The organism is Hahella ganghwensis DSM 17046 (assembly GCF_000376785.1).
In the GTDB taxonomy this organism is placed as follows: Bacteria; Pseudomonadota; Gammaproteobacteria; order Pseudomonadales; family Oleiphilaceae; genus Hahella; species Hahella ganghwensis.
In genome coordinates this window covers 1-43,284 of the sequence record NZ_AQXX01000084.1, presented here as the reverse complement: position 1 = coordinate 43,284, position 43,284 = coordinate 1, and the positions used below count along the sequence as shown (strand labels likewise).

Annotated in this window: 38 protein-coding genes and 1 pseudogene; 18 read left to right on the top strand and 21 right to left on the bottom strand. The window is 49.8% G+C overall.

Annotated elements, in window-relative coordinates; all coding sequences use genetic code 11:
* Positions 1–371 precede the first annotated feature (371 nt).
* Positions 372–1,121 (top strand): substrate-binding periplasmic protein, encoded by a 750-nt coding sequence (locus tag F566_RS0105995; RefSeq protein ID WP_020406079.1) that lies wholly within the window; start codon positions 372–374, stop codon positions 1,119–1,121.
* A 69-nt stretch (positions 1,122–1,190) separates the two neighbouring features.
* Here F566_RS0105995 and F566_RS0105990 read toward each other — a convergent pair whose 3' ends face one another.
* Both F566_RS0105990 and F566_RS0105980 read right to left on the bottom strand, forming a co-directional pair.
* Positions 1,191–1,952, bottom strand: coding sequence for an SDR family NAD(P)-dependent oxidoreductase (locus F566_RS0105990; protein ID WP_020406078.1), 762 nt, complete (start codon positions 1,950–1,952; stop codon positions 1,191–1,193).
* 323 nt (positions 1,953–2,275) lie between these two features.
* On the bottom strand, positions 2,276–3,163 hold the full coding sequence (locus F566_RS0105980; protein WP_020406076.1) for a metal-dependent hydrolase: 888 nt from the start codon (positions 3,161–3,163) through the stop codon (positions 2,276–2,278).
* A gap of 297 nt (positions 3,164–3,460) precedes the next feature.
* On the opposite strand from F566_RS0105980, the gene F566_RS0105975 reads away from it, so the two are divergent.
* Both F566_RS0105975 and ggt read left to right on the top strand, forming a co-directional pair.
* On the top strand, positions 3,461–4,465 hold the full coding sequence (locus F566_RS0105975; RefSeq protein WP_020406075.1) for an AraC family transcriptional regulator: 1,005 nt from the start codon (positions 3,461–3,463) through the stop codon (positions 4,463–4,465).
* 189 nt (positions 4,466–4,654) lie between these two features.
* The gene (gene ggt / locus F566_RS0105965) at positions 4,655–6,421 is read left to right on the top strand and encodes a gamma-glutamyltransferase (RefSeq protein ID WP_020406073.1); all 1,767 of its coding nucleotides are present in this window, start codon (positions 4,655–4,657) and stop codon (positions 6,419–6,421) included.
* Positions 6,422–6,502: 81 nt separating this feature from the next.
* Here the strand turns inward: ggt and F566_RS0105960 are convergent, their stop codons facing one another.
* The 6 genes from F566_RS0105960 to F566_RS0105935 all read right to left on the bottom strand — a co-directional run bounded on the left by F566_RS0105960 (position 6,503) and on the right by F566_RS0105935 (position 11,684).
* Positions 6,503–7,252 carry an SDR family oxidoreductase gene (locus tag F566_RS0105960; protein WP_020406072.1) on the bottom strand — a complete coding sequence of 250 codons (750 nt, stop codon included), beginning with the start codon at positions 7,250–7,252 and terminating at the stop codon, positions 6,503–6,505.
* 88 nt (positions 7,253–7,340) lie between these two features.
* Entirely contained in the window at positions 7,341–7,787 is a 447-nt protein-coding gene (locus F566_RS0105955; protein WP_020406071.1) for a tellurite resistance TerB family protein, read from the bottom strand.
* Between the two features lie 210 nt (positions 7,788–7,997).
* Positions 7,998–8,468, bottom strand: coding sequence for a DUF411 domain-containing protein (locus F566_RS0105950; RefSeq protein WP_020406070.1), 471 nt, complete (start codon positions 8,466–8,468; stop codon positions 7,998–8,000).
* A 162-nt stretch (positions 8,469–8,630) separates the two neighbouring features.
* Positions 8,631–8,990: a cupredoxin domain-containing protein gene (locus F566_RS0105945; RefSeq protein WP_020406069.1), complete on the bottom strand. Its 360-nt coding sequence runs from the start codon at positions 8,988–8,990 to the stop codon at positions 8,631–8,633.
* The gene (locus tag F566_RS32080; RefSeq protein WP_020406068.1) at positions 8,987–11,269 is read right to left on the bottom strand and encodes a heavy metal translocating P-type ATPase; all 2,283 of its coding nucleotides are present in this window, start codon (positions 11,267–11,269) and stop codon (positions 8,987–8,989) included. Before F566_RS32080 ends, F566_RS0105945 begins: the two co-directional genes overlap by 4 nt.
* Positions 11,259–11,684 carry a MerR family transcriptional regulator gene (locus F566_RS0105935; protein WP_020406067.1) on the bottom strand — a complete coding sequence of 142 codons (426 nt, stop codon included), beginning with the start codon at positions 11,682–11,684 and terminating at the stop codon, positions 11,259–11,261. Before F566_RS0105935 ends, F566_RS32080 begins: the two co-directional genes overlap by 11 nt.
* Before the next feature lie 357 nt (positions 11,685–12,041).
* On the opposite strand from F566_RS0105935, the gene F566_RS0105925 reads away from it, so the two are divergent.
* The 3 genes from F566_RS0105925 (at position 12,042) to F566_RS0105915 (ending at position 15,515) form a co-directional block, all read left to right on the top strand.
* Positions 12,042–13,406, top strand: a complete 1,365-nt coding sequence (locus F566_RS0105925) for a CmpA/NrtA family ABC transporter substrate-binding protein (RefSeq protein ID WP_020406065.1) — start codon at positions 12,042–12,044, stop codon at positions 13,404–13,406.
* A gap of 63 nt (positions 13,407–13,469) precedes the next feature.
* Positions 13,470–14,486 (top strand): ABC transporter permease, encoded by a 1,017-nt coding sequence (locus tag F566_RS0105920; RefSeq protein WP_020406064.1) that lies wholly within the window; start codon positions 13,470–13,472, stop codon positions 14,484–14,486.
* A gap of 159 nt (positions 14,487–14,645) precedes the next feature.
* The gene (locus F566_RS0105915; RefSeq protein WP_020406063.1) at positions 14,646–15,515 is read left to right on the top strand and encodes an ABC transporter ATP-binding protein; all 870 of its coding nucleotides are present in this window, start codon (positions 14,646–14,648) and stop codon (positions 15,513–15,515) included.
* Positions 15,516–15,593: 78 nt separating this feature from the next.
* On the opposite strand, the gene F566_RS0105910 is transcribed toward F566_RS0105915, so the two are convergent.
* From F566_RS0105910 to F566_RS0105895, 4 genes are all read right to left on the bottom strand, one after another.
* Positions 15,594–16,499: a haloalkane dehalogenase gene (locus F566_RS0105910; RefSeq protein WP_020406062.1), complete on the bottom strand. Its 906-nt coding sequence runs from the start codon at positions 16,497–16,499 to the stop codon at positions 15,594–15,596.
* Positions 16,500–16,610: 111 nt separating this feature from the next.
* Positions 16,611–17,672 (bottom strand): patatin-like phospholipase family protein, encoded by a 1,062-nt coding sequence (locus F566_RS0105905; RefSeq protein ID WP_020406061.1) that lies wholly within the window; start codon positions 17,670–17,672, stop codon positions 16,611–16,613.
* Positions 17,673–17,749: 77 nt separating this feature from the next.
* Complete coding sequence (locus F566_RS32075) at positions 17,750–19,546, bottom strand: ATP-binding response regulator (protein WP_425402007.1); 1,797 nt, start codon at positions 19,544–19,546, stop codon at positions 17,750–17,752.
* 12 nt (positions 19,547–19,558) lie between these two features.
* The gene (locus tag F566_RS0105895) at positions 19,559–20,068 is read right to left on the bottom strand and encodes a putative pterin-binding protein (RefSeq protein ID WP_020406059.1); all 510 of its coding nucleotides are present in this window, start codon (positions 20,066–20,068) and stop codon (positions 19,559–19,561) included.
* 303 nt (positions 20,069–20,371) lie between these two features.
* On the opposite strand from F566_RS0105895, the gene F566_RS0105890 reads away from it, so the two are divergent.
* From F566_RS0105890 to F566_RS0105880, 3 genes are all read left to right on the top strand, one after another.
* Positions 20,372–21,022: a glutathione S-transferase family protein gene (locus F566_RS0105890; RefSeq protein ID WP_020406058.1), complete on the top strand. Its 651-nt coding sequence runs from the start codon at positions 20,372–20,374 to the stop codon at positions 21,020–21,022.
* A 74-nt stretch (positions 21,023–21,096) separates the two neighbouring features.
* Positions 21,097–23,850 carry an AAA family ATPase gene (locus F566_RS0105885; protein WP_157496679.1) on the top strand — a complete coding sequence of 918 codons (2,754 nt, stop codon included), beginning with the start codon at positions 21,097–21,099 and terminating at the stop codon, positions 23,848–23,850.
* A gap of 13 nt (positions 23,851–23,863) precedes the next feature.
* Positions 23,864–24,724 (top strand): mechanosensitive ion channel family protein, encoded by an 861-nt coding sequence (locus tag F566_RS0105880; RefSeq protein WP_020406056.1) that lies wholly within the window; start codon positions 23,864–23,866, stop codon positions 24,722–24,724.
* Here F566_RS0105880 and F566_RS0105875 read toward each other — a convergent pair.
* The 6 genes from F566_RS0105875 to F566_RS0105850 all read right to left on the bottom strand — a co-directional run bounded on the left by F566_RS0105875 (position 24,699) and on the right by F566_RS0105850 (position 31,717).
* On the bottom strand, positions 24,699–25,295 hold the full coding sequence (locus tag F566_RS0105875; RefSeq protein ID WP_033415867.1) for a hypothetical protein: 597 nt from the start codon (positions 25,293–25,295) through the stop codon (positions 24,699–24,701). The two genes, F566_RS0105880 and F566_RS0105875, sit on opposite strands and share 26 nt — an antisense overlap.
* 413 nt (positions 25,296–25,708) lie before the next feature.
* The gene (locus F566_RS0105870; RefSeq protein WP_020406054.1) at positions 25,709–26,698 is read right to left on the bottom strand and encodes a calcium/sodium antiporter; all 990 of its coding nucleotides are present in this window, start codon (positions 26,696–26,698) and stop codon (positions 25,709–25,711) included.
* 139 nt (positions 26,699–26,837) lie between these two features.
* Positions 26,838–29,333 carry a putative bifunctional diguanylate cyclase/phosphodiesterase gene (locus F566_RS35260; protein WP_020406053.1) on the bottom strand — a complete coding sequence of 832 codons (2,496 nt, stop codon included), beginning with the start codon at positions 29,331–29,333 and terminating at the stop codon, positions 26,838–26,840.
* 3 nt (positions 29,334–29,336) lie between these two features.
* Entirely contained in the window at positions 29,337–30,383 is a 1,047-nt protein-coding gene (locus F566_RS0105860; RefSeq protein WP_157496678.1) for a polyamine ABC transporter substrate-binding protein, read from the bottom strand.
* Between the two features lie 132 nt (positions 30,384–30,515).
* Entirely contained in the window at positions 30,516–31,079 is a 564-nt protein-coding gene (locus tag F566_RS0105855; RefSeq protein ID WP_020406051.1) for a chalcone isomerase family protein, read from the bottom strand.
* Between the two features lie 11 nt (positions 31,080–31,090).
* A complete protein-coding gene (locus F566_RS0105850) occupies positions 31,091–31,717 on the bottom strand; it encodes a hypothetical protein (protein WP_020406050.1) in 627 nt (208 codons plus the stop codon).
* A gap of 145 nt (positions 31,718–31,862) precedes the next feature.
* Here F566_RS0105850 and F566_RS0105845 point away from each other — a divergent pair, with 145 nt between their 5' ends.
* The 7 genes from F566_RS0105845 (at position 31,863) to F566_RS0105815 (ending at position 39,504) form a co-directional block, all read left to right on the top strand.
* A complete protein-coding gene (locus F566_RS0105845) occupies positions 31,863–32,804 on the top strand; it encodes an acyl-CoA desaturase (protein WP_020406049.1) in 942 nt (313 codons plus the stop codon).
* The gene (locus tag F566_RS0105840; RefSeq protein WP_020406048.1) at positions 32,801–34,138 is read left to right on the top strand and encodes an NAD(P)/FAD-dependent oxidoreductase; all 1,338 of its coding nucleotides are present in this window, start codon (positions 32,801–32,803) and stop codon (positions 34,136–34,138) included. The genes F566_RS0105845 and F566_RS0105840 overlap by 4 nt, the downstream gene beginning before the upstream one ends.
* Entirely contained in the window at positions 34,125–35,015 is an 891-nt protein-coding gene (locus F566_RS0105835) for a DUF1365 domain-containing protein (RefSeq protein WP_020406047.1), read from the top strand. Before F566_RS0105840 ends, F566_RS0105835 begins: the two co-directional genes overlap by 14 nt.
* Positions 35,015–36,259 carry an SAM-dependent methyltransferase gene (locus F566_RS0105830; RefSeq protein WP_020406046.1) on the top strand — a complete coding sequence of 415 codons (1,245 nt, stop codon included), beginning with the start codon at positions 35,015–35,017 and terminating at the stop codon, positions 36,257–36,259. Before F566_RS0105835 ends, F566_RS0105830 begins: the two co-directional genes overlap by 1 nt.
* 9 nt (positions 36,260–36,268) lie before the next feature.
* A complete protein-coding gene (locus tag F566_RS0105825) occupies positions 36,269–37,048 on the top strand; it encodes a DUF1295 domain-containing protein (RefSeq protein ID WP_020406045.1) in 780 nt (259 codons plus the stop codon).
* Positions 37,049–37,133: 85 nt separating this feature from the next.
* The gene (locus tag F566_RS0105820; protein WP_020406044.1) at positions 37,134–38,180 is read left to right on the top strand and encodes an SAM-dependent methyltransferase; all 1,047 of its coding nucleotides are present in this window, start codon (positions 37,134–37,136) and stop codon (positions 38,178–38,180) included.
* Between the two features lies 1 nt (position 38,181).
* Entirely contained in the window at positions 38,182–39,504 is a 1,323-nt protein-coding gene (locus F566_RS0105815) for a sensor histidine kinase (protein WP_020406043.1), read from the top strand.
* A gap of 32 nt (positions 39,505–39,536) precedes the next feature.
* Here F566_RS0105815 and F566_RS0105810 read toward each other — a convergent pair whose 3' ends face one another.
* Entirely contained in the window at positions 39,537–40,229 is a 693-nt protein-coding gene (locus tag F566_RS0105810; RefSeq protein WP_020406042.1) for a response regulator transcription factor, read from the bottom strand.
* A 220-nt stretch (positions 40,230–40,449) separates the two neighbouring features.
* On the opposite strand from F566_RS0105810, the gene F566_RS0105805 reads away from it, so the two are divergent.
* Together F566_RS0105805 and F566_RS0105800 are read left to right on the top strand one after the other, a co-directional pair.
* A complete protein-coding gene (locus tag F566_RS0105805) occupies positions 40,450–41,439 on the top strand; it encodes a DUF4382 domain-containing protein (protein WP_026179790.1) in 990 nt (329 codons plus the stop codon).
* A gap of 157 nt (positions 41,440–41,596) precedes the next feature.
* Positions 41,597–42,016, top strand: a complete 420-nt coding sequence (locus tag F566_RS0105800; RefSeq protein ID WP_020406040.1) for an early set domain-containing protein — start codon at positions 41,597–41,599, stop codon at positions 42,014–42,016.
* Positions 42,017–42,076: 60 nt separating this feature from the next.
* On the opposite strand, the gene F566_RS0105795 is transcribed toward F566_RS0105800, so the two are convergent.
* On the bottom strand, positions 42,077–42,934 hold the full coding sequence (locus tag F566_RS0105795; protein WP_020406039.1) for a MalM family protein: 858 nt from the start codon (positions 42,932–42,934) through the stop codon (positions 42,077–42,079).
* 67 nt (positions 42,935–43,001) lie between these two features.
* Positions 43,002–43,284, bottom strand: a pseudogene (locus F566_RS36210) (IS4 family transposase); the annotation flags it as partial.

Sequence of the window (43,284 nt, the reverse complement as noted above, 5' to 3'; positions counted from 1 at the left end):
CTTACGCTTCTTATTCTGGTATTCAGCTTCGGAGAAAGTCATCTGATCCATGGATAGTATTCCTGATGAGTGAAGTTGGCCGTATTATGACTGATTTGGGGAGTTATTCAGAGCCTCCCTAACAGTCGGGCTTTAGATACGATGCACTGAAATATCGATTGATGTCACTGCTAATAAGTTGTTTATGACAATGTTCTATCATTCCATATTGCTTGAATATTGGAACTTTCATCCGCAGACGCTTAATTGCCACATATTGAATTTGTTTTGGTGCAGGGGAGCAAACCACTATCAGCAATCTTCTTAGATGGACAATAACAATAATACTGATTTCGTGGGGTTCATCTGTCCCTTCTCTTTCCCTGGCGGCAGTGGGGGATACGCTGGAACTGAAGCTTTATACCCAGGAATTTCCGCCATTGCAGTACCGTTCGGAAAAGGGCGAAGTAACAGGTTTCGTCGTTGAGACGGTTCGCGAAGCCGTTCGTGATATGAAGGAAAGAATGCCGGTTACTATATCCCGGCTGGATATACTGCCATGGAAACGTGCTCTGATGCTGGCAGAACTTGAGCCCAATGTATTGGTATTTTCCCTTTCCCGCACGCCGGAAAGAGAAGACAAGTATTACTGGATCGGAACCGTTGCCCCCTATAGCTTGTCTTTTTATAAACTCTCAGCACGGGATGACATTAAAGCGGAATCTCCGGAAGACCTGAAAGGTCAGGGACATCGTATTGGCAGCCAGATCGGCAGCAGTCTTGAAGAATATCTGGTGAATCAAGGGTTTGGAGAAAACGGCGACTCTTCATTGATCGACGGAATAACGGAGAATCAACGTAATATCGCTCGGCTGTATCGGGGCTTTGTGGACCTGATTATGTTTTCCGACTACTCACTGAAGCATCGGGCGTGTAATCAGGGGCTTGACCCGGATAAGTTGGAGAAAGTAGTGAGTGTACCAGAGCTATCCAGTGAATTATGGCTGATTGCCAGCAGGGCAACGGCACCAGAGGTTGTTCACCAGTTAAGGGAATCGTTACAGGAAGTAAAGCGTAGTGGTCGTCATAAAGAGTTAATGGACCGTTATTTTTCCCAGTGGGCTAAAACAGCCTGCCGGTAAAGCAGGCTGGCTTTCAAAAAGGGTGAGGGCCGTTCTGATCGGTGACAGAAATACCATCATATGGATTGACTAGACAGTCAAACCACCATCGAGTACCACCGAGTGCCCATTCATGAAGCTCGACTCGTCAGATGCCAACCAGGCCAGAGTCCGGGCAACTTCCAGAGGTTCACCCAATCTTTTCATCGGGCTGGCATGGCGAATGCTGTCAGCGGTCTTTTCATCCATCATTTTAAGAGAGCGCTGGACCATCGGTGTATTGATAAAGCTGGGGCAAACGGCATTCACCCGTATTCCCCGACGTGCATATTCCAGGGCTGCCGTGCGGGTTAGACCAATGACGCCGAACTTGCTGGCAGCATAGGGTGCCAGAGTCGGAGCCCCCTTGATTCCTGCCACGGAAGCGAGATTAATAATGTGTCCGTGGCCTTTTGCCTGCATGATTTTGAGTTGTTCCCGCATGCATAGAAATATGCCTTTCAGATTGATATCGATGACGTGGTCAAACAGCTCCTCGTCACAATCTGTCAGCCGCAGATTATCGTGCTCGATACCGGCACTGTTGATGGCACAATCCAATCCGCTGCATGTATCCACTATGTATTGATGTAAGGCCTCTACCTGGCTGGCGTTGGCGACATCTGCCGCTTTAAAGTATGCCCGTCCCCCTTGTTCCAGGATCAGTGCGGCGACCTCCTCTCCGGCACTGACGTTAATGTCTGATAAAACCAGTTCTGCACCATGCTGCCCCATTAACAGAGCGGTTTCCCTGCCGATACCGGAGCCAGCCCCGGTAATCAGAATGACTTTGTTCTGAAGTGAATAGGTCATCTTATTTCTTCACTCCCTGTACGGTTTTCTCCATTCTCGGAACTTTGTTGCTGAAAGGTTTTTCAGCGGATTGCGCCAGCCGGAACTGGTGAGTGGTCCGTTTGCTCATGATGAAAGTGTCCTGTCGTTGTTATAGTTAAAAGTTGTTTTAGGCGAAAAGAAGGTTGTAAGCAGGCTAGCAGGATGGTGACAGGGGGAAGGATAAATTTGAATTGGCTATATCGACATGTCATGTGCCAAATGAGACAGGTGCGGTGGTGCCAATATAGAAAGCTGTCCGCCCTGAAAATGGCGGACGTTTAGTATGGGAGTCAGAATCCGGTTCAGTTGCCGTAACCGGAGTTTTCCAGCTGCTGACTCCACCTTTGCAATGTCTGGCGTTCATCAAGCTGCCAGGGATGAAAGTCTCTGCGGAAATAAGTCAGTAGCTGAGGGAGACATTTGCGAATTACGCCAGGTTTTCCCCATAAGTAATTGAGCCCCTTCAGCCAAGTGCCCGGGCTCCAGAGTTTACCCTCTGTTTTCAACATACTGCAGGTATTGAGGAAGGTGAATTTGAAGAAATTATATGTGACGACGAAGAACACGATCAGACGTAGTTTATAAATCCCGATTTCGCTTTCGTAGACATCAAACGCCACTGATTTGTGCTCAATTTCCTCAATGGCATGCCAGCGCCATAGAGCCTGCATTCTGGGACTGGCCCCTTCGAGCCAGTCTGGGTTGTTTAACAGTCCGTGTGCCAGAACGGCAGTGTAATGCTCTGCCGCACAGGTGCCTGCCAGTCTGAGGTGCTTGCGTTTACTGTAAACATAATCCATGTGAGCACTGAAGCGTTTATCCATGCCTTCGATATCATAGCCTCGTTGGGAAAGGGCGTCGTTATAGGACTGGTGCTCCTTGCTGTGGAGTCCCTCCTGGCCGATAAATCCACGGATATTTTCCTGTAGCTTCGGGTCTGTCACTCTATCCCGGTATTGTCGGACAGAGTCAATAAACTGTCTTTCCCCGCGTGGGAACTGAAGGGAGAGTGCGTTGAAGAATGCGGTTTTGAAAACGTCTCCACCATGCCATAGGGTCGCCAGCTCATCTCTGACATCGAAATGAACATGGCGGGGTTTTATCGAGATAGAGTCAGGGGTCTTGTTTGCCGAAGCACCCTTTATCTGCGATATATTGCGGTCGTGTATCTTATCTGGCTGGGCTGACATAAGCGTGGACATCCTTCTTCCGTAACCGGTAAAGTTGACATAGTTCACTTTACCCAATGTAGTATGATCCAGGGGTGAACAACAGGTTGCAGATTATTAATCAGCAGGTCATTGTTTGTCATGTTTATCAGTGCGGCAACCTGACATGGCTCACATGTTCTGGATACCTTTAAACATAGCTCTGGTGTAACGTAACGACCAGTCGTTTTTGTCTGGTGAGGCCATTGACTGTGTGACAGTGCTTTCAGAGTTTCCCTAAAAACAATAACCAGTAAATAGATAATAGCGGTTGACGGGATGCGTGGACACTACATAAATGCGCTCATTGACGTGCTCGAAGAGCTTGGTGTTAATCGTCAGGATTTTCTCCGCCAGTGCGAACTCGATGAATCCGAATTGACCAGCGATACCCTGTTGAGTCTGGCCAAAATCAAGGTCATTACCCAGACGGCGGTTGAGCGTTGTCCGAACCATACCTTGGGACTGGACGTTGGCAGACGACTGAATATTAATACCCATGGCCCGCTGGGCTATGCTGCCATGGCGAGTGCGACATATGCCGATGCGTTGGCGCTGCTGTTCAAGTACTATAAAGTCCAGGCGCCCCGGGTAAGGTTTGACATCAGAGAGCGCGCCGGAGGGGTAGAAGTCAGGATTGATCCCAGTTATAGCATTGAAGCACAGCCGTGGCTGACAACCGAGTTTCTGGTCACCAGTATCTATTGTTCCACGGAGTTTCTTCTGAGTGGCCATCTGACCGGACTCGAAGTCTGGTTCAAGTATGCCCCGCCTCCCCATTCCTTACAGTATGCTGAGATATTTCGTGTACCGGTTCATTTTGAACAGGAGTTTTCCGGCCTGATCATTTCCTCGGCAGTGGCCAGATATCCGCTGCCTTCGGCAGACCCCGCAGCGGCTCAGCTTTTTGCCAAGCGTTGTGAAAGCATGCAGCAGATGTTGGTAAATGACAATCTGCCACAAAAGATCAAACAGATTCTCTATATGAGTTGCCCGGATGTTCCGACACTACCGGAATTGTCTGACCGGCTTCACGTCAGTGCCAGTACGCTGCATCGAAAACTGTCGGAGAGTGGCTGTCGCTACAAGGAGTTGGTTGCTGAGGTGAAGCAGGAATTGGCGATTCAGCATTTGGAAGCAGGTGAGCTGACGATAGATGAAATTGCCCATGTTCTCGGATTCAGCGATGCCTCGAACTTCCGTCGGGCTTTTGTCGGCTGGATCGGCCAGACCCCAAGTCAGTACCGGGAATCATTGACCAATACTTCGAAGAAACCTGAATGACATTCTCTGTCTGGCAGGATAGATGGTGCCGGTTTCCACAGAAGTTTCGGGTTTCTCCTGGGTTGGCTTCGGAAACTGCGGACATGCCGCTCAACTCTCAGGTTAGTATAGTGATGATGCGGAGGGTGGACACAGTCATCTCTTCGCCAGTTAATCTGGCCATTGTGGCTAAATACAGGAGGTAATCTTATGGAACTAATAACAAGCAGACCCAAACGAAACCCAACCGGTAGCAAGCCGAAATGGCTGTCATTGGCCCTCGCACTCTCTGTCTCAACAGCTGTTGTGTCAACCACAGTCGAAAGCGCCGCTATCCTTGAAGGCGATCGCAGTGTGCCTCTTGAGGCCAGACAGGGGATGGTCGTAACCAGTCATTTCCTGGCCACTGAGGAAGCATTGGAGGTCCTGAAGAACGGCGGTAATGCTGTTGATGCAGCAGTCACGGCAGCTTTTGCCCTGGCTGTTACCCAGCCGCGCTCGGGGAATATTGGCGGTGGCGGATTCATGCTGGTGTCGTCAGAAAAGAAAAATGAAACCATCGCGATTGATTACCGTGAAAAGGCACCGGCAGCGGCGACACGGGATATGTACCTGAATGCCGAAGGCGAGGCTGATCCTGAACTGAGCAGGTTCTCCCATCTGTCCGCGGGTGTTCCCGGGACGGTAGCTGGATTGGCTCTGGCGCTGGAGAAATACGGTTCCATTTCCCTCTCTGAGGCTCTGGCGCCAGCTATTCGTCTGGCTTCTGACGGGTTTATTGTCACCCCCCGATTCAGCAAAGGGATCAAAGATCGAGAGGAGCGCCTGAGAAAGTTTGATTCGACCCGAAAAATCTTTTTCAAAGAGGATGGCTCCTTTTATGAGCCAGGTGACACCTTTGTCCAGAAAGATCTGGCTGCGACCCTGACTCGCATCGCCAAAGATGGAGTCAAAGGATTCTATGAAGGTAAAACCGCTGAGCTTCTCGTCGCTGAAATGCAGCGAGGGGGCGGTCTTATTACTTTGGAGGATCTGAAGCAATATGAACCTGTTATCAGAAAGCCCATTCATGGCAACTATCGCGGTTACGACATCTATTCAATGAGCCCGCCCAGCTCCGGTGGCGCGCATATTGTTCAGATTCTGAATATCCTGGAAGGATATCCTATCGGCGAATATGGACATAACTCTGCCAAAACCATTCACTTGATGGCTGAAGCCATGAAGAGAGCTTATGCGGACCGCTCGAAGTACCTGGGTGATACAGACTTTGTAGACGTGCCTCTGGATGGACTGACCTCCAAATCCTATGCAGAGGAGTTACGGAAGCAGATCAAAGTTGATCATATGACTCCCAGCAGTACGATAAAACCCGGTAATCCGGTTCCTTATGAGAGCAACGAGACCACACACTTCTCTGTTGTGGATAAGTTTGGGAATGCGGTATCCAACACCTACACGATCAACTTCAGTTACGGGAGCCATATTGTCGTGGATGGTGCCGGGTTCCTGCTCAACAACGAAATGGATGATTTCAGTGCCAAACCCGGTGTGCCCAATGCTTATGGTCTGCTGGGTGGAGAAGCTAACAAGATTGAGCCGGGCAAGCGGATGCTGAGTTCAATGTCACCCACTATCGTGAAAAAGGACGGCAAGAACTTTCTGGTGACCGGTAGCCCCGGGGGATCACGTATTATCACGACGACACTTCAGGTCATCATGAATGTGATTGACCACAGCCTGAATGTGCAGGCTGCAGTCAATGCTCCTCGTATCCATCATCAATGGCTGCCGGATGAAATCCGTATTGAAGAAGGGATCAGCCCGGACACCATCGATCTGCTGGAAGGATTTGGCCACACAGTCTCCCGCAAATCAGCCATGGGGGCTATTCAGAGCATCATGATTGGAGAAGACGGCACGTTTTACGGTGGGGCTGATCCACGGCGGAGCACTTCTTCTGCCATGGGCTTCTGATTTGTCTGATTCAATGCGGCCTCTCCGGATTTAACATTGAACGCTTAGCTGCCGGTCGTAAAACACCGGCGGCATTTTGTCTCAATGGTTGCTTTTTCTGGCCAGCATAGACCTTGGCAGGTTTTTCAGCAGCCTGCCAATCAGACTCCAGGGATAGACCGGAACAGTGGATTCAGTGACTTCCTTTTCGATCATGTTGGCCATGATTCTGGCACCTGTTTTCACATCGATTAGAAAAGGGCGCTTTTTCAGTTTGTTGTTCAACGGCGTATCAATGTAACCTGGGTAGAGTGTCGTTACTTTAATCGGGGTATGGTAGAGCTCGGTGGTTAGGGCATCCAGATAAGTAGCCAGAGCTGCTTTTGATGCCGAATAAGCTGCTGCTCCAGGCACTCCCCTAAATCCCGCGACAGAAGATATTCCGACGACATGGCCGCTGTGCTGCTGTTTGAAAATTTCTACCGCCGCATCGATGGTCGCCATGGCTCCGATCAGGTTAGTCTGAATAATGCCGATATCCTGCTGTAGCTTCCCACTGCCAATACTTCCGTTGCCACCGATACCTGCATTGGCGATGACAATATCAAACTTGCCCAGGGCTTTGTGTATATCCTGAAGTACAGTCTTCACCTGCGCAACCTCGTTGACATTCAGGGAGCGGCACTCCACTTGAATACCCGGATGGTCAGCCTGAATCTGTGCTGCCAGAGACTCCAGCGCTTCCAGGCGTCTGGCGGTCAGACCCAGATGATAGCCGCGATTGGCAAATTCGACAGCGAGGGTTTTGCCGATACCAGAGCTTGCGCCGGTTAGCACTACCGTTTTAGCCATTGTCAGTTTCCAGTGAGTTCAACGGTTCCAATTGATCATATGAGGAATGCTGAAGCCGGCATTTTGTCGTAAAAAGGCTACCGTATGGTCAGCCACCGGTCACTTCCAGCTTGGCCCGGATAAACTCGGGGTGGGGCACATAAAGCAGTTCAGATGCCTTGCGTATGAAGTGCTCCTCATATTTGTCCAGTTCTCCGTCTGCGTATGCGACTCGCCAGAGGTTGACGATAATCTGGTATTTCTGGGAAGGGGTGCAGCTTTCATGGATTTGAGAAGTGAATTCGTAGAGCGATGTGGCACGTTCTGCCGTCCGGCTTGCCGCCTCTACCACCTCTGATACCTGCTCCTTAGTCAGATGGAAGGTGGAAGTAATATAGTCTTCAACAACACTCAATTCATTATCGTCGATGGATTGATCGACCCTGGCCAGCTGAATCAGGAGAGCCGCTGTCACCTGTTCCAGGGCGGGTTGCGATAATGGCATCTGATCCTGAGATGTCAGTTGATCTATCAGGTTTTTAAGGTTCTTCAACATGATCAGGACCTAATCTCAGAGTTAATGACTATTGGGCACCTGTTGTAGCAACAGAATATTCCACCCATACAAAATCCGCATAGCTTAACGGGAAGCGGAATTATTGTTGCATAAGAACCACCTGGAGCCAATGCTACAGGGGCTCATTTATTGCAACAGTTTGTATAACGTTCGTTGTAAACGGCGAATGCTGTTCGTGAATAGCAAACTCTACTCATGAACAGCAAAGACTGCCGGCTGTCCGAGTTCTTCAGAGTTGGGAATCAAATAGCTTGCGTAACTGGCCCTTCTGCCGGGAACCTCCATTCCGGGAACATTCTCTCCCGCTGGCATGCCTGGAACCGCCAGACCTTTGGCATCTGGTTTCTGTTTCAGGAATTGACGGATATCTGCCGCAGGGACATGGCCTTCAAAGACGTAATTCTCAACCATTGCCGTATGGCAGGACGCGAGTTCAGGGTGTAGGCCTGCCTGCTCCTTGATCGGATTGACGTTATCGACATTATGTACCTCAACGTCGAACCCGGCTTCCTCCATATGTTTAACCCATCCAGCGCAGCATCCGCAGCTTGGAGATTTATACACCGTCATGGTTTCTGCTGAGGAGTATCCGGCAGTCAGCAGCGTGGAAGCTCCGAACACTATCGGAAACATCAGTTTGGGAAAGAGTGAGCTTTTCATTGAATTCTCCTTTGCCAAGGGTCTGTTGGTGTCTAAGTTTTGACGCCAACAACCAAATTTCACTTCTCGCGCCGTAATTGACCTGTATTCAGGTTCGGCCTGTGCGTTATAGGAAACGTTAACCTATCGTAAAACTTAGCAGACCCTGGGTGTCATTGTTGATTAAATAAATTTCAGAGTGCCCTGATACATCTGCATCTGGCAGGTAAACCGGTACTCACCCGCGGGCTGCCCGGGGAGTTCTATGGTTTTGGTTTTCCCGACAGGAAGGTCTTCACTGATATCCAGGTCTGCGAAGACGACTTTCTGGGCGCAGGGGTTTGGATCCTCTCTCAAAAAGCGGAGTTGCAGGGGCTTTCCGGCAGGTGCCTCGATGACGGCCGGAGAATACACACCATTCGCCACCTTGATGGTAATCTTGCCTGATTCTGTTTTGGTCCCATGACTTGGCTTGGCCAGCCAGAACCAATAGATCACGAATGCCAGAAGCGCCAGTCCGGCCAGATTAACGAGGATATTCATGAATGTGACCCTCCTGTTTCAGGTTTCTGATTGCTGGTTTTAAACAAGCGAAGGCGGTTAGCATTGCTGACGACTGTGACGGACGACAGGGACATGGCTGCACCAGCCAGGACCGGACTCATCAACACGCCGAATATCGGATACAAAAGGCCTGCAGCGATGGGGATTCCCAGCGTGTTATATATAAAGGCTCCGAACAGATTCTGCTTAATGTTTCTTACCGTTGCCTGGGAAACCTCTATGGCATCAGCCAGTCCATGCAATGAACCTCGCATCAGGGTGATATCGGCAGACTCAATGGCAACATCTGTTCCAGTGCCAATAGCAAAGCCGACATCGGCAGAGGCCAGTGCAGGGGCATCATTGATACCATCGCCCGTCATTCCCACAACGTTGGCCTTAGTGCCATCCGCCGGTCTCGCCTTCAGATCCTTAATCACATTTGCTTTGTCTTCCGGCATGACTTCAGCGATAACCTCATCGACGCCAACCTGTCTTGCGATGGCTTGAGCGGTTTTTTCGATATCTCCTGTCAGCATAATGACTCGGATACCGCGTTGATGGAGACGCTCTATTGCTTCTTTGGAATCCTCTTTCACCTGGTCGGCAACTCCGATAACCCCGGCGGCTTTGCCATCTACAGCCAGATACAGAGGCGTTTCACCTTTTTCTGACAAGGCAGTGGCAGCATCAGTGACACTGGTGACATCGATCTGATTCTGTTGCATCCAGCGGTAATTACCAAGAAGGAGAGAGTGCCCTTCCACGTTTCCTTTTACGCCAAGACCGGAGGCGGTATCAAAGTCCTCCACGCTGACGATGTCCAGTTGTTGGGACTTGGCAGCTTCCACAACGGCCATAGCCAGAGGGTGCTCAGAAACATTTTCCAGACTTGCCGCCAGCTGCAGAACCCTTGACTGGTCAAAGTCGGAGGTTGCAGTGATGTCGGTCACTGATGGGCGTCCCTGGGTGATGGTTCCGGTTTTGTCCAGAACCATAGTGGTGATCTCACTGGAGACCTGCAGTGCCTGACCATTACGAATGAGCACCCCGGCTTCAGCTGCTTTACCAACACCTACCATGACCGACATGGGGGTTGCCAACCCCAGCGCACAGGGACAGGCAATAATCAGAACAGTCGTCGCCGCGACCAGCATGTGAGCAATTTTGGGTTCTGGACCGATATTAAACCAGATCAGAGCGGCAATAACGGCGATACAAAGAACGACCGGCACAAATACTGCGGAGATACTGTCTGCCAGACGACCAATCGGTGGCTTGGCATTCTGTGCCTTTTTCACCATGGCAATGATCTGGGCCAGGGCTGTATCTTTACCGACTTTTGTGGCTTTGTAGATAAGGGTACCGGTCTGATTGATGGTTCCCGCTGAAACCTGGTCTCCTGATTTCTTCTCAACAGGGATCGGTTCCCCCGTCAGCATGGATTCGTCCAGAAGGCTTTTTCCTTCTGTGACCTCGCCGTCAACGGCAATTTTCTCCCCGGGTTTAACCCGCAGCAGGTCATCTTGCAGCACTTTTTCCACAGGTAGCTGAATTTCTTCACCATCCCGCAACACAGTCGCGGTTTTGGCCTGCAGATCCAGTAAGCGTTTGATGGCTTGTGAGGTTTTTCCACGGGCACGGATTTCGAGGGCCAGGCCCAGGTTGATCAAGCCGATGATCATGGCAGAGGCTTCGAAATAAACATGCCGCGCCAACTCCGGAATCAAAGATGGGAAGGCGGCAACCGCAATAGAATAGACCCAGGCTGCACCGGTGCCGGAAGCAATCAGGGTGTCCATATTGGCGGAATGATTTTTAAAGGCTTTCCAGGCACCGGTAAAAAAGTGCCCACCTGCCAGAATCATCACCAGTAGCGTTACTGCCCCGATACCAAGCCAGGCAATCTGACTTATACCGGGCTTAACCATCATTTCGCCGCCCAGTAATCCCCAGGCCATGATTGGAATGCCAAGGCCGAGGGCAAGCCACATGTTTTTCAACAGTTTGAGGTAATACGCATGCTCGGCGGCTTCACGTTCTTCCTGCGCCTTGTTTTCATCTTCAATAACAGAGGCGCCATATCCAATTTCCTCAATGGCGCAGATGAGCTGATCCGAATCTGCATCTCCCTCTACCTCAGCAGTCCGGTCGGCAAAGTTCACAGAAGCTTTATTCACGCCTTTCACTGTTTCCAGTGCCTGCTCTATTTTGCGGACGCATCCGGCACACTTTGCGCCGGTAATATTAAGTTGAGTTGTTACAAGATTATTGGACATCGCGATCATCCTCCCAGTGTTCGATTAACTGACAAATGGTATGTCCATCAGGGGTGCCGTCCGGCATGGTATTCCAGACTGACATAGCTTCTTTCATGTGCATTCTGAGTGTTTGAAGCTCAGCTATTTGCTCCTCTACTTCTTGAAGTTTGCTCTCAAACAGGTCGCGAACCATTGGGCAGGGAGAGTGATGATGCTCGGATTGTTCCAGAATGCTCGTGATTTCCTTGACGGTGAATCCCAGTTGCCGGGCTTTTTTGGCGAACTGGAGTCGTTGCAGGTCTTCCCGGTTATATAGCTGGTAACCGTTGTGATCGTCTCTTTGCGGAGACAGAAGGCCCTGGCGGGTATAAAAGCGCACTGTATCAGCACTGACACCGGCGCGTTTGGCTAGTTCACTGACTTTAAGTTGCATGGTTTAGTCCTGACGTTAATGACTCTATTGAACCGCAGTTTAAAACCTGTGAGTAAGACATAGGTCAAGAAAAATGTTTTACGCTGATTATGCAGAAAAAGGTCAGTCTGACAGCTTGAGAAATCATCAGATTCAGAAGACAGCAGAATTCCAGACAAACTATTCCAAATTAGTGCGCGGCTAAATCTGGTGGTGCGTAAATGTGATTTTTTACGGTGCTTTTTGAAAAAATGCATCGCACCATAATGGTGATGTCGATATGGATGTGATGGTTAACCTGATGAAAATTATCATCTTTTAAATTCTCTGGCACAGAACTTGGTTTTAACCCGTCAAAACGAGAAGACGGAGTAGACCATGAAACTGACCACCTCTTTAAAGCAACTGGTGAAGGGAATTGCCCTGTCCTTATGCGTTGCTGGAAGTACTCAGGCTGTTGAACCGGAAAAGGAAGATCTGAAGTTTGGCTTTATCAAACTGACGGATATGGCCCCGCTGGCGATTGCCTATGAGAAGGGGTTTTTTGAAGATGAGGGGCTTTATGTGCAGCTGGAAGCCCAGGCCAACTGGAAGGTATTGCTGGACCGGGTCATCACGGGAGAGTTGGATGGAGCTCACATGCTGGCAGGGCAGCCTTTAGGGGCCACGATAGGCTTTGGCACACAGGCACACATTATCACAGCCTTCAGCATGGATCTTAACGGGAATGGCATCACTGTCTCCAATGATGTTTGGGAGGCAATGAAAGCACATATTCCGATGCAGGACGGTAAACCTGTTCATCCTATCAAGGCCGATTATTTAAGGCCTGTGGTTGAACAATACAAAGCCGAAGGCAAGCCCTTCAAAATGGGGATGGTGTTTCCGGTCTCTACTCACAACTACGAACTACGTTACTGGCTGGCCGCCGGAGGCATCCATCCAGGCTATTATGCTCCGCACAAGGGAGATATTTCCGGTCAGATCGATGCGGATGCTTTCCTGTCAGTCACACCACCACCACAAATGCCCGCCACTTTGGAGGCCGGTACGATTTATGGTTATTGCGTAGGGGAGCCCTGGAACCAACAGGCAGTTTTCAAAGGCATCGGTGTCCCGGTCATCACAGACTATGAAATCTGGAAAAACAATCCGGAAAAAGTATTTGGGGTTTCAAAAGAATGGGCCGACAAATATCCCCAGACCCACATCGCTGTTGTCAAAGCCATGATCCGGGCAGCTCAGTGGCTGGATGCCGATAACAATGCCAACCGCCCTGAGGCGGTCAAAATCCTGTCACAATCCAATTATGTCGGGGCTGACTATGAGGTCATCGCCAACTCCATGACCGGCACTTTCGAATATGAAAAGGGTGACAAGCGGGAAGTACCTGACTTCAATGTTTTCTTCCGCTACTTCGCCACTTATCCCTTTTACTCTGATGCGGTCTGGTATCTGACCCAGATGCGTCGTTGGGGCCAGATTGCCGAACCCAAAGATGACACCTGGTACATGGATGTCGCGAAGAAAGTCTATCGCCCTGATATCTACCGTCAGGCAGCGGAAGAGTTGATTGCCGAAGGCAAACTGAGCAAAAAGGACTTTCCTGAATTTGCGTCAGAAGACGGTTTCCGGGCTCCGCAGTCAGAATTTATTGATGGTGTCACCTTCGACGGTCGCAAGCCTAATGAGTACCTCAGCCAGTTCAGTATCGGTCTGAAGGGCGATGAGGTTGTGAAGTAACTATTGACGTTAGATTCTGCCCTGAATCCATCGGCATTCGGGGCAGACTCAGGAGGCAAGTACATGATGGCACGTGTCGCTCAGAGTTTGAAAAACATTGAATGGATTGCCCCATGGATGCGTCTGTTCAAAGGCGAAAATCCCAAAGAGCAGTTAAACGCAATCATCAGGGGCATCGGCGTGCCCGTTCTGGCGTTTGTTGTGTTTCTCTGGATCTGGGATGCATCGGCTTCCCGGGTGGAAACTTCATTGGGAACAGTTCCTGGCCCGTCTCAGGTATGGCATCAGGCGCAGGGGCTTTGGGATGAACATGTCGCGGAAAGAGAAAAGGCAGATGCATTTTATCTGCGTCAGGAAGAGCGTAATGCCAAAAAGCTGGCGAAGAATCCCGATGCAGAAACCAAGTGGCGTGATTACCATGGCCGACCCACTTATATCGACCAGATATTTACCAGCCTTTATACGGTATTTGCAGGCTTTGTACTGGCTGTGGCGATCGCAGTGCCTATCGGAATACTGTGTGGACTCAGCCCCACCATGTATACCGCGATCAATCCACTGATACAGATATTCAAGCCTGTGTCTCCCTTGGCCTGGCTTCCGATTGTGACCATGGTTGTCAGTGCGGTTTACGTGTCGGATGACCCCTTGTTTGAAAAGTCTTTCGTCAACTCGGCCATCACGGTCACCCTCTGTTGTATGTGGCCGACCCTGGTCAATACGATTGTCGGGGTATCCGGATTGGACAAAGATCTGATCAATGTCAGTCAGGTCTTGCGGCTTCCATGGTTTACCAAAGTCAGAAAAGTGGTGCTGCCCTTTGCTGTGCCGATGATATTTACCGGTATGAGGTTGTCTCTGGGAGTGGGATGGATGGTTTTGATTGCGGCAGAAATGCTTGCACAGAATCCGGGGCTGGGGAAATTCGTCTGGGATGAGTTTCAGAACGGCAGCTCAAACTCTCTGGGCCGTATTATGGTGGCAGTGCTGACTATAGGGTTTATCGGATTCATCCTGGACCGAATCATGCTGTCTGTTCAAAAGGCCGTGTCCTGGGATAAATCATCTGTTGTTCGTTAATGCATCCGTGATAAGGCTCTGGCAGATGTCATGCCGGCAGGAATGTTGCTGTCTTTTAACGGGCACCGTTGCTAGATCTAAGCATAACGAAGTCCAGGCAGAAGTGATGTTTTTGCCGGTAATCACGAATTCAACAAATTGAAGAAAGGAGGACAGTCGATGTCCGCTGAACATCTGATTATTGATCATATCAGCATTGAGTTTGATAGCCCAAAAGGTAAGTTCAAAGCCTTGGATAACGTCAACCTGAAGATCAGAAGGGGAGAGTTTGTGTCTCTAATTGGTCATTCCGGGTGCGGAAAGTCCACTGTGCTCAATATTGTGGCAGGGTTGCTTCAATCCACAGAGGGCGGCGTTGTGCTGGAAGGGAAAGAGGTGAATGAGCCGGGACCTGAGCGTGCCGTGGTGTTTCAGAATCATTCACTTTTACCCTGGCTGACGGCGTATGAAAATGTTGAGCTGGCTGTCAAACAGGTATTCAAGGGGCGCAAATCCAGGAAAGAGATGCGGGAGTGGATTGAGCACAATCTGCGTCTGGTGCATATGGAGCATGCCATGTATAAAAAGCCCAGTGAAATCTCCGGGGGCATGAAGCAAAGGGTGGGGATCGCCCGTGCGTTGGCAATGGAGCCGACGGTACTGCTGATGGACGAACCCTTCGGTGCCCTGGATGCGCTAACCCGGTCTCATCTGCAGGACTCACTGATGGAAATTCAGAGAGATCTGAAAAACACCGTCATTATGATTACCCATGATGTGGATGAGGCGGTCTTGCTGTCAGATAGAATCGTCATGATGACGAATGGGCCTGCCGCCACCATTGGTGAAGTGCTTGATGTTGATTTACCGCGCCCGCGATATCGACTCGAACTGGCTGATGATGTCCATTACAACCATCTGCGTGCGGAAGTGCTTCGCTTCCTGCACGAACGTCATAGCAAGACGGATGTGCAGAGCAACTCTGAAGTAAAACAAGCTGCGAAAACAGAAGAGAAAAAGGGAGCAGGGGCTGATCGCAAGGCTGCATGACTTTGTTCCATTGAATATCTAGCGGACCGTTCTTTTCAGGCTGGATCCAGTTTGAATAGAACGGTCCGCTAGTGTATATCAGGCTGAACTCTCACCCATTCTCTCCAATAAACGATTAACTTCCGCGGCAAATTGTGGCCCCGAATCTTCCTGAAGAAAATGCCCGCCCTTCAAGGTGACGTGAGGTTGTCCCTTTGCCCCCGGAATCCGTTCCTGGAAATATCGGTCACCACCGCGCATGATCGGATCACCGTTACTGAAAGTGGTTAGAAAAGGCTTTTTCCACTGTTGAAGTATTCGCCAGGCACGACGATTTTCTTCTGCTCCCAGTGCATCCGGTTCTGTCGGCACTAAGCGTGGGAATGCTCTTGTGCCGGCTTTGTAGTTGGAGCCGGGAAAGGGCGCGTCGTAGGCCCGGCGTTCCTCGTCGCTGAGATTTTTAAAACATCCTGCGTTGACAATTCTCGAGATTGGAAACCAGGGGCTGTAGACCGCAAATGCCCGCCATGCCTTGAACACAAATGGTACTTTCTGTTCTCCTGTCGGCAGAAATCCGTTGCCGACGACAATGGCATCAAAACGGTTCGGCATCAGGGTAGCCAGCCGTAGACCTAGAAGAGATCCCCAGTCCTGGCAAACCAGACAAATCCTCTGCAGATCCAGCCTGTCGACAAATTGTCTTAGCCACTCAACATGACCGGCATAGCTGTAGTCTTCCAAGCGGGTGGGTTTATCAGATTTTCCAAAACCGATCAGATCCGGTGCAACAACTCGATGCCCGGCGGCAGTACAGACAGGAATCATGTGACGGTATAAGTACGACCAGGAAGGTTCGCCATGCAGCATCAGAACGGTGTACTCGGAATCACGCGGACCCTCATCAACATAGTGCATACGCAGGTTTTCCAGATCCAGATAATTTGGACTGAATGGGTAGTCGGGGAGGTTTTCAAAGCGCTCTTCAGGGGTTCTTATTATATTCATGATGCAGCTCCTCTTTGAAATCAGAGTAATGTAATGCCCATTCCCATACAATCGGCTTTCGCGCCGGGCACCTGAGATTGATCTATCCATCAGGCAGGAATATTCTCTGGCCTACTCGGCTATCAGCCTGATATTTTCCAATCCCTTGCCGTGGTGGATCATGGCATCCAGGTCTTCTGCCATTCGCTGACTCTCATTGAGCACGGTCTGCCAGTATTTTTGTCGGGTAGTGGTATCCAGGTTTTTAAAATCGTTACGGTCGGATATTTTTTGATATGGCAGACGATCTATCAGCTCGGTGGAAGGTGTCAACAGTACAACGTTGTCATAATTTTCTGGAGCCACTCTCCGATAGCTTAGCTTCTTATCGAACCATCCCGGTGTGACTTCCTGTGAGAAATGCGGATAAAGCAGCAAGCCGTCGTAATCCCTGAAGGGGAGGTCAAAGTGATAGTCGATAATACCGCCGTCCCGGTAGGTTCCCGTCGGTGCTCCATTGATGTTCTGGACACCCTGGAGAACCAATGGAATCGATCCACTGGCCATGAGTGCATCTTCCACATTCTCTGGGGTTAGCCGGATATAGCGGGTATTAAAGTCATCGAATCGGTAGTGGCTACGGGCACCGGCATGGAAAATGGCTCTTTCGAAAAAGGTACCCAGCCATTTCCGGGATATCGCATTCGCCGTAGCTGCCAGACCAAGGCCAAGAGTCTGCAGCCAGGGCGCTTCTGAAGCCACCAGGCCACGGCATCGATTGGCCAGTAAATGTGTCTGGATGAGTGAATTTGAGGCAATTTCCTCTGCACCTTTGCTACCCAGCATGTGTTGTACCATGACGCGGGCCTGATCAGTAATTTCCTGGGTGGTTGGTTTATCTGAGTAGGTTTCGTGAGAGTAGTAGTCTGCCAGTCGGGTAATTGCGGCCACAGGATCCTGTTGCGCAAAACAGGACATTTGCCAGGCTCCGGCGGAGGATCCGACAGTATGCAGTGGCGTTAGTCGGTCACGAAAAAAGTCGCCGAACAGATAACGATCCAATCCAAATAGAATAAACCACTTGGGGCCTCCAGAGGCAGCGGCCAGTCCGTTGAAAAGCTCCTGTCTGAAACCGTTTTCCTTCAGGAGTGCGCAGGCTCTTCGTCCGGCGATGACTGTCAGGGATGAGCTCATGGCATTCTCTCGCAAAATATAAAACGCGGAATCTTGCCACTCCTGAAGGGTAGCAACAAGTCGATGTCCGAAATGACTTAGAGATAGGCAGGCCCGGCTGTGACCCCTCCCAGAGCGGACTCCAGGACATGCTCCAGTTCCTTCAGATCCAGAGGTTTCATCAGTATCTGGTCAAACTGAATACCCAGGGACTCAGCCTCGATCTGGGCGTTGATGTTGGCAGTGACGACGATAATGGGGGTATCCGCCAGATAGGGTTGGGATTTAAGTCGGCGGTACACCTCATAGCCGGTGATTCTGGGCATGTTGAGGTCGAGTAAAATAATGTCCGGCAGGGTCTGAGCTGCCACCTCCAGGCCTTTGTCAGCATCTGCAGCGGTTATCAGCCGCAGTCCGGGGAACGACGACATGTATTGTTCCAGCAGTTTCAGGTTGGTCTGGTTATCGTCGATATAGAGAAGCGTTTTGGCATCAGGGGCCGGCTCTATTGCAAGATTTTTACGGTCATTATTTTCCGGTGCCAGAACCTCCCTGACCTGGAAGTCCACCCAGAAACGACTGCCTTCGCCATCTGTGGATTTGAATCCAATTTCCCCACCCATCAACATGACCAATTGCTGACACAGGGCCAGTCCAATACCTGTTCCCTCAATAGTGACATCGTCTGCCAGTCTTTCAAATGGCTGGAAGACCTTGCTCTGATCATGTTTTCTGATGCCAATACCGTTATCGATGATTTCGATGCGCAGGCGATTGTCACGTTCTCTGCGCCGAAGCTCGACTTTTACCCAGCCGTCTTTGCGGTTGTACTTGATGGCATTGGTCAGGAGGTTGGTCAGTACTTGCTTGAGCCTGGTGTGGTCTGCTTCAAGTAGGTAGTCGAAGCGAGTGACCGGGGCATGCAGTGAGATATTTTTCTCATAGGCCAGGCGGTTAACCAGTTTGAAGCACTCATCAATAACGGTCATGACAGAGCAGGGTTCCATGCTGATACCCAACTGGCCGCTTTCAATTTTTGACAGATCCAGAATATCGTTGATCAATGACAGGAGGTGTTCACTGGCATTATAAATTTCCACCACATTGTCCAGGTGTTCGCGACTGAGGTTTTCACCCTCCATACGAATTAACTGGGTAAATCCCATAATGGCGTTCAATGGGGTTCGCAGCTCGTGGCTCATGTTGGAGAGAAAACGGCTTTTGGCTTCGCTGTTCGCTTCTGCCCGGCGACGGTGGAATTCGGCTTCTGCCCGGTTCTTTTCGGCGCGTTCAATCATCAGATAGAGAAATACGAATCCAAGTAGCGATAACAGAGCGAGAACGCTCAACAGAATTTCAGTGGACAGAAAGACTGACGACAGACGCTTTCGATTGACGACAATCTGTTCAATCTTGTCGTTATTGATTTGCAGTGTCAGTTGGTGGGCGTTTTCCAGCAAGCTTTCCAGTGAGGCTTCAAGTGTGTCCAAGCTTCCGCTATCGCCTTCAAGGGCACTCTTGATCACTGGTTCCAGTCCCTCTGCCTGGCGAATAATACCCTGAAGCAACTGGTGGGATTTTGGCAACTGGTACATGGCGTCAAGAAACTCGCCATGTTTGAATAGATCGGTTCGGCTAAGTAGGAGCGCGTAACGCAAATCCAGATCGGGTAAAATGGCCGGATTTTCCCGGATGCGAAGTACCGTGGCGAGAGTCTGGAAAGCTTCTACTTCAATCTGGTGAGCCGGCCAGGCAATATCATCTTTGGCAATTCTGACTTCCAGTGTGCTCTCGCGCAGGTCCATGATGGTAAAGGTGACGCTCAAGCCAAGGGATATCAACGTCAGAACAAATACTGCACCCAGGAATATCCTTAATCTGGACAAAATTGGCACTCCGTTGATCTATTAAAATACAAGACGATCTAATTGCCAGATGCATCGTTGATAATAAGTTTCGCTAACCAGTTCAGTATGGTCGTCAAACGGATAAATCACAAAAATTGGCCCCTTTTCTCGCACACTGATGGTCTTGCCGTCAATCCTGGTTGCCAGTACCACGTTAAACTTTTCAAAATCTTCCACTGGTATGGTAATGCTGTAATCGTTCAGGGCCATGGCCTTCATCTGCTCGCCGCTGGCGCCGAGCAATGTCATCAGGTCTCTCGCCAATGGGCCGGTGAACTTTCTTTGACCATCATACCAGGGTGTGGTCGTGGTTACCGAGAATTGGGGAAGACTATCCAGCATAGTCAGGTCCAGTTCAGCTGCATCACCACTATTGGTGTTGGTAATATTGCCGCTTACGGTCAATATGACACGGCCCGCCGGGGAGTCCAGGGGCGCAGATATAACGGGGACACTGGTTACCAAAAGCAGCAATAATAACCAGATGTGGCTGTAGATAGTTCTAGGCATCGGTACCCTTGATGTTATTCGAGTAAAGCAAGCATCTTCTAATAATAGCTACAATTTCTCATCATGCGATGACTGGCTGTCCCTGAAAGGCCATCATTATCCAATATTGTTATTTTAGGTTGCCGGTAGCAATAATGGTACGTTGATAAACGCCGGGCTTCCACCGGGTGGCGTTCCACCGGGTGGCGTTCCACCGGGTGGCGCTCCACTGATTGACGCACTACAAGTCGGCGTTTTATCTCAAGCCGTAGCGATCTGCCCGGTATACGTTTTTTTGGAATGGCTGAATTAGGATTATTGGCAATGATGACCCTAGTGATAGGTAACAGGAACTACTCTTCCTGGTCGTTGAGAGCATGGCTGGTGTTGAGGCATAGCGGGTTGGAATTCGAAACTGTCCGCCTTGCGCTGGATACATCGGAATTCAGGGAAAATATTGCGACATTCTCTGATGCCGGGAAAGTTCCGGTGTTAGTTGATGGCGACCTGACAGTCTGGGATTCTATGGCAATCGCAGAATATATGGCCGAAAGAGTTCCGGGGTTATGGCCGGTGAAGTCGTCAGACAGGGCTCTGGCCAGAGCAGTGAGTGCAGAGATGCACAGTGGGTTTGCGACCATCCGTCAAATTTTGCCGATGAATTGCCGGGCAATAGGCAGGAATGTACCTTTGAGCAATGAACTGGCTCGGGAAATCACACGGATTGACAGAATATGGAGCGAATGTCTCAGCCGACAGTCAGGGGCAGGCTGCCTGTTCGGAGAATGGAGTATTGCCGACGCCATGTTTGCGCCAGTGGTATTCCGGTTCAACTCCTATAATATTCAATTGTCCGAGTTATCTCATCGTTATGTCCAGCAGCAGATGGAAGACAAATACATGCAGGAGTGGTTGAAGGCGTCCAAAGAAGAGGCGGAAACCATCGAGAATGAAGAGGTTGGCCTGTCGCTATAGATGAGACTGCAGGCAGAGGTTGCTGAAGCCATATTGTGCCGGAAGAGGACTGGCGATTGATCAAGCATTTCTTTATGAAAACTATCGGACACCATAGGTATCGAAACCTACTGGTTCAGGTGATAGTGGTTTTACTCTGTCTGCAGCTTCCTGGAATGGTGCTTGCTGACTGTAGAGAAGCAAAAAACCGTATTCAGCAGCTAAACACTGAGCTGAAGCGGCTGACCACCACTCAGGAACATTTTGAGACTATCCGGCAGGGAGTGATTCCGGAGGATTTGCAGCGCCATGACCTATTTCCCTTTGCGCTTGATGATTCGGCCTCTCGGCAGGCTTACATGGCTGCCCTGCGCCAGCATCTCTCTGATCAGGTGATACAAGGCCCTGATTGCGAAGCATTGGCAGAAGAGTTGTTCGCTAAACAGAGGCAGCTCATACAGCTACGTCAGAGCCTGGCTGAGGTCAGATACTCATGGCTGGAGTTGCCTTCGGGTCAATTGGTCGCCCTTGAGAGCCTGTTTCATCACTGGGCTGATACCAGAGAGTGGGTTGATCGCTTTCACTCTCTTGATACCGGGGCGGCAGATTGGGTTGCTATTCGCCAGATTCTGGACCAGTGGCAGCGACTCAGCGGACGTCTCGCCCAACGTCTTAGTGACGGAGCGGTCACTTCTTCCAGTGCTGACCCGCTTTGGTATGACATACTCAACTTGCCTGTTGGGTCAGGCGTTCAGACGTATAGCACGGATCCGGAGCTGCGTTTAATCATTGCAGAATTGACGGTGGCCATCCGGGACCTCAAGACCGTGGCAGCCTACCATCACAATCTGGCTGTCCACAATGATGGTCTTGAGTTGATGCTGGAACATCCCTCGCAGGCTGTTGAAAATCTTATCCGGGAGCTGAACTGGCTTGTGCCAGTGCTGTTCATGCGTTTTTTCGAGTATATGCAGTTTGAGCACAAGGCGGCCATTTACCAGGAACATCTGGTCAGCCTGTATTCAGTATGGGCAGTGCAGTTCATACTGCTGATGTTGTGTATTGCATTGTTGCTGAAGCTTGCCTCACTGTCCGCAAGAGCGGTTTCTTACTTGCAGCGTATGATGTTGAGTCGGTTGGGACATGGGCCTGTTATGCGAATACTGAATTCGCTGGTATGGGTTATCAAACCAAATGCTGCCTGGCTGGTTATCTGGTTACTCGCGATCAATATCAGTGCTTTGGCGCCTTCACAGTGGCATATTTTTCGACTTTTGGCGCCTCTGGGAAGTGTGTATGCGTTGTTTCGTGCAGTGCGTGTTCTCAGCGAGTGGCTATTGGCCCGGATGCACTCCAGAGTTGATCAGTTTGTATCGCAATCCGGTGCTTCCCGGATGCATGACAGGGCCGGGCGATTTTCTGTTGCGGCTGTAGTGGGATGGGCATTGCTGCAATTGACCGGGACCGCCGGTGGAGGGATCCTGCATGGTCTGTTGCAAGTGGTGTTGAGTTTACTGATGTGGAGCTTGGTGATCGTGACCTTGCGACAGTATTCGCCGGTCACAGAAAAATTTATAGCCTTTCAACTGCTACCCGGTAAAGTCACCAATGCGGAGACTGCCCTGCGAAAGCTGTGGTGGTTGCCTTTTTGGCCTGCCCTGTTTGTCCTGGCCCAGTGTAGGGATCTGATATTCAGTCTCCATACCCGGTTATCCCAGTTCGAGAGCTATCACTCCTTTTCCCTGAAATTATTACGTTTGCGCTTGGAAACAAGTATTGCAAATGAAGAGGAGGAAAAGGACTCTGAACTGAATCCCTATCTTGCCAAGTCCTACCGTTATTGGCTATTGGAACGAGAGGAGCAGGAACAGCCTCTGATCACGCTGGAGCAGACCCTCACATTGATCACGGAACCTTTGAACCGATGGTTCGAGGGGCAGAAGCAGGACTCCATACTCCTGTTGCATGGTGAGCACGGTGCAGGAAAAACCCATCTCATCCGGCAACTGCTTCGTCATCATCCACAGTGGCCTGTGAAGTGGATCGATACGCCTGCGAAAACCTGTACTGCAGAGTCTGTTAGGTCACTGATGGAGGAACTGCTGGTCAAGGAGGAATCCGAAGAGGCAGAGGGAAAACGTCTGATTGTGATTGATCAGGCTGAAAATACCCTACTGGCCCAGACAGGTCACTTTGAAGGCATACTGGAGCTTTTTCGCCAACTGCACCAACGACGGTCTGATGTCTTCTTTCTCGTTATCATGCATGGGCCGAGTTGGAGCTATCTGAATCGCGTGTTCCGGAACGAGCATCCGTTCACCCAGACTATTACGATGCCGCGTTGGACGGCAGGTGAAATGCGTAAACTGATTCTGTCTCGTCATCACGCTTCGCGTCGTAAGCTGCAGTATGATGATTTGCTGTTGTCAGCGATGGCCGGGACGGAAGCATCATCATTTCGTGCCGCGGATACCCGGGTATTTAACCTGTTATGGGAATTAAGTGGCGGAAATCCCGAGATGGCTCTGCACTTGTGGCTGGGAGCGGCCAGTTACGAAGGCCGGGAGGTGATCATTGCTCTCCCTCAACGTCCGGCACCCGGGTTCCTCTCAACCCTGCCACTGGATGCCTGTTTTGTCTTGCTGGCATTGGTCACCCACAAGGCTCTGAACCATGAGGAACTGGCTCTGATAACCACGGCTTCCCCGTTGACAGTAGAGCAGACGATCTCTGCCTGTCGTGATCAGGGGGTTCTCAGAGAAGATATCAGCGGACGCTGGCGTATAACGCCACTCTGGTACGGTTCTGTCCTGACGCTTTTGGGACGTAAAAACATGATCTACAACTGAAGGGAGAGACCGTATGGAAGATCAGGCTGTAGAGCAATTGGAAATCCTGGGATCGGTGCTTGATCCTGCCAAACTGGCATTGTTTTTACTGGGAGCGCTATTTCTTTGGGTCGTGAACCGCCTGGTTCATCATCTGGCACAAAGAATGATGGCATCCCTGCCCGGGCAACGTTTTCTGATTCTTCAGACTGTGACCTTGTTCAGTTTTATCTGGTATCTGGGAGGCCTTTATGCCCTGGTGGTCGGTATTCTGCAACCCCCCAGGGAATTAATGCTGGCCTTGGGTGGCAGTGCCGTAGTGGCTGTGGGATTCGCATTGAAAGATGTGGCCGCATCACTGATTGCCGGATTGATGTTGTTGTTTGATCGGCCATTTCAGGTCGGCGATCGGGTCAGTTTTGGTGATATCTATGGGGAGATTGTCAGTATTGGTCTTCGCTCCGTCAGGATTACCACGCTGGACGATAATACGGTCACCATCCCGAATTCCCGTTTTATTACAGAGGTTGTTTCCTCTGGCAATGCGGGCGCCATGGATATGATGGTGGTTACTGATTTTTATCTGGCTCTGGATGCCGATCTGAAGCTGGCACAGGCGTTGGTCCGGGAGGTCCTTGTTACCAGCCGTTTTGTCTTTTTGAAAAAGCCTATCACCTTCACTGTTTCCGAGTATCCTTTATCGGACCGGCTGGCCATCAGATTAAGGGCCAAGGCTTATGTATTTGATGTGCATTACGAGAAGGCCTTCCAGTCAGATATTGTTATCCGCACAGAGGCGCAATTTCAGGCACAGGGAATCAAACGCCCCGGTCGTGAAATCGCGTCTGAAGTGACTCTGCCTTCGCTGCCTATCTACTCCTCAGAAAACCAGTGAGCTGACCGATCCATCCTTTGTCATCCTTGGATTTCTTCCGGGACTTCCTGGATTTGCCAACTTCTTCCACCAGATGTTCCGGTATGTCGTATTTATCCAGGTAGGCATCTTTGCACTGAATCAGTTTATCAAATGCTTCAGACTGATCGGACAAGCCACGCAGTTCACAGATCCGCGTTATTGCCAGTTCATAGGCATCGTCAAAACCATGTTTGTCGACGGAAACCGACTTAAATAAAGGTTTCCGGTCCGGCAGCTTCACCCGCAATTTGAATTCGGTTGCTGGTTTCCGGCCTTCCCTGTGACGGGTCTGCAATTGCAGCCCTACAACAGTTCCATCTTCGTGTATCAGATTGTCGCCACTAAGTGCGATGAGTTCCCGCACTGCTGTTTGCCATTGCTGGAGGCGCTGGTCTATTTCCTTGGCCTCTTTCATGGCGCGTTTCATCGCCGCCTTGGAAGGTCCATCGACCCTGACATAACGCTGTTGTTCGCGGCCATTAATGGCTCTGGTTATACGAAGATAGGTGCGTGAGCTGTCGTTGCTATCTTTAAATACTGTTATTCCCATGGCAGCAGTTTCACCTTTTCTGACCAATATCAGTGATCAATCCAGTAACAAACCACATGAAAGCCACTTAGATTGAACGCTATCTACCGTTACGAGATAGCGGCTTTTTCAGATGATGTTCAGGATAATAATTGTCCGACTTTCCATATTTTTCCAGAAATCACCCGTAATTGAAGATAAAAAAATTTAATATGACGGCAATTATAGGTAACCATTCTGTCATAAGTGGAGCCTGATCCTATAAAATTCAATCCCTTATGAGACTTGGCTTACAAGGAGGTTTACAAATGTCATTTTCAGGAAGAAAAGGAGGTGGGGTGACGGAAATGTCGTCGAGACTTAAGGTGGTTTTTGACTACCATTCCCGCCTCAGCGGCGAACGCTGAAAGGGGGAATGGTATTTAATGACGTTACTACACGGTATGGTGTAGTGCCTGTTGCAATCCAGACTGCACCAACCAGGCTGTGTAACCAGCGTAAGCCAGGAGGAGGGCACTGCCTTCCATTCGAGTGATTTTTCCCTGTTTGCCAAAACCGTGACTGAATGCCAGCAACAACAGGGTGAGGACGCACATGACAGGAAGATCGCGATAAATCACCTCAGAGTCAACTCCAAGAGGACTGATGACCCCGGCGATACCAATCACGGTGAGTGTATTGAACATGTTGGAACCAATCACATTGCCAATGGCGAGATCATGTTCTCCTTTTCGCGTAGCAGCGATGGATGAAGCAAGTTCGGGTAGTGAGGTCCCGATAGCAACGATTGTCAGGCCGATAATCAGGTCTGATACGCCCAGGCTGGTTGCAATATCCACAGCCCCCCAGACCAGTAATCTTGAACTTCCTACAAGCAGTAGTAAGCCAATAACCAGCCAGAATATACTCATTTTGAGGCTCATCTGTTCTTCGCTGAGTTCCTGCTCGAACTCTCCAACCAGAATGTCATCTCCCCCTTTCATGCCGGTATAAATGCTCCATCCCATAACAGCGACAAATGCGATCAGGAGGATCATGCCATCATAGCGGCTAATTTCTCCGTCGATTAACAAAACCACCGCCAGTGCACTGATAGCGATAAGCAGCGGAAATTCTTTACGGATGATATTCGACTGAACAATGATGGGACTGAGAACAGCCGTCACCCCCAGAATCAGAGCGATATTTGTGATATTCGACCCCAGGGCATTACCGAGAGCCAAGCCGGGATTACCCTGCATGGAGGCCAGAACTGAGACCACTATTTCAGGTGCAGAGGTTCCGAATCCGACGATCACCATGCCGATCAGCAGAGAGGACATCCCCAGATGCTTGGCGGTGGCGGCAGCACCGTCTACAAACTTATCGGCACTCCAGACCAGAATGACCAGGCCCGCAACAACAGCGGCTAAAGCGATTAACATATTTGATCCATATAAATTAAAGAGGTTCCAGGCGGAATATCCCCTGAAGGGTTAAAGCGGGATGTAATCTAACAAAAGTTGATTATTTGCTCTAGTGATGTTTCCTTGTGCGTCATGGTGAGCCAGACTTTGATGTCGCCTAGCCCTCCTGGTGCTTGGTGAGCGAATGACGATGAGTCAGGTAGGTAAAGGTGGCGTCGGCGTTCAGTGGCTTGCTGAAGTAATAGCCTTGTACCACGCTACAGGCATGTTGTCTGAGAAACTGCAGCTGGCCTTTGGTTTCTACGCCTTCTGCCACCACTTCAATTTCCAGCTCGCGTGCCATTGCGATAATGGCCTTGATGATTCCCTGTCCCTGTGGGTCGTCTTCGATCCGCTGCACAAAAGACTTGTCTATTTTAAGTTGATCTATAGGCAGGTCCCTGAGAGATGCCAATGAAGAGTAGCCGGTGCCGAAGTCATCCATCGCAATGCTCAGGCCGAGCTCCTTCAGTGCTTCCAACTGGGCCATATGTATCCGATTGGATTGCATGATGGCGGTTTCCGTAATCTCAAGTTCCAGCATATTGCCCGGCAGGTTGAACAGGTTGAGTGTTCTGGAAATATAGTCCGCCATATTGCACTTTTCAGAGAACTGGAAGGGGGAGATATTGACAGCGATCTTTTTGGGCGCGACATCCTGGTCAAGCCATTCCCGGTATTGGCGGCAGACTTCGTGGACCACATATTCACCTACCTGATTGATCAGGCCGCATTCTTCGGCGAGAGGGATGAAGACCACTGGCGAGATATATCCCTCCTCCGGGTGATGCCAGCGCAGTAAGGCTTCATAACCGACAGTTTCTTCGTCCAAGGTGCGTATCTGCGGCTGATAATGGAGCTCCAGCCGATGTGTCTGCAGGCCCAGCCGAAGATCCTGGGTCAATTTGTGTTTACGGAAAGCTTCCTCGTCAATGCTTCTGTCATAGAACTCGAACCGATTGCGGCCCTTTCTTTTGGACTGATACATCGCGATATCCGCACACTTGAGCAGTTCCTGGGCATCACTGCCATTATTGGGGAACAGGCTGATACCGACTGAGGCACCCAGTTGAAAGTTTTCCTTGCCCACGTAGAAGGGGGGATGCATGGTCGTGATCAGGCGCTCTGCGATCGCCCCGGCATGCTGGGGTTGCTGGAGATGGTTGATCACAATGGCAAACTCATCACCTCCGATGCGTGAGACTTTGGTCGAGGTTATGTGCTGGGAGTAACTGGCAAAGTCGGCGACGATGTCCTCGCTGCGCAACACACTGTTCAGTCTTTCGGCAATCTCTCGTAGTACTTTGTCTCCAGCTTCATGTCCAAGCGTATCATTTACTTGCTTGAAGCCATCAATATCGATGTAAAGAAGGGCCACTTTGTAATCGTGGCGCTTGGCCGCTGAAATGGTTTTTTGCAGGAAAACACCGAATGTATGTCGGTTAGCCAATCCCGTCAGATTATCGTGGTAGGCAATATAACTGAGTTTGAGATTGGAAGCTCGCAGGTTGCCGTCCAGTTCTCTGAAGGCTTTGGCAAGTTCACCGAATTCATCATACCGCGCCAACATATGCCGGTACCTTCGGTGTTCGGATTCACCGACGTCCATTCGGGAGCGGCTGAGTGATCGGGTAAATTCCGTTAAAGAGTTAATAGGCCTGATTAACTGAGTGTGGATCACAATCAGCAGCAGGACAACGATGATGGAAGTGACAAACAGGGTCAGCCAGGAAATTTGCCGTGCCAGATTAATCGCGCTTTCTCTAAGCTCGGACATTGGCCAGACCGCAGCAATGTGCAGGTTTTGCATGACTTGGGTATTCCCGGCGAGGTAGCTGCTGCCGTCAATGCTGATTGTGGCTGTGGCCGGGCCAAGGTTCATTGTCGATTGCAGTATTCTGGCCAGGGATTCATTCTTGGAATCTGAAAAGGAATATCGATCCCCTTTTTCTGACAACATGTATAGCTTGCCTGATTGTCCTATTCTGGCCATTTCCGTTTGCTTTATCAGATCATCCAGACGGGTCACGATGACAATATACCCGGCGCTCTCAAACTGGCGGTCCGTATTCCAGTCAGTAAAGGTTTGTGCGGATATGGCCTTTAGCACCACGAGATAGGGGGCTGCCGTTACATCCGGGGAAGGAATAATTCTGGTCAGGTCTCTGGCCCCCGATTGTGGATAATCCTCAATCAATCCCTGGACAGGTAATTCCAGGCTGAAAGGGGTTTCTGAGGCATCGATTCGGACTTGTTCGGTACCATCCTGGTCCAGTAGTTGAATGGAAATATATTCGGGAAATACCTGTTGGTAAGAGCGAAACAGCTCAAGAATTGGTCGGTAGTAGAGATAGAAGCGCTGGGTGGCTGTCTCCAGATTAAAGTATTGCCGAATCAGATGGCTATGGGAGATCAGGCCAATATTCCCTCTGGCAATGGATATACGGCTGTGGACCCGTTCGCCGGCAATCTTCATTTCTTCCTGAATACGTAAATCAATCTCTTTGAGAAGATCGTCTGCCTGACGGTCATAGAAGTGAATACCGATGACAATCATCGGTACCACAATGATGGGCAGCAGCAAAAGGGTGACTTTGGTTTTCAGTTGAAGCATTGGTCAGGGATTGAGCTGAATAAAATATTTAATCATGTCACGCATCATAGAGCTGCTGGGAATCCTGTCCACTTCAAATCTATCCGTTTGGGGCGGGTTGATCGTAGGGTTGTCCAGAAACTCTTTGGGCAGCAATTCGTTTGCAGCCTTATTGGGCGTGGCGTATTGAATGTACTCAGCATTTTGTGCGTTTATCTCCGGCTCATTGAGGTAGTTGATGAATTGTTTGGCCAGTGTTTTGCTGGAAGATTTATTTAATATCGCAATAGAGTCTGTCCACAGCATGCTCCCCTCCTTGGGAAATATAAAGCCGAGTTCCGGGCGTCCCTCCATGACGGTCATGGCGTCGCCGTTGTAGGCCATTGCTATCCAGACTTTTCCGGCAATGAGCTCTGACTCTTCTCCGAAGAGAATATTTCGATAGGCCCGGACAAAGGGACGCTGCTCTCGGAGTAATTGCCGTGCCTTGGCAATGTGGTCCGGGTCTTCACTTAACAGGGAAAACCCCAAGGCTTTCAGGGCCAGGCGAAAGGTCGTGGAAGCGGTATTGATCACGAGTATCCGGTTGCGCAGATAATCATCCGGCCTGAAGAAATCCATCCAGGATTCGGGTGGGGATGTGAGTTTGTCTTTACGGTACAGAAGGCCAATGCTGCCCCAGCTATAGGGAATTGAGGTCAGCTCTTCTGGTAGTGGTTTATTGGACATTGGCATTTGCACGTGGACAAGATTGGGAACTTCCTCCCGTCGGAACAGGTGCAGCCAGCCATTTTTCGTGTAGGGCGCTGTCATCGTCTGGTCAAAGACGATAATGTCAAACCCGCTTCCATCTGTGTTGGCCAGAATAAAGTCCCGCTCATCGTCATCTTCATAGTAGATAAATCGGACCTTGGTGTTGTTCTCCTGCTCAAAACGTGTGACCAGCTCAGGGTCGATGTAATCCTCCCAGGTCAGGATCCGAAGCTCTTCAGCCCTGGCGAATGAGAAAATCAGCAGTAAAACTGGAATTAGGGCTCTGAGGCCGACAATTGACTGGCGCGAATGTTTCATAAGACTACCGGCAGGCATGGGATATTCCAATGTTCAAGTGCATGAAACAGTATCTGAGCACTTGGTTTATTTGATTATAGCCAATCAGTTGAATGTTGCCGGTATTGGTGAGGCAGAGAGTTGTCTTCGGTGTCATTCCGAATGCATAAGTTGGCGTTTCAGGCGGTCATCAAAGGGGTCTTCTCCCAGCCAGATGTTGAAGTATTCTCGTGCGAGTTCCTGATCTTTTAACGTTGCCAACAGGTTTCCGTTCAGTTGGAGTTGAAGGCCAGTCTCCGGGAAGTAAGTGATGGAGTAGGTATCTCCTGCCTCAACAGGCTGGTAGGCCTGGTGGAATTGATTGAGAGTGCCAATCTCTTCGGAATTCAATTTGATATTCCGCTGCATAATCTCCATTGCACTTTCTCGGAAGGCTTTTGCAGGTATTGCTCTATTGTACTGAAATACCATATGGATGGGCTCGATGTCTGATGCTGACCAAGTGGCATGGCAGGTCTGTCGGTACAGTGCACTCTGGCCGACAGTGAAGATTCCGTAGGCTTTGAGCGTAGCGACACCGCATCGTTGCAGCTTTAATTGATGGACCTCGTGGCTGAGGCTGAAGCCGGCTTTAGGTGCAGTGTCCGCCAGGCTAATTGATGGGAGGATTTGCGCGATCCACAGGGCATTCCAGATGAGAGCATTAAGACGACGCATGATTAACCTGTTTAACTGTCGGGGCCCAACTGGGAGCGGATGGCTCTGATCGGAGAACCGATAATAGGAAGGTGAGCGTAGAAGCCCTCGGTGCTGTCCCAGTAATCCTGATGCAAAATGATTTTGCCCTGCTGGTCGAATCGTAGATGGGTGATGCCGACGGACTGAATGTCCAGATCTTTCCACCATAACTTGAAGCGTATCCGCATGTGCCATCTCAGCCAGGCGTCATTCCCTTTTGACACGGAATCTAGAAATCTGACGGTGGTTTCTGAGTTTTCTGCCAGACTTAACATGTACAACTTGAGGCTGGGTCTGTCTGTGATGACGTGGAAAGTGTCGTTGAAGTAGAGCTTTTCAGCGTAAACGTTGTCGAGTTCTTGGGTGATATGTTCTGTATCCAATGAACTGAATAAAGTGACAAAGCCTCCCAGTCGGTCATCTGTGGTGGGAGGATCGAAGGTTCCGGCAGGTGCGAGCCGGAGGTAGTCTTCATAGGCCTGACTGCTGGGGGAGGATGAACATCCGGTAGCACCAAAAACTAAAGTAATGAGTGCATAGATATAACAGGCTGTTCGGCAGAAAAAACGCTCACGAATATGGTGGATCAGGTGACTGATTGCATGCCCGGTTTTCATATTGCGGTATCTCTTGATCTTTTAAGAGGATGATATGAATCCAGGGGTGAAGTGAGTGTGAATAAAATAGATGGATTTCTTCACGTTTTTTTCACGTGGGGCTTTTTAGGATGCTCAAAAGGTTTGAGCAGGAAGATGGATTTCAATGAAACAGTACAAACATCGAGACCACGGTATCGGGGAGCTGTCCGACGCTGACCATCAAAGTCTTTCCGTGGACTGGGTAAGAGTCTGGCCGTTTGTCGCAATTCACTTGCTTTGTCTGGCGACTCTGTGGGTGGGGTGGAGTGCGACCGCTCTGGTGACGGCCCTGATCCTTTATCTGGTGAGAATGTTCGCGATTACCGCCTTCTATCATCGTTACTTCTCTCACAAATCTTTTAAGACATCTCGGCCTTTGCAATTTGCGTTTGCCATACTTGGGGCTTCTGCAACTCAGCGCGGACCACTTTGGTGGGCGTCCCACCACAGGTTTCACCATCGTACGTCGGATACAGAAGAAGATCCGCATTCGCCCCGCCATGGCTTCTGGCAGAGTCATTGTGGTTGGTTTCTCGGTCAACGTTACTTTGAGACAAATTTTGATCTCATTCGGGACTTTGCCAAGTATCCCGAACTGCAGTGGCTTGACCGTTATGATTGGTTTGTCCCAGTGATTCTGGGTGTAACACTCTGGATCGCGGGGGACATGCTGAGTCTGTTCTTGCCGCAGTTGGAGACTTCCGGCCTGCAAATGTTTATCTGGGGATATTGTGTTTCCACTGTGATATTGATTCACGCCACGCTCGCGATCAATTCCTTTGCGCATCGCTTTGGGAGTCGTCGTTATCAAACGCCAGATGATTCAAGAAATAATTTGTTGCTGGCATTGATCACCCTTGGAGAGGGCTGGCACAACAACCATCATCACTTTTCCGGCTCGGCCCGACAGGGGTTTTTCTGGTGGGAAATCGATATCAGCTTTTATTTACTGAAAATTATGCAGTGGTGCGGGTTGATTTGGGATTTAAGAGCGGTTCCTGAGCGCAAGAAGTGGGCCCATCGGACCGGAACAAAGTCAACTGTTGTCGAGGAGGTGCTGTCGTGAGGATTGCAGTCATCGGTGGGGGCGTTTCCGGATTGACGGCGGCGTATTATCTCAGTGGTGCTTCAGGGCCAGAAGCAAAGTCGGCTGGTCATTCTGGCAGTGTGTCTTCGGGGAGTTCTAGGCCAGGACACGATGTGACACTGTTTGAAGCCAACGGCTATCTCGGTGGCCATACAGACACTCACACGGTTCAGGTGGGTGAGCAGACATTGTCAGTGGATACGGGCTTCATTGTTTTTAATGAACACAACTATCCAAGCTTTACCCGAATGCTCAGGTCATTAGACGTTGCCTGGCAGGACAGCAACATGAGCTTCAGCGCCGTGAATGAAAGGACTGGTATGCAATACGGCGCGGAAGGATTTGACCGTCTTTTTGCACAACGCCGGAACCTCATTAGCCCACGATTCTACAGAATGCTTTGGGATTTGTTGCGCTTTTATCGGGAAGCGCCTTCAGTGCTGGACAGCTGTAGTGGGGAAGAGACGCTGGGGTCTTACCTCCGCAAGCAAAAATACAGTCAGGTGTTTATTGAAAACCATATTCTCCCCATGGCCTGTGCTTTATGGTCCGCGTCGCCTGAAATTATCGAAGAGTTTCCCTTGCATTACTTCGTTTCATTCATGCAATACCATCGCATGTTGCAACTGGATGGCCGACCACAGTGGAAAACGGTACGCGGCGGCTCCTCCAGATATGTGAAGGCCATTCTTGATCGGTTCCCGGGGGCTGTCCGGTCATCCTGCCCGGTTAAGAAAGTCACTCGGGATGGTCAAGGAGTGAGCGTTGAAACATCTGCATTTGGCATTGAGAGATTCGATGCCGTGATTTTTGCCTGTCACAGTGATCAAGCGTTGCGAATTTTGCAGGATCCATCGACAGCCGAAAGAGAAATTCTTGGTTCTATTCCTTATCAGGAAAACCAGGTGATATTGCATTCGGACGTCGGTCAGATGCCTTCTAACAGACGGGCGTGGGCTAGTTGGAATGCGAGGATTCCGGCCTCTTCAGACGGACGTTGTTCTGTGAGTTATTGGATGAACCTTTTACAGAGCATCCCGGTTGAACAGCCTTTCATCGTTACGCTGAACGGTAACCTGGGTAACGGACAGACTATAGATTCGTCAAAGATCTGGGCGGAGAGAACTTATCATCATCCGGTATACACCCACGCATCTTTGCGTGCCCAGGCAAGAAGGAAAGAAATCAACGGAGATAACAATACTTTTTACTGCGGCGCCTATTGGGGGTGGGGCTTCCATGAAGACGGGGTAAACAGTGCCCTGGATGTGGTCTCCATGATTGAGGAGGAACGTGCTGATGTTGCTGCATAGTGGCTTGTGTCAGGGCAGTGTCCGTCACCGTCGACATCTTCCTCAAGAACACCACTTTCAATATCGCACTAGCATGGTATGGCTGGATCTGGACGAAATCCCTCTGATTGACAAACTTCCTTCCTGGTCCACCGGAAGGTTCAGTCTGACCAGTTTTAGAAGGCAGGATTATCTGGACCCCGGTATTCCTGATCTTAAGACTGCGGTATATAGGCGACTGGAAGCGTCAGGCCTGCAAAGTAAAATGGGGCGTGTCGTGATGCTCGCACACCTTCGCAATTGGGGATTTTGCTTCAATCCAGTCGTATTCTATTTCTGCTTTGACCGCCGGGAGGTTCTTTATGCGATTGTCGCGGAAATTAATAATACCCCCTGGGATGAACGATACGCCTACGTCTTGCCTGTCACTTCAGAAGAGACCCTAGTAGAAAATCCGGAAAAAGCGGAGTCCGATGATGTCAGTTACCGTCCCCAGACTGTTCGTTTCGATTTTGATAAAGCGTTTCATGTCTCTCCGTTTATGCCGATGAATCTACGTTATCAGTGGCGATTCCGGCTGGATAAAAGCAGGATTTTCGTGCACATGAAATTAAATCGTGAAAACGAACAATGGTTTGATGCCAGCCTCGCGTTGGAAAGGTTGCCGTTAGATGGCGCCGCGGCTTTGAGGGCAAGTTTTGGTTACCCAATGCATTGCCTGAAAGTCTTGTCTGCGATCTATTGGCAGGCCCTGCGTCTTTGGCTGAAAAAAGTGCCTTTCTATACCCATCCGAAAAAACAGGCTCATCCGAAAAAACATGTTCACCCGAAAAAACATGAAGGTTCCGACCTGGAGCATGATTGTGAGAAAAAGAATATTGTGAATGGAGGTGTGTAATGCAGCTTGAAACATCTGTCAGTTCAATCGGTGCAGTCGAATCCTGGGCAAAAAAACTTTTCCTGCGCATGTGTCAGGGGCTAGAGGGGGGAATATTGATTGTTAAGGAAGGCGCGGAAAGTATTCAACTGGGATCACCATCCGAGGATGGACTCAGAGTGGTATTGACTATCCGCCATATCAAAGCCTATCGCAGATTGCTGATCGGCGGCAGTAATGGTGCAGCGGAAGCCTATATGGATGGTGATTGGGATACAGATAATCTGACCGGACTGGTTCAGCTATTACTTCGTAACCGCCGGAATCTGGATGCCATGGAAAGTGGAGTGGCCGTTGTGGCAGCGAGTTTGGCCAAAGCCTGGCATGCCCTGAACAGGAATACTCGAGCGGGATCACGCAAGAATATCGCGGCACATTATGATCTTGGCAATGATTTCTTCAGGCTGTTCCTGGACAGCAACCTGATGTATTCCTCAGCGTTGTATATTACGGGAGAGGAAACATTGGAAGAGGCCTCCCTGGCCAAGCTTGATCATATCTGTCGTAAACTGGAACTGGGGCCGAATGATCATCTTCTGGAAATTGGAACCGGGTGGGGAGGCATGGCGATCTATGCGGCCAGGAACTTTGGATGCCGGGTCACAACCACGACGATTTCCAATGAGCAGTTCAGTGCAGCAAGTGAACGGGTCAGGTCTGAAGGCCTGGAAGACCGGGTGACCGTGTTGCAAAAAGATTACCGGGATCTGACTGGCTGTTATGAGAAAGTGGTGTCAATAGAAATGGTTGAGGCTGTCGGGCACCAGTATCTTGATGGTTACTTCGAAAAAATCTCCAGCCTGCTCAAGCCAGATGGCCTGGCGGTAATCCAGGCCATTACCATTGATGATACCCGATATCATCAGGCATTAAGGACTGTAGATTTTATCAAACGATACATATTCCCGGGCAGCTTTATTCCCTGTGTGAGTGTGTTGACTTCCAGTTCTGCTCAGGCCGGTCTAAGGCTTACTAATCTGGAGGACATTGGGCCCAGCTATGCACAAACGCTATATGACTGGCAGCAGCGCTTCAATACACGGGTGAAGAAAGTTCTGGCACAAGGATTTGATGACAGATTCGTTCGTATGTGGCGGTTTTATCTCAGTTATTGTGAAGGAGGATTCAGAGAGCGGGCGATCAGCAATGTTCACATGATGCTGGCGAAACCGGGTAATCGTCGCAGCCAGTGGATAAAAGGTTGAGGCAGTGACATGTCGGTTCATATACTGATGTTGGCAGCGTTAGTCCTCATACCTGTATTTCTTCTGGGATGGTGGATTCAGGAAAAACAGCAAAACGCCGGCTGGGTGGATGTTTTGTGGGCGTTTAGTGTGGCAATACTGGCTGTCTGCTACTTGTATGCCGGCACTGGTGATATGGCTTTGCGCTTGCTTGTCGGGGTGATCTATCTGGTTTGGTTTGGACGGCTTGGGTGGCACCTGACAGTGAGACTTTTACGCGATGCCGAAGAGGATGGTCGTTATCTGTATATGCGCCGTTGGGCCGGAAGCAGGTCATCTGTCATCTTTCTGGGTTTTTATCTGATGCAAGCCAGTTGGGTATGGATATTTACCTTACCTGCCTGGGTATTGGCAGATGGGCAGTGGCCGCCACTTTGGAGTGTGTTCTCGGCAAGTACTGTCATCCTGGTTGCCTGGTGGGGGGAATCGGTGGCTGATGCCCAGTTGCTGCGTTTCAAGAAGACCGCCGACAATGATCAGAAAGTCTGCCAGTCCGGCTTATGGCGCTATTCCCGACATCCAAATTATTTCTTTGAATGGTGCCATTGGTTTGCCTACCCCCTACTTGGAGTTTCCACAGCGGGCGGTAGTTGGCTGTGGCTGGCACCAGCGGTTATGTTTATTTTTCTCTACTTTGTTACTGGTATTCCATTTACCGAGCAACAGGCCTTGCGAAGGCGTGGGGATGCCTACCGTCGTTACCAGCGAACAACATCAATGTTTTTTCCCTGGAAGCCAAGGGCGGAATAAGCCTGGTTTGGAAGTATTAACGCACATTGGGAGTGGGCTTACTCCGATTATATGTATTAACTCAAGTTAGAGAGGCGTACCGAATATGACGATGATTCAATGGGCAGAAAAAGGGTGGATGCCGGATACCTTGATCCGTTTCGGAATCCGTCGGTTATGTCAGGAGCGGTTGCGAGATGAGTCCAGAATAGTAAAGCAAAGTGAGGGCGAATCCTATCAACGCCGCCTGGAGAGTCTGCGGGACAGTCCAATTGCCATAGAAACGGAAGCTGCTAACGAGCAGCATTATGAAGTTCCGGCGGCCTTCTATGAACTGGTCTTGGGGAGCCACCTCAAATACAGCAGTTGCTGGTGGGATGAAGCCACCGACAGCCTTAATGATGCTGAGAGAGCAATGCTGGAGATATACGGCAAGCGTGCAGAGTTGGAAGATGGCCAGGAAATTTTAGAGCTGGGGTGTGGCTGGGGATCGCTGACACTGTGGATGGCGGAGCAGTACCCGAAAGCCAAGATCACGGCTGTTTCCAACTCGCAAAGCCAGAGAGAATTCATAGAAAAGCAGGCCCGGCAGCGGAGTTTGACGAATATTCAGGTCATCACCTGTGATGTGAATGAATTGGTGCTTGAGCAAAGCTTTGACCGTGTAGTCTCGGTTGAAATGTTTGAACACGTGCGCAATTACCAGCAATTGTTCAGAAATATTCAGGGCTGGTTGAAACAGGATGGAAAACTGTTTGTCCATATCTTTTGTCATCGCCGATTACTGTATCCCTTTGAAACTGAAGGTGAGAAAAACTGGATGGGTCGGTATTTCTTTACAGGTGGTCTGATGCCCTCAGCGGATACTTTCCACCATTTTCAGCAGGATATGAAGCTGGAGCATCAATGGTATTTGTCCGGCACCCATTATCAAAGAACCGCTGAAGCCTGGTTGTCGAACCTAGACTGTCACAAGCAGGAGGTTTTCAGAATTTTTGCCGAGGCATACGGAGAAGAAAACGCAGAACGCTGGATTCAGCGTTGGCGTATGTTCTTTATGTCATGTGCTGAATTGTTCGGGTATAAGGGAGGAAGAGAGTGGATTGTGTGCCATTATCTATTTAACAGACAGGACGGGTTAACGGTTAATTGAAATGGCGCCCCAGTCTCCTCGAAAAGGAATACAGTCACGGTTGATCAGAGTGTTTGCCGTACAGGCCACTCTGGTCAGCCTGGCAACGGCCCTTGGAGTCTATGCCGCTTATAAGATAGCAGAGGACATTCTGGTTCGTGAGGCTTTGACTGGCGAAGCTGAACATTACTGGCAATTGGTTGATCAGCATGGTGATTATCCACTTCCGAATACCCGTAATATGCAGGGCTTTCGTGCAAGCCTGGGTGAGTTGGAGCATCTGCCTCAGGAACTCCGAGTGTTGGAGCCGGGCTTCGGTAGACATCCGTTTCATGGCAAGACCCCGTTGGTGCTGATATCGGAAAAAGACGGGGAACGTCTGTATTTAATTTTTAAGGAAGAACAGGTGACCCGGTTGGCGCTGTTTTTCGGGGTAGCGCCTCTGACGGTGGTTTTGATCCTTATTTACCTGGCTTCCTGGTTTACTTTCCGGCAATCCCAGCGGGTGATATCGCCAGTGGTCCAACTGGCCAAGGTGGTTGAAGATTCACGAATCCCTGATACTGAGACGCTGGCCTCTGATCTTCGCCCTTTTCATGCTGTCGATGCGGATATTGATGCATTGGCCACGTCGATCGAGCATTTTGCGGCACGTCTGCAGTTATTTATTGAAAGGGAGCGAACCTTTACCCGTGATGCCTCTCATGAGCTGCGAACACCTCTGGCGGTCCTTAAGGGGTCAATGGATGTGCTTGAGCAAATGGAATCTTTCTCTTCTCGGGGACAAGGGGTTCTGGTGAGAATGCGTAAAACCGTCCAGGATATGGAGGGGCTAATAGAAACTCTGCTGCTAATGGCCAGGGAAGAGGACAATCAACAGGACTCTACACCGATACTGCTGAACGATCTGGTGCCGACCATCATCTCTCAAACTCAACACGCACTGGGGGTGGCAGAGGATACCGTGACCTTTGAACAGCACACGTTGCTGGAAGTATCCGCACCAAGCAAGGTGCTCACAATCCTGTTAACGAATCTCCTGCGTAATGCTATTCGACACGGTATTCCTGCAGGTGAGAAACCGGGTGGCGTGACTGTAATTATTGAGGATCAGACGATTGCCGTGAAAGATACTGGCCAGGGTATGGATGAAGAACAAATGCGCCAAGCCTTTCAACCGTTTTATCGGGGGACGGCAGATGGGGAAGGGCATGGATTGGGTCTGGCGATTGTTAAACGGATTTGTCAGCGCTTCGCGTGGGAGTTGAAAGCGCACAGTGGTGTGGGCAAGGGAACAAAGGTGACCATTGAATTCCCTCAGGGAAAGATCGTTGGTCGCCAGTAGAGGTTTCCCACAATCTAGCCTGTTAAAACTCCCTAAGACTCCTGGGTCAGCTTGACGCCCAGGCCCTGGAGGGTTTGAATCATGGGACTTGAAAACGGCTTATCCACAGATTTCCGCAACTGATACAGATGGCTGCGGAGGGTGTCGCTGTCGGGTACCATATCGCCCCATAGTTCATGTTCCAACGCCTCCCTGGGAACCAGGTTGGGGCTTTCACGCATCAGGATTTTCAATATTTTATACCCGGTAGGCGTCAGGCGAATGGCCTTACCTTCTCTGGTTGCTGTCATGGTGCGAGTATTTAACTGCAATGGCCCGATCTGCAGTATACGTTCATCCATTTCTCCGCGTTGACGGCGGATCAGGGCCTGTAACCGCGCATCCAGCTCGGGTAGATCAAAAGGCTTGACCAGATAGTCGTCAGCGCCTTCGCGAAATCCCCTAAGCTTGTCATCCAGATGGTCTCTTGCTGTCAGCATTAATATAGGAGTGGCAATACCTGCGTCCTCTCTTAATTTATGACAGATATCAAATCCATCAATACCAGGGAGCATAACATCCAGAATCAGGGCATCGTAGCGGTTGACCGAGCCCAAATGTAAAGCAGTGAGTCCGTCAGCAGCGTAATCCAGCGTGTATCCGGCATTCTCCAGATACAGAATAACGGTTTCTGCCAGTGGCTTGTGATCCTCTACCAACAGTACAGTTGCAGCAAGGTGTTCCATCTATATTCCTGAATCCTGAAGTTTGATAAAGGGCGCGCTCGGGAGCTTCGAAAAACAACCTGTGTTGCCTTATGGCGTCAAAACTAGTGTTTCTTAGAGGCTCCTTAGTTCCTGATAGTAATTCTATACGCCTTTTCCTTGGATTTGGGCTGCGTCTCACTGATTCTTTTTATCGGACTCGCTAGGATTCGTCGATGAATTTTGATCGGAACCCAACTCCATGGAAAATACAGGGTATGCAATGATGCGATTCCACTTATATGTTCCTCTGATGGCAGTGATAGTGCTCTCAGGTTGCGGTGGTGGCGAAACTGAAACCTTATCGAGAGACACCACGGGAACCGGCCGTTTTGTGCTGGAAGTGACTGATGCCCCGTTAGACGATGCGGCAAAGGTCGTACTCAGTTATAGCGGTGTGGAAATAAAACCTGTGGAAGGCAGCGTTATATCTTTTGATTTTGAGGAATCCAAAAGCATTGATCTTATCGAGGTAACCAGAAACGGTATTCCGGCAGAACTTCTGAGCGAAAGTATCCCGGAGGGAGACTACAGCTGGTTTCGCATCAAGGTTGATGCCCAAACTGACGGTAATCCTGACTCTTATATTAAGCTTCGAAGTGGTGCCACTCACGAACTTCATATTCCCAGTGGCAGTGAATCCGGGTTGAAAGTTAATGCGCCCTTCACAATGGTCAGGAATTCTGGCTATGGGTTTCTTGTTGATTTTGATTTGCGGAAGTCGATTGTGGAAGCAGGAGGAGAATACTTTCTGAAGCCTGTTCTGCGATCTGTCGCCTACAGCAGTGCCAACCTGCTAGCTGTCGAAATAGCTCCGGAAGTGATTGCTGACCAGTGTGGTCTTGTCGGAACACCTTCAGGAGCATTGGATTATGCGGGCGCTGTCTATCTGTTCACAGGCCATGATGTCGAACCGGATGATGTCGATGGCCCTGCTGACGAAAGGCCTGTAATGACCGTGCCGGTGTATTACTCCGACAGTGAGGACCCGGATCTGGAAAATCAGTACGAGGCGTATTTTGCCCGGTTCTGGTCAATACCCGAGGTGGAGTACACCGTCGCATATACCTGTAACCCGAACGATCATCCCGAACAGGATGACCCGGATGTGATCTTTGCCGATCAAACTCTCAATCTTGATCGTAACTTGTTGTCAGACGATAACAATGTCATTGTAAAGCTGGAATTTTAACTGCTGGTTCGGAAGTCAATCTAACTAGAAACATTGAAGGCTGTATCCTTGGAGTCTGAGGGTTACGGGACTGATTTTGTTATAAAGCTGATTAAAGAATCCGGTTGATGTTAGATAGTTTTAGCATAGTAGGTAGTATCTTCATTTGGAGTAATAAGTGAGAAAGCACATCAAGGTAAAGGCTTTGTTGGCAGTTTTGGCACTAGGTGGGTGTGCAGGTATTAGTGGCAAACAAGATCTGAGCCAGACAGTTTTTCTTCGTGGGCAGTTTGCCTGGTGGGAAGCGTTGGATGAATACAAGGTAAAAAGAATTGGGCGTGACGTTTACGTTGCGAGTGCTGAATTGACAGCGGATGGACAGCCGTACGAACTGAAGTTTGCGGACGCGGAATGGTCTTCTGTTAATTGTGGCCATTTAACGCCAGATGACCAGGAGCTAACAATAGGGAAAGTTTCAAAAGCAAATTGTTCGACAGATGGGAGTTTTAAGTTTACTCCTCCTGAGACGGGAGCTTATGACTTCTACTTGGATGTAAGTGGCGACGTACCATTGGTGTATGTTGAAGCTGGCAGCTAAAGTTTGTTGCGAGTTTGATACGTATAAAAAGCAGCGTTGAGAACGGCTGCTTTTTAAGGATTATTGTTGCTTTTTAACCGCTTCTATAAAGGTGTTTCTGGCGGTCGTGGAACCGTTGGCTTCTGCATCTTCCACCAATCTCAGTGCTTCTTCAATATTTCCGTCGGCAACAGATTGCTTGATTAATGCATTCGCCTGTTCTTCGGCAGAGCCGTATGCAGACTCAGGTACGCTTATAAGGCTTTCGGCAGCCGGGGTCGCTTTACCCAATTGTGTGGCGGAAAGAGTCATTACCCCCATGGCCGAATGTTGGGCGATGGGGTCATCAATTTCAGGAGGTACACGATTAGTGGCCTTTGCATACTGCTTGGCGGGATGGATCATCGTGGTGGCGCCCATCCGTTGCTGGTCGGTGGTATAAATGATCAGATAGCGTTCGTCCTTGAAGCCCCCCACTTGCATTAGGGTTGCTTCTAAGCGTTCTCCGTGGACGATATCTGCGGTTTTGTAGATAAAATCCCCGCCACTGAAGGTGCGTGTAACCTGATATTGACTGTCCAATATCAAGGCTGATGGCGAAAGCACTTGATCCTCTGATGCTATGCTGCTGATTTCTATATCAATCGGTCGATTACCCCGGGGAAGTTCAAATGCAGCAACATAACTTTTGCCGCTATCAAATAAATAGGCCGGAGAGCTGGCATTCAAGCGGGTAACCGTAGTCTGATCGAGAATCAGAGGTTGATATTGAAGGTCGGGGAAGGATTGGCAACAGAGTTGGGCCTGCATCAGTGATTGACTGGCATTACCAACAGGTTGAGTATCATTGACAACCAGAATATCAGAGGTTTTCCATCCTGACTGACATCCGGCTAACATAAGTGCAATGGTAAAAGCTGTAGCGACCCGGTATCTCATAAAGGATATCCTGAATTATTATCATTGTTGATGTTGATCGAAAAAGCCCCCGTCTGGGCAATGCTGTTCACTTAAGAGGAGCAGCATTGCGATCTACTGGATATCGGGTCTTTGATATCTTAACCGTCCGAGGTGTCGTAGGCCTCGGACGCCTCTCCAAAAACAGACTACTAATTCCCGATCTTAACTCTGACAAGCGCCGACCTGTTCCAGATATCGGATTGGAAGCCGCCATCACAATTAACTGAACAGCAATATAATCACACACTGGTTTGAAGCGAATGTCAGACGGGGCTCGATCAAAGCTTACCGCCGCAATCGATGCTTCTCGCCTTATGATGTTGTAGCAC

Coding starts and splice junctions, on each gene's coding strand:
- F566_RS0105990 (WP_020406078.1), bottom strand. CDS start 1,952: ATGACCTATTCACTTCAGAACAAAGTCATTCTGATTACCGGGGCTGGC.
- F566_RS0105980 (WP_020406076.1), bottom strand. CDS start 3,163: ATGTCAGCCCAGCCAGATAAGATACACGACCGCAATATATCGCAGATA.
- F566_RS0105975 (WP_020406075.1), top strand. CDS start 3,461: ATGCGTGGACACTACATAAATGCGCTCATTGACGTGCTCGAAGAGCTT.
- ggt (WP_020406073.1), top strand. CDS start 4,655: ATGGAACTAATAACAAGCAGACCCAAACGAAACCCAACCGGTAGCAAG.
- F566_RS0105960 (WP_020406072.1), bottom strand. CDS start 7,252: ATGGCTAAAACGGTAGTGCTAACCGGCGCAAGCTCTGGTATCGGCAAA.
- F566_RS0105955 (WP_020406071.1), bottom strand. CDS start 7,787: ATGTTGAAGAACCTTAAAAACCTGATAGATCAACTGACATCTCAGGAT.
- F566_RS0105950 (WP_020406070.1), bottom strand. CDS start 8,468: ATGAAAAGCTCACTCTTTCCCAAACTGATGTTTCCGATAGTGTTCGGA.
- F566_RS0105945 (WP_020406069.1), bottom strand. CDS start 8,990: ATGAATATCCTCGTTAATCTGGCCGGACTGGCGCTTCTGGCATTCGTG.
- F566_RS32080 (WP_020406068.1), bottom strand. CDS start 11,269: ATGTCCAATAATCTTGTAACAACTCAACTTAATATTACCGGCGCAAAG.
- F566_RS0105935 (WP_020406067.1), bottom strand. CDS start 11,684: ATGCAACTTAAAGTCAGTGAACTAGCCAAACGCGCCGGTGTCAGTGCT.
- F566_RS0105925 (WP_020406065.1), top strand. CDS start 12,042: ATGAAACTGACCACCTCTTTAAAGCAACTGGTGAAGGGAATTGCCCTG.
- F566_RS0105920 (WP_020406064.1), top strand. CDS start 13,470: ATGATGGCACGTGTCGCTCAGAGTTTGAAAAACATTGAATGGATTGCC.
- F566_RS0105915 (WP_020406063.1), top strand. CDS start 14,646: ATGTCCGCTGAACATCTGATTATTGATCATATCAGCATTGAGTTTGAT.
- F566_RS0105910 (WP_020406062.1), bottom strand. CDS start 16,499: ATGAATATAATAAGAACCCCTGAAGAGCGCTTTGAAAACCTCCCCGAC.
- F566_RS0105905 (WP_020406061.1), bottom strand. CDS start 17,672: ATGAGCTCATCCCTGACAGTCATCGCCGGACGAAGAGCCTGCGCACTC.
- F566_RS0105895 (WP_020406059.1), bottom strand. CDS start 20,068: ATGCCTAGAACTATCTACAGCCACATCTGGTTATTATTGCTGCTTTTG.
- F566_RS0105890 (WP_020406058.1), top strand. CDS start 20,372: ATGATGACCCTAGTGATAGGTAACAGGAACTACTCTTCCTGGTCGTTG.
- F566_RS0105885 (WP_157496679.1), top strand. CDS start 21,097: ATGAAAACTATCGGACACCATAGGTATCGAAACCTACTGGTTCAGGTG.
- F566_RS0105880 (WP_020406056.1), top strand. CDS start 23,864: ATGGAAGATCAGGCTGTAGAGCAATTGGAAATCCTGGGATCGGTGCTT.
- F566_RS0105875 (WP_033415867.1), bottom strand. CDS start 25,295: ATGGGAATAACAGTATTTAAAGATAGCAACGACAGCTCACGCACCTAT.
- F566_RS0105870 (WP_020406054.1), bottom strand. CDS start 26,698: ATGTTAATCGCTTTAGCCGCTGTTGTTGCGGGCCTGGTCATTCTGGTC.
- F566_RS35260 (WP_020406053.1), bottom strand. CDS start 29,333: ATGCTTCAACTGAAAACCAAAGTCACCCTTTTGCTGCTGCCCATCATT.
- F566_RS0105860 (WP_157496678.1), bottom strand. CDS start 30,383: ATGAAACATTCGCGCCAGTCAATTGTCGGCCTCAGAGCCCTAATTCCA.
- F566_RS0105855 (WP_020406051.1), bottom strand. CDS start 31,079: ATGCGTCGTCTTAATGCTCTCATCTGGAATGCCCTGTGGATCGCGCAA.
- F566_RS0105850 (WP_020406050.1), bottom strand. CDS start 31,717: ATGAAAACCGGGCATGCAATCAGTCACCTGATCCACCATATTCGTGAG.
- F566_RS0105845 (WP_020406049.1), top strand. CDS start 31,863: ATGAAACAGTACAAACATCGAGACCACGGTATCGGGGAGCTGTCCGAC.
- F566_RS0105835 (WP_020406047.1), top strand. CDS start 34,125: ATGTTGCTGCATAGTGGCTTGTGTCAGGGCAGTGTCCGTCACCGTCGA.
- F566_RS0105830 (WP_020406046.1), top strand. CDS start 35,015: ATGCAGCTTGAAACATCTGTCAGTTCAATCGGTGCAGTCGAATCCTGG.
- F566_RS0105825 (WP_020406045.1), top strand. CDS start 36,269: ATGTCGGTTCATATACTGATGTTGGCAGCGTTAGTCCTCATACCTGTA.
- F566_RS0105820 (WP_020406044.1), top strand. CDS start 37,134: ATGACGATGATTCAATGGGCAGAAAAAGGGTGGATGCCGGATACCTTG.
- F566_RS0105815 (WP_020406043.1), top strand. CDS start 38,182: ATGGCGCCCCAGTCTCCTCGAAAAGGAATACAGTCACGGTTGATCAGA.
- F566_RS0105810 (WP_020406042.1), bottom strand. CDS start 40,229: ATGGAACACCTTGCTGCAACTGTACTGTTGGTAGAGGATCACAAGCCA.
- F566_RS0105805 (WP_026179790.1), top strand. CDS start 40,450: ATGGAAAATACAGGGTATGCAATGATGCGATTCCACTTATATGTTCCT.
- F566_RS0105795 (WP_020406039.1), bottom strand. CDS start 42,934: ATGAGATACCGGGTCGCTACAGCTTTTACCATTGCACTTATGTTAGCC.